Origin of the sequence: Flavivirga eckloniae (genome assembly GCF_002886045.1) — a bacterium.
Classification (GTDB): Bacteria; Bacteroidota; Bacteroidia; order Flavobacteriales; family Flavobacteriaceae; genus Flavivirga; species Flavivirga eckloniae.
This window is the reverse complement of record NZ_CP025791.1, coordinates 1,875,001-1,932,671: the sequence shown is the minus strand read 5'-3', so window position 1 is coordinate 1,932,671 and position 57,671 is coordinate 1,875,001. Positions and strand designations below refer to the sequence as shown.

Below are 57,671 nucleotides of genomic sequence, written 5' to 3'. Positions count from 1 at the left end.
CATGTAAATTCAGACTTACAAGCTTTAAAGTTTATAAACTATTATAATCATCAGGAAGCTAGAAAAAATATTAGAGTAACTTCACCTGAAGATTATAAAAAAATGTGTCTGGATGTAAGAGATAAAGAACTAAAAGCACTTGAAGATTATGCCAGTAGCCACTTTGTAAGTGCCAAAGGATATCAGCTTAAAAAACTCGACATTGAACTTAAGGCATACCAGAATGTTCTTGATTATAGTATGTTGAGAAGAAGTTTAAAGTACCAGAACAAAAAAGCAAAATCGGAAGATAAGAAAAAGCCTTTTAAAGAATTTTGGGTTAACAAAAGTTATTATGATTTTCTTTCTGAAGATATAATAAACAATAAACAATTCTTATTAACTGGCGAATATTATTTTTTTGTAAATAGATTAATTTATGCAGAAATCTTCGAAACTCAACTATCTGCTGAAATAACTTTAGTTGAATTTGCAGATTGGCTGCAAAAAAACAATAAGGAACTTACTGCAGAAGAATTGGAGATGATTGAAATGAGCAAACAAATAGAAACGCCTGAAGTAATGAAGAAGAAAGAGCTTTTTAGAAAAACTCATGGCAAAGTTGAACAAGCGTTTTATAAAAAGCACCAGAAGCAAACAAAGGCTTATAAAGATTATGTAAAAGAAAATAATTTGAAGCCTAAGCATAGTCATTTTCTTTTAAATATAGTTGAGTATTTAAAAGACAAGGAAGAAACATTATCTGATGAAGAATTGAAAATGATTGAGGCTCTTAAAGTTATGAAAACCAAAGAAGAATATGAAAGAGACCGTGTGTTTGATGAAGCATACGGGAAAGTAAGGGGACAGTTTTATGAAAAGTATTTACAACATTATTCAGATATGAGTAGTGATAGATATTACTCTACTAGATTTAACAAGATTAAGTCTTTTTTGGGTAAACCTGATGGGCTTCTTCTATACGATATAATAAGAATGCAAGAGGCTATGAAGAAATTGAATGATTATAAAGTATATACTGGAGATGAGTTAGCTGTGATACAAACTGAGTTAAAAGATCCGTTTCTAGCAAAGTATTTGGATCTAGAGAATGAGAAGGTTAAACGCGAAATTGAATTAAACAAAACAAAAGGAGGTTATACGGTTAATAAGGTTAATAGAACAGAAGGAGATGAGTTATTCGATGCTATGCTTGAAAAGTTTAAAGGCAAGGTTGTTTACGTTGATTTTTGGGCAACATGGTGTGGGCCTTGTAAATCAAGTATAAAAAAGATTAAGCCACTTAAAGAAGAAATGAAAGGTGATGATGTGGTATTTTTATATATAACAAATCAAACTTCGCCTAAAAATACCTGGAAAAATTCAATAGCTAATATAAAAGGAGAGCATTATAGAGTAACTGCAGACGAATGGAATTACTTAACAGAGAAATTCAATATTTCAGGAATCCCACACTACGTATTGGTTAATAAACAAGGCCGAGTGGTAAACCCTAAGGTGGGGCATAAATCTAATAGAGAACTAAAAACCATTTTTAAAGCAGAAATACAGAAATAGCTTGTATGATAATTACACTTTTATGAATGATTTAAGTCTTTTTTAAGAAAATTTATATAAGTACTAATTTATCTTCGTAGGGTGTTTTTTTAACTATAGTATTTTAAAAAAGCAATAATTATTCATCATCAAGTCCCTGTTAAAATGCGGAAATTAATTTTTTGCTCGATATTGTTATGTGTAACCGTATCCTTTTCTCAATCTAAAGCTTTTAAAGTCTCTGGGGTTTTGATCTCTGAAGAAGAAAGCCTTCCGTTAGAATCTGCTACGATACATTTAGAACGAGTAAAAGATAGTTCGGTGGTTACCTATACCATTTCAGATAGGCATGGTAAGTTTTCTTTAGAAGATAAATCTAGCGATGAGAATTTGAATCTATTCGTATCTTTTGTTGGATATAAAACATATACCAAGACCATCAACCTAAAAAAGAAGGAAATTAATTTAGGTGTCATTAAATTACAAACAGATACCGATGCGTTGGAAGAGATTGTTATAACCTCCAGGGCACCAATTACTATTAAAAAAGATACGCTTGAATTTAATGTAAAATCCTTTAAAACCAAAAAAGACGCTAATGTTGAAGATTTGTTAAAGGTCTTACCCGGTGTAGAAGTAGATGAAGAAGGAAAAATAACAGTAAATGGTAAATCTGTAAGCCAGATTCTTGTAAATGGTAAGCCTTTTTTTGGAAGCGACCCAACCATTACCACTAGAAACCTAACAAAGAGTATTATTGAGAAAGTACAGGTGGTTGATACAAAAACAAAAGCTCAGGCATTTTCCGGAGAACGGGGAGATGGAGAAAATAAAACAATAAACCTTACTGTAAAAAAGGAAAACAATAAAGGTGTTTTTGGACGGGCTTCGGCAGGAGGAGGAACAGATGAAAGGTATGAGTTTGCAGGGATGATTAATCGTTTTGATAACGACCAACGGTTTAGTGTATTGGCCGGAGGCAATAATGTAAACTCTCCTGGGTTTAGTTTTGGAGAAATAAGAAAAATGTTTGGTGGAGGCAACTCTATCAGTTTTTCAGGTGATGGTTCTTTTGATGTAGGAGGACGATCGTTTGGAGGCGGACAAGGTATTACCACCTCTAATAATGTTGGTGTAAATTTTGCAGATAAATTGGGAGAGCAATTAGATTTAGGATCAGACTATTTTTATGCAAGTAGTAGTTCAGATAATGTAACAATTACAGAGCGCGAGAATATATTACCAGATTCCAGATATTTTACTAATTCAGATTCTAGATCATACAACGATAACGATAGCCATAATGCGAATATGGCATTCGATATTAAAGTCGATTCTACTTTATTAATAAACATTGCTCCTAGATTTAGCCAAACAAAAAATAAAACCGTTTTTTACAGAGATGAAAATTCTAAAGACGAATTAGGAGTATTGACCAACGAATCAAATACCGAGTCGCTTGTTGAAACTATTGGTAAAAGTTTTAGTAACAATATAGAAGTTACAAAGCGTTTTGGTTCAAAAGGCGCTTACCTGAGGTTGAATATAGACAATGAGATTAGTAACAGGGAAAGTGATGATTTTTTATCTTCTAAAACGAGCATATATGGAGATAACCCTAATGAGATTATTAGAGACCAATTTACAGAAGGAACCAATAAATCTAATAATATTAATACTGGTATAAATTATAACCTACCAATAATAGCCAAGGAATTATTTTTAAATTTAGGGTACCGATATAGCCGAAATAAACAGGAAGATAAACAAAGTACATTAGACAAAGATGATAATGGGGCATATACGGTTTTTAACTCAGATTTAAGTACGGATTTTGAATACATAAATGAAATACTAAGACCGGAATTATCCATTAGATATAGAAACAAAAAATGGTCTGCTCGATTTAGAACCAGTTATTTGTTTAGAAATCTGGAAAACAAAGATGTGTTGAGACCAGAGTTTAGTATTAAACAAAAGTTCGAAGCTAAGGAGTTAAGTTCTAATTTCGACTATAGGTTTAGTCCTAAATCATCAATGTATATGGGCTATAACCTAAGTAACAATCCACCACAGTTAAGGCAGTTGCAAGCATTTCAAAACGTTTCAGACCCCTTAAATACAATAATCGGTAATCCAAATTTAAAACCAATCACCAACCACAGGGTTCACTTAAATTATCATGCTTTCGACTTTCAAAAAGGAACGGGGATTTACTCTTATTTTAGTGCCAATTTTACAAACAATCAGGTGGTTTCTAATACAATTGTAGATGAAAACTTTGTTAGAAAAACAACTTACACAAATGTAAATGGCAACTATACAATTAACGGGAATTTAAGTTTTAGAAAAAGGTTTAAGTTAGACTCGCTAAGAACCTTAAGATGCGGTGTCGGCTTTGGCGGAAATAAAAATAGAAGTATAAATTATAATAACGGAGTGCAATATGCGGGCAATGTAACATCAATATCTCCTAGAGTTAATGTTACGTTTTTATGGAAGGATGTTGTGGAATTTAGACCACAGTATCAGGTTAATTTTACTAAAAATACCTACGATATCGATTCCTTTGAAGATAGAGAGTTTCTTTATCATTCATTTCGATTAGGAACAGCAACCTTTTTACCTAAACATTTAGAATGGAGAAATGACATACAATACGATTACAACCCAAATATTGCTGACGGTTTTCAAAAAAGTTCCTGGTTTTGGAATGCTGCTTTGGCCTATTCTTTAATGAAAGATAAAGCAACAGTAACACTAAAAGCTTACGATTTATTGAACCAAAATACGAATGCAAGACGAACTGCAAATCAGAATTTTATACAAGACTCTCAAAGCACGGTTTTACAACGGTATTTTATGTTAAACTTTAGTTGGAAATTTAATAGTTTAGGTAAAAAAGGAGAAATAAGGGAAAGAGGTTTTCATGTGTTTTAGTTTACCAGCCACCTGATGCGCCTCCACCTCCGCCGGAACCGCCTCCAAATCCACCACCAAAACCACCGCCTGATGACCATCCTCCACCAGAACTTCCGCCCCAACCACTGGATGATTTTCCAAAGCTACCACGTCCCATATTACTTAAGATAATAGCTTCTAGTATATCAGCAGCGGCAGACCTATTTCCTTTATTACTACCGCCGCCGCCACGTTTATTCTTGGATATTGAAATGAGAATAACAATAAAAATAAAAAAGAATATAAATATAAGCCCTACAGGAAAGCCTTTATTAGATGATTTACGGGAACCTTTATATTCGCCTTTTAATACTTCAAAAATAGCATCTGTTCCTCTATTTAAACCACCATAGTAATCGTTTCGTTTGAAATAAGGGATTATATCACTTTCTATAATGCGTTTAGATAATGCATCTGTTAAAAGATGTTCAATACCATACCCCGTGTTTATTCCTATTTTTCTATCGTTTTTGGCTAATAATATCAATATGCCATTGTCTTTTTTGGCTTGCCCAATACCCCATTCATCCAGCCATTGAGCTCCTAAAAAATTAATATATTCTCCTTCTGTAGAATTAATAATAGCTACAACTATTTGAGTAGAAGTAGTGTCAGAATACTTTCTAAGTTTAACCGCTAGTTCAGTACTGTCTCTTTTTGAAAGTAACTTAGGACTGGTATAGTCGTATACAAAAGTTTGCTTTTTATCTGAAGGCTTTTTAGGTATTTTAAATTGAGCAGAAGTAGTCCCTAAAACAAAGAGTGAAAGGAACAAAGAAATAATAATGTTTTTGTGTTTTGTAGGTAACTGCATTTCTTTAATCTTAACCTTTTGAAATTTCATTTGGGAGCTCATCGATGTCCGAATCTGTATAAGGGAAATACTGTTTTAGTTGTTCTCCAGATTTTAAGACGCCTTCAATCAATCCTTGTTTAAAATCCCCTTTTTTAAAATGGAATTGTATTATGTCTTTGGTGCTATCCCAAAAATCGCTTGAAACAGCATCGTTTATACCTTTATCTCCATAAATAACAAAGGCTTTGTCTTCAATGGCTACGTAAATTAGCACTCCATTTTGAAGCCTGGTGTTATCCATCTTTAAGGTATGAAAAAGTTCTAAAGCACGATTAGTGGCATCTCCATTTGAGGTTTTTTCAATATGAACTCTTATTTCTCCAGAAGTGTTTAGTTCAGCCTGTCTAATAGCCTCAACAATTTCTTGTTCTTCGGAAGGAGTAAGAAAATCTTCAACTTTCGACATTAAAATTCAACTTTAGGGGCATTTTCACTGCCGGGAGCACTTTTGTATCTTGGCATTTCTTCAAAGCCAAATAGACTAGCTAATATTTTTCCTGGGAATTTTTTAATATACTTATCATATATATTTACAGTACTATTATAACGATTACGTTCAACGTTAATTCTATTCTCGGTGCCTTCTAATTGAGATTGTAATTCTAAAAAGCTTTTATCAGCTTTAAGCTCAGGATAGCGCTCAACTGTTAAAAGTAATTTAGATAAAGCTCCACTTAAACCCTGTTGCGCCTTTTGAAATTGTGCTATTTTTTCCGGTGATAAATCATTAACGTTAATTGTTGTTTTTGTAGCTTCAGAACGTGCTTTAATTACGCCTTCAAGAGTTTCTTTTTCATGTGCTGCATATCCTTTTACTGTAGAAACTAAGTTTGGTATTAAATCGGCACGACGTTGGTAAGCACTTTCAACATTAGACCATGCGGTTTTTGCATCAGCTTCATATTCAACAGCCGTATTATTAAATCCTTTTCCCCAAGAGTATAGACCAATAGCTAGAATTCCTATAACGATCCATGGTAAAAATTTTTTCATGATAAATGAGTTTATATGATTTGTTAATGGTTAGATTACTTGTAAGACACCTAATGTTTAAAAAAGTTACACAAAGGCATGCGTTTTTTATCAATAGCAGTGAATTTTAAAGATGCTGCTTTATTTTAATCAGTTGGTTTTTCACGCCTTCCAGTTTGCTTATAATTTCAAAATTAGAAAGTGTTTCCTTTTTACCTTCTTTTAAATGAATTTTTGCTCCATCAAGCGTAAATCCACGTTCTTTAACAAGATGATAAATAAGTTTTAGGTTCTTAATGTCTTCTGGAGTAAACTTCCGATTTCCTTTAGCATTCTTTTTAGGCTTTAATACATCAAATTCCTTTTCCCAAAAACGAATTAAAGACGTATTAACATCAAAAGCTTTGGCGACTTCGCCTATACCATAATATCGTTTTTCGGGTAAATCTATATGCATTAATCCAGAGATTGATTTTCTAAAGAGGCATGCTCTAGTAATTTGTTAAATTCTTCAGCAGTTAAACTACCATAGTAGAAGTTTATAGGATTTATACGTTTACCATCTTTAAAAATCTCGTAGTGTAGGTGAGGTGCTTCAGAACGTCCTGTGCTCCCCACAAAACCAATTAAATCACCACGCTTAACCTTTTGATTCTTTTTCACATTATATTTATATAAATGTGCATATAAACTAATGTATCCAAAACCATGATCAATTCGTATATGTTTACCATAGCCACTGGATCCCGAATCGGCGCGAACAACTTTTCCATCACCACTAGCATAAATAGGTGTGCCTCTTGGAGCGGTAAAATCCATACCCCAATGCATTTTTCGAGCCTTAGTAAACGGATCCGATCGCATACCATAACCAGAAGCCATTCTAGTTAAGTCTTCGTTACTTACAGGTTGTATAGCCGGAATAGCAGCTAAAATCTTTTCTTTTTCCTCTGCTAAGACAGCAATTTCGTCAAGCGATTTGGATTGCACTACAATTTGTTTTTGTAGTATATCGATACGTTTGTTACTTTCTATAATTAATTTAGAATTGTCGAAACCTTCCAAATCCCGATATCTGTTTATTCCTCCAAAACCAGCTCTACGCTGTGCTTCTGGAATAGGATTAGCTTCAAAATAAACACGATAAATATTATTGTCCCTGTCTTCAATATTTGCTAAAACAGTTTCAGCTTCGGCCATTTTTTTATTAAGCAATTCAAACTGTAACTGCATATTGTGCAATTCACGTTTTAAAGCCTTCTCCTTAGGAGATTCTATGTACTGACTGGCAATAAAAACAAAGATGAAAGCAAAAAAAGCACAGCCTAAAATAAAGAAGGAGGCATACTTAAAAGTAGTTCTTTTTTTTCGCTCTATTTTTCGGTAGGAGAGCGATTCGGGATCGTAATAATATTTTACCTTACTCATTTCTTAAATTATACTATTTTTGCAACTAAATTTAAGTAATAGAAATCACAGCATTTAATATGCAAACGAGCAAACCTACAAAAAAATTATCATATTCATTTACGATTCTTTTTCACTGAAGGTTAACGATATCTTAAATTTAAGATAAATTAAGAGGTAAATATAAAAATTGTTTCTTATTAAAAAGAATTTAAAAGAAACAAGATTTAACAATAATAGATGAAGTCACAAGATATACGGTCTAAGTTTTTAAGTTTTTTTGAAGAAAAAAAGCATAGTATTGTTCCATCCGCACCTATGGTTTTAAAGGACGATCCTACTTTAATGTTTGTAAACTCGGGGATGGCGCCTTTTAAAGAATACTTTTTAGGGAATGCACAACCAAAGAACAACCGTATTACAGATTCCCAAAAATGCTTACGTGTTTCTGGAAAGCATAACGATTTAGAAGAGGTGGGGTACGACACATACCACCATACACTTTTTGAAATGCTGGGTAACTGGAGTTTTGGCGATTATTTTAAGAAAGAAGCCATAGCATGGGCTTGGGAATTATTAACCGAAGTTTATGGCATCGACAAGGACATATTATATGTTACCGTTTTTGAAGGGAGTGAGGATGCCGATAATCTTCCAATGGATACTGAAGCTTACGATTTTTGGAAGCAACACATTGCAGAAGACCGTATTTTAAAAGGAGATAAAAAAGACAACTTCTGGGAAATGGGAGACCAGGGGCCTTGCGGGCCTTGTAGCGAAATACATGTAGATATTCGCTCTGCAGAAGAAAAAGCAAAAGTTCCCGGAAAGGAATTGGTTAATCAAGACCACCCGCAAGTTGTAGAAATTTGGAATTTGGTTTTCATGCAATACAATCGTAAGGCAAATGGTAGTTTAGAAAACCTTCCAGATAAACATATTGATACCGGAATGGGCTTTGAACGTCTGTGTATGGTGTTACAAGGCGTTCAATCTAATTATGATACAGATGTTTTTACACCTTTAATTAGGGAAATAGAAACAATTACTAAAAAGAAGTATGGTAAGGTTGAAAACGTAGATGTTGCTATTCGTGTTATAGCAGATCATGTGAGAGCTGTGGCATTTTCTATAGCAGACGGCCAACTACCGAGTAATACTGGCGCTGGTTATGTTATTCGTAGAATTTTACGAAGAGCAGTGCGTTATGGTTTTACGTTCTTAAACAAAAAAGAAGCTTTTATTTATAGGTTAGTGGATGTTTTGAGTAAGAAAATGGGAAATGCTTTTCCAGAATTAAAGGCTCAAAAGCAGCTTATTGAAAATGTTATAAAAGAGGAAGAACAGTCATTTTTAAGAACCTTGGATCAAGGTCTTGTACTATTAAATAGAATTGTAGAAGAAACGAAAAATGATACAGTTTCTGGAGAAAAAGCTTTTGAATTGTATGATACATATGGTTTTCCAATAGATTTAACCGCGCTTATTTTAAATGAAAAAGGATTAAAACTCGATGAAAAAGGGTTTGATGCTGAACTTCAAAAACAAAAGAGCCGTTCGCGTGCTGCCAGTGAAGTATCTACAGACGATTGGACTATTTTATTTGATGATGCTGAAGAAGAGTTTATAGGTTACGATTCACTTGAGGCTCAAGTTAAATTAACCCGATACAGAAAAGTCGTTTCTAAAAAGGATGGCGAAATGTATCAGTTGGTATTTAATATAACGCCATTTTACCCAGAAGGAGGAGGCCAGGTAGGGGATAAAGGATATTTGGAAGATACACGTGGTGATGTTATTTATATTTTAGATACTAAGAAAGAAAATAATGTAATCATTCATTTTGCTAAAAACTTGCCAAAGCATGTTGAAGAAACGTTTAAAGCAGTTGTAGATTCCAAACAACGGTATAGAACAGAATGTAATCATACAGCAACCCATTTATTGCATCAAGCCTTAAGAGAGGTTTTAGGAACCCATGTTGAACAAAAAGGAAGTGCGGTACACTCGAAGTATTTGCGTTTCGATTTTTCTCATTTTTCAAAACTAACAGTTGAAGAATTACGCGATGTAGAAAACTTTGTAAATGCTAGAATAGAAGGGAAGTTACCATTAGTAGAAAAGCGTAATACGCCTAAAGAAGAAGCGATAGCAGATGGAGCTATGAGCTTGTTTGGTGAAAAGTATGGGGACACCGTTCGTTCTATCCGTTTTGGTCAATCTATCGAACTTTGCGGAGGAACACATGTAAAGAATACAGCAGATATTTGGCACTTTAAAATAACATCGGAAGGTGCGGTAGCAGCTGGAATTCGTCGAATAGAAGCCATTACCCATGATGCCGTGAAAGATTTTTATTTTGAAAACAACCGTACGTATTTCGAAATAAAAGATTTACTTAATAATGCAAAAGAGCCAGTAAAAGCTATACAGAGCCTGCAAGAAGAAAATACAAATCTTAAAAAACAGATAGAAGCTTTATTAAAGGATAAAGCTAAAAATATTAAAGGTGAGCTTAAAAATGAATTGCAAGATATTAATGGAATTCAGTTTTTAGCAAAAAAGTTAGATCTGGATGCAGGAGGCTTAAAAGATGTGGCTTTTGAACTGGGAAGTCAGTTTGATAATTTGTTTCTCTTATTTGGAACCGAACAAAAAGGAAAAGCACTCTTGTCTTGTTACATCTCAAAAGAGTTAGTGGCTAGCAAGGAATTAAATGCAGGGCAGGTAGTTAGAGAACTTGGAAAGTATATCCAAGGCGGTGGTGGCGGACAGCCATTTTTTGCTACTGCTGGTGGTAAAAATCCAGATGGAATTGAAGAGGCTTTGGAGAAGGCTAAGAGTTATTTGAATTAATCGATTTATCTCGCAGAGTTGCAAAAGGCGCAAAGTTTTATGAAAATAAAAGAACAGCTTTTTTGAAAATTATTTAGCTACAAAAATAGTTGATTGCTGTTACCATATTCATGTTGAATTAGGTTCAGGTTTGTTAAAGTCTGTATTATGAAGAAATTTTATATTCTGAGTTAACAGGACAGGGTTTTTTAGTAGAGCGCCAAAAGCAATTACCTGTTGTATGGAAAAATAAAAAACTGGATTTAGGATTTAGAACCGATTTAATTGTTGAAAACAAAGTAATTATTGAAATCAAATCAGTGCAGGAAATTCATCCTGTTCACCCAAAACAATTGCACACCTATTTAAAATTAACAGGTTTAAAGCTTGGATTGCTAATTAATTTCAATAGCCCTCTAATAAAAACAGGAATAACCAGAATAGTAAACGGTTTATATTAGCACAAACTTTGTTTCTTTGCGACTTAGCGCCTCCGCGAGAAATAAAAATAGTATTTAGTAATAAAAAATACTTTTAGTGTCAGCGAGAAAACAAATGAAACTACAAACAAAAATACCATTAGAAAAACTGTCTAAAAACCTAATAGACTATAACTCTAATGTGTTATTAGTAGGTTCGTGCTTCGTAGAAAACATTGGAGGGAAATTAGATTATTTTAAATTTCAAAATACTCAAAATCCGTTGGGCATTTTATTTCACCCAAAAGCCATTGAAACTTTAGTTTCCGATGTCATAAATAAAAAGTTATATACAGAAGAAGATATCTTTTTTCATAACGAACAATGGCATAGTTTTAAAGCGCATTCAAAATTGAGTAATACCTCCAAAGAAGATTTGTTAAATGATTTAAATACTACTATTGAGTCAACAAATCAACAAATTCAAAAGGCTACACATATAGTTATTACTTTAGGTACAGCTTGGGTATATCGTTTTGAGAAAACCCAAAGCATTGTTGCTAATTGCCATAAAGTTCCACAAAAACAATTTACAAAAGAATTGCTTTCGGTTAATGAGGTTTATACATCAATAAAGACCATTGTAAGCTTTATAAGAACGTTGAATTCTAAGGCGTCAATCATTTTTACCGTATCTCCAGTACGTCATATAAAAGATGGTTTTATAGAAAACACCCAAAGCAAAGCCCATTTAATAGCCGGAATACACCAATTCTTAAACCAGGAATCATCAAGCGTTAATCATCAATCATTTTATTTTCCGTCTTATGAAATCATGATGGACGAGCTCCGCGATTATCGTTTTTACACCGAAGACATGGTTCATCCAAGTAAAATAGCTATTGATTATATCTGGAATAGTTTTCATGAGGTTTGGATCTCTTCAAAAGCAACTAAAACCATGGAAGAAATAGATGTTGTTCAAAAAGGCATGCAGCACAAACCATTTAATGCAAATTCCGATGCACATCAAAAATTTCTCCAGAATTTAGAGATAAAAAAATCCCAAATTAAGTCTCAATTTTCACATATAGAGTTTAAGTAGTTTAAAATCAATAACTTAAATAATTATTTTTAATTGGTTAAAAATCGCACGAATTGATGATATCGAAAAAGAAAACTCCAATCTGAGATTTTCTTATTGGGAACGATGAATTATATTATTACGGTTTATCTTTTTTAATAACGTTTTGTCGAAAAATTACTAACTCTATTGTTAATATATTGTAGATTTAAAATGCTATTAATCAGTTCGTATTAAAAAACATCAATTCTGCTAATCATTAAAACGATTACAGGTTGGTGTTTTTTTTATTGGTTATGTTGATCTTACAGAATCAATTTTCTTATTATAATAGTTTGGTAATCAGTCAGTTTGTCTTTTTTGTTGTTGCCGTTTGTAATGTCGTAAATAATTGGATTAGAATGTTCAAGGTTATGGAGATAGAAATAACCTTAGTTTAACCTTCTTTTAATATTATATCGAGGCGAACTAGTTATTTTTGACCTGTTGTTTCCGAGTAGTTACAAAGAAAAATTTGTAGTGAAACGGAGACCTATAAAAATGCATTGGTTAGACTTCTTATGTCGAAGGAAACTAATGTTTTTTTGTTTAAATTAGTGCATGAGAAAAATTTTATTCGGCATAATAATTACTTTAATTATACTGTTTTCCTTTAAATACTGTGAAGACAAGGCTCAAGACAAAATAACACTTCAGGAAAACTCTGCATTAATACAAAAACAAATTAAAAATGTTGGAAAACTAGTAGTAACAGAAGGTCATTTTAGTGAGGTTTTTAACTATAAGAATTCCAAAGAGGTTTTTGGCGATTATTTCACGTCAGAAAAAAAAGCATTGGTTGTTGTTAATGCCGAAGTTACCATTGCTTACGATTTAAGTAAAATTGAATTTGAAATAGATGAAGCCAGTAAGACGCTAACAGTTTTAAGCATTCCTGAAGAGGAAGTGAAGATTAACCCAGATTTGGAGTATTACGATATTCAATCAGATTATCTTAACCCTTTTGAAGCTAAAGATTATAACGATATAAAAAGAATAGTTAAAGCGTCATTAAATAAAAAATTGGAAAATTCAGATTTAAAGGCAAATGCCAAAAACAGATTAATAAGTGAACTTTCAAAGTTTTATATTCTAACTAATTCTTTGGGATGGACTTTAAAATACAACGAAAATCCAGTGTCTACGTTAGATGCTTTACAAGGTTTAAAATTATAGCATCAAGACATGGATAAAGTTTCTTTACAAAAAGTTCATAACCTGATAAAACCTTATATTCATAGAACTCCTGTTTTAACATCACAACTATTAAATGCCATATGCGAAGCTGAGGTTTTTTTTAAATGTGAAAACTTTCAGAAAATGGGGGCATTTAAAATGCGCGGCGCAGTACATGCTATTTTAAGTTTATCGGAAGAGCAGAAAAGTAAAGGTGTTGTAACACATTCTTCGGGGAATTTTGCACAGGCATTATCGCTAGCAGCTAAAGGTTTGGGCGTAAAAGCGTATATCGTAATGCCCGAGAACGCCCCACAGGTTAAAAAAGATGCTGTTAAAACTTACGAAGGTATTATTATTGAATGCGATTCCAATATCTACGCCCGGGAAATTGAAGCAGATCGAATTCAAAAAGAAAAAGGAGCAACGTTTATTCATCCATCTAATGATGATGCCGTTATTTATGGACAAGGAACTGCAGCTATCGAATTGTTGGAAGATTATAATAATTTGGATTACATATACACACCTGTAGGGGGTGGAGGATTGCTTGCAGGTACTATTTTAGCAGCCAATCATTTTTCGAATACATGTAAAGTAATAGCAGGAGAACCTGTAGAAGTAGATGATGCTTATCGATCGTTGATTTCTGGACGCATTGAGGAAAACGAAACCTCTAATACCATAGCCGATGGTTTACGAACCTACTTAGGCGACAGAAATTTTCCAATTATTAAGGCTCACGTTGAAGAAATAATACGAGTAGAAGAAAATGAAATTGTTGAGGCCATGAAACTCATTTGGGAACGTATGAAAATTGTAGTAGAACCATCTAGTGCAGTCGCCTTTGCAGCTGTTTTAAAGGATAAAGAAAGAATAAAGAATAAAAAAGTTGGGGTTATAATATCGGGTGGAAATGTAGATGTGTCTAACCTTCCTTTTTAAATAATTATTGTAATTTGTGGCCATGATAGAATCATACGTAAAGCTTACGATTAACAACGAAATTGGGTATATTGAATTCTCTCACCCAAACCGTAATTCTATGCCAAGTGATATTTTGTCTCAGTTGGCTAAAACCATTAAAGAAGCAGGAAACAACAATACTATTAAAGTTATTGTTTTAAAAAGTGGAGGAGACAGAACCTTTTGCGCAGGAGCAAGTTTTAATGAGTTGATAGCTATTGAAGATGCTAAAAGCGGGAAAACATTTTTCTCTGGCTTTGCAAATGTTATCAACGAGATGCGGAAATGTCCTAAGCTTATTATTGGGCGTATTCAGGGGAAATCTGTTGGTGGCGGTGTAGGGTTAGCAGCAGCAACAGACTATTGTATGGCTACAAAATATGCTTCAATAAAACTAAGTGAACTAAGTATAGGTATTGGTCCATTTGTAATAGAACCTGCGGTGACCAGAAAGATAGGATTGCCAGCGATGTCTCAAATGACAATAGATGCTGAAACATTTTTCTCTGCAGAATTCGCGAAAGAAAAAGGGCTATATGCCGATGTTTTTGAAACCACAGAAGAACTAGACGAAGCTGTTAATACGCTGGCTACTAAACTAGCGTCCTATAACCCGGAAGCCTTAGCGAAAATGAAGGCCGTTTTTTGGAAGGATACAGAGCATTGGGATACTTTATTAACCGATCGGGCCAAAATAAGTGGTGAATTGGTGCTTAGTAAATTCACCAAAAAAACCTTGAAACGGTTTCGGTAGTTGATTTACGAGAACCTAATAGTCATATTCATGTGACTTGAGTTTGACTTAAGCTAATCGCTAATATTATCATAATCAGTTTACAAAAGATCCTTAAACATTAACAGTCTGTTTAATAATTTCTAAACCATCATCAATTAAATGACCAACTTCTGGTCTATTTTGTTTTACGGTTTCCAAGTGGTTTAAGATGTTTTTGCAGAGTTCGGTTTTATTCGATTCAAAAGCCAGTTCGTAAAGTTCTACGGATAATAACCAATCATTGGGATGATTCTCCATTAATTCGTCTAACATTTTAGTTCTGGAAATGGTTCTATTCCTATTTTCGCGATAATCTCGAACTTGTTGGTAAAGCATTTCTAACTGAATTTGCTCTTCCGATTTTTTTACATGAATGGTTTTAGTAGATGGCACATGCGTAATTAAATCAAAACTATCTAAATCGGCAGGCCCTGAATATGCAGAAACAATATCTTTACCAATAGCCATATCGTAAATACCCCATTCTGGTTTAAACAATACCGTATCATTATGCGTAACGGTACAATTTTTAAAGCGCACCAATATTATTTTTCCCTGAAGGTTTCTTTTGCCAGTAATAATTTCACCAGAAACTTTCACACCGCCTTCAAACTCTAAAGTAACCGCCTGTTCTTCATAAATATCGTAAGCACTTAGGTCTCTTGGGCTCATATCTTCAATCGCTAAATTTATCCCTTTTAGTTTTCCTATAGGAGATCCAAAACCTTCACTATGAGTATTTGTACCATGCCCAACTAATTCTTTTTCTCTATAAGCTAAAGCTGTTTTGCCGGTTGTTTGAATGTAAATAGGCTTTCTGTCATTTTCTATCACGTTTGTGAAAATTCCGGAAATTTGCAAACCAGTACTTAGTTCTATAGAGCCTAAGGCATTAGATTCAATTAATTTGTTAATCCCAGAAAGTCCGCCCTTACGTAACGCCATGGTATTTGCAAATTCTTCTAATACAAGACTTAAATGAGCAAAATCTGGTGTAACAAAAAGCTGAGGTTGTGGTTTAGTAATATCGAAATTTTTATAGGTTGCCTTAATATCGTAAGGAAGCTTTTCAACCTCATCGGTCATACACCAGGCACTTTCGCCAATAGAGGATAGTAAACCAGCGCCGTAAATTTTCGGATTTTCTAAAGTTCCGATTAAACCGTATTCAACCGTCCACCAATGTAAATTTCTAATAAGCGCCATTTCACTAGGTTCGCCCATGTTTTGTTGTAAATCTTCAACTTTTTTCTCGGCAGCGGCTATGTCGCTCGCTTCAGAATTGGGAGCCTCCTTTATAATAGATAAATATCTAACAGCTTCATATAATTCGTAATCCTTGGCAGACGAAATAGCTTTACAACCAACCTCTCCAAAACGTCTTAAATACTCTGCATATTCAGGATTAGCAATAATAGGAGCGTGTCCAGCGCCTTCATGAATAATATCGGGAGCAGGTGTGTATTCTATATGCTCTAACTGTCTTATATCGCTAGCAATAACCAATACATTATAGGCTTGAAATTCCATAAATGCATTTGGCGGTATAAAACCATCAACCGCCACTGCGGCCCAACCAATGTCTTTTAAAATTCTATTCATACCATACATATTAGGAATGCTATCAATAGAAATACCGGTCTGCTTTAGCCCTTCCATATAAGACTTATGGGCTACTTTACTAAGAAAATCGACATTTTTACGCATTACATAACGCCAAACAGCTTGGTCTATGGCAGAATAATCCTCGTAATCTTGAGGTTTTATAAATTGCATAAGATGTTTGGGTAGGCGTTTTAAAATATCGTTAGATTCTATAAGATTAGACATAATTAATTAAGTATTGGGTTTTGCTTAGTAAAAATACGAAATCTTTAAATAATTGTCGATTTTTTTGTGTTTTTAATAATGCTAATTTAAAGGCTTATTTTAGTATTTTTATATATTTTTAAACCTAAAAATTATGTACACAAGGCGTATATTTCCAGTATTAGGAGTTTTAAAATGGACTCGAAGGCACATTTTCTTATTTATATTTTTAGCTTTAATCCCTGTTTTTTTATTTGATGTGCTAGGTTTAAAATGGCTTCATGTGCCTTGGTTGCCATTAGGCGTCTTAGGTACAGCGGTGGCATTTGTTGTGAGTTTTAAAAACAATGCTTCATATGATAGGCTGTGGGAAGCCCGAAAAATATGGGGAGGCATAGTGAATGCGTCGCGTTCCTGGACGATCATGGTAAAGGATTTTATTAATAACGATCATACCAAAGAGGATAGAACCGAAGAGGAGATGAAAGCTATTAAGCGGGAGTTAGTGCATAGGCATGTGGCTTGGTTAACGGCTTTACGCTATCAGTTACGACAAGACAAACCATGGGAAATGCATCTTAAAGCTGGAAGATCCAATAAAGAGTTTAGAGAAGCGAAGTATAGGGTCTGTGAAGATGTAGAAGATAAAGAAGGCGCTATAAGATCATACCTTTCAGATGAAGACTATAATGAGGTTTTTGCCAAGGGGAATCAAGCATCTCAATTATTAGGAATCCAATCCCGACGATTAAAAGAATTAATGAAGGAGGGTTTAATTGAGGATTTTAGGCATATGGAAATGATGAATATGCTTGTGGAATTCTATACACTTCAAGGCAAAAGCGAACGGATTAAAAACTTTCCATACCCAAGGCAATTTGCAACTCTTAATTATCTATTCGTTTGGATTTTTATTTTATTAATTCCCTATGGGATTATGGAAGGGTTTGAAAGTTTTGGCGAGAAAATCTTGGTTTCATTAAACAAACATGAAGAGCAAACATCACTTATGCATGTGGCTCAAGAAGCCATTGCAAAACACTTTGTATGGTTCTCTGTACCTTTTAGTGCTTTAATCTCATGGGTGTTTCATACTATGGAAGCTATTGGAGAAAATACAGAAAATCCATTTGAAGGAGGGCCTAACGATGTGCCTATTACAGATTTAAGCAGGGGTATAGAAATAGATATAAGACAACTTATTGATGATACCGATATTCCTGAGCCTTATGTTTGGCCAAATGATATTGTGATGTAATAAAAAAAAGCAACTCAATTGAGTTGCTTTTTGGACGTATTTTTAGAGGCACGAATTTTTACTAATAAATATTTCAACCGTAAATGTTAGGTGTTGGTATAAATTCGTGTCTTTTGTTTTTTTTATGGTTGAGCTCCCGGAGGATATTTCGTCATGATTTCGGTTACAAACTCTTTGATACGCGCTTCTTTTTTCTCTGTATTTCTACTTAAATAACCAGTGCCCATACCTTGCCAAACCAATTCCTTTTTATTGGAATCAATAAGATCTATGTATAAAACGCCTTGAGTGCTGGTAGAAACGCTAGGCTGATTCCAACCCCATCCCCAACCGGGTCCAAAGCCTCCCCAACCAGGTCCCCAGGCCCAGCCTGGACCCCAGCCCCAGCCACCAAAACCCCAAGAGTTATTGTAAACGTCTACGCGTTGCTGAGATTTTGTAAAAAGGCTTACTAAAAGATCGGGTTTTTTAGATTTTGTAAAACCTTTAGCTAGCATTTCGGCTTCAATAGCACGAAGGATTCTTCGTTTATCTAAATCGCTAATTTCAGCTTTATCAATACCTGTTTTAAAAAACGCGAAGGTTTTGTATTCTCCAAAATTGGCATTCTTATCATAGTCTGCCGCAACGCGCACAGAACTGCACGAGCTAACCACAATAAGCAATGCTAAAAGTGGTAAAGAGTTAAATAGTTTTTTCATAGCCTTTTATTTTAGTTCATTACACAATTAGCCTTAAAATCATCGATTTTAAGTGTTTTTTAGTTATAACAATATCAATAATCGTACCAAGCCTATGGTACTAAGGGATATAGCATTTCTAGCTATCCTTTGTTTCTGTCGTATCCGTACGGACAGTGTCTGCATCCGCTTTCGCAACAATAGCCCCTTTTTAAATGGTATTGTTCTGTGAAACAGCGGTAACCTTCAGGTGTTAAGTAGTAGTCTCCTTCCTCTATAGGGATTATTTTTTTCATATGATAGCAACCATATTTTTTCTAATCGTCTGCTGCGATTTGCATAAAGAATACCTCAATAGATATGAGAATTCTAGTTATGCTTACATCATTTTAAACAAAGATAGTGTAATTTTAAAAAATTATTTCTCGATACTTGTTGTCAAGATCTTAAAAAAAGTCATTTTTCCTTTAGGCTTTAGTTTATGCTGGGTACAATCAAAGTGTCTGAGTTAAACTTAAACAAGAATTGGATTGATTTTTGAATGGTATAAAATATGATCTTAATTTCGAAATATTTAGTGCCAAAGGGTTATACTGGTTTAACCATTTTTCCTTTTGTGTTTTTAAAATCAAAACATTTAAGACACCGTACCGTTTTGATTAACCATGAAAGAATTCACTTAAGACAACAAATGGAAATGTTGGTCTTTCTTTTTTATTTCATGTATATCGTTGAATTTTTAGTACGCTTAATTCAGTATAAAAAATGGCGTTTGGCATATCGAAATATTTCTTTTGAGCGAGAGGCTTATGCTAATGAGTTTAATCTGGATTATTTAAAGCAACGATCGTTTTGGAGTTTTTTGAAGTATCTTTTTATTAATGATGTTTAAGTTTTTTTATTATTCGATACGGAACTCATTACACATAAGCGCTAACAGAAAAATTTAAGTTAATATTCCTTTTAAAAGGTAAAAATGAGATATACACTTTTGTATCTGGAAATTTGAATTGATTTTTGTCTCCTAATTTTAGGGCAAGACAGTATTTACGAAAAAAGGATCCCTTTAATAAGAGACCCTTTTTATTTATAGAAGATTTATGATATTACTTTAATGTTCTAAGGTATTCTGACATTTTCTTTTGTTGCTCATCTTTCATTAAATCAATCTCTTCCTTACTTTTCCCTTCACTTGTTTTAATATAGGCATCAAATATATGACTTAGATATATTGGAGAAGTGTTATTACTAAAGCTTATAGGGTTATGACAAGAAAAACAATTTGTGAGATTTTTTACATTGATATCCGAAATGTTACTTTGAAATGTTTGTGTAAATGTTTCCATGGTAACGTTGGCACAATTTAAAGACCCTCGGGCACTAGAGTCTGGTGTTGCGGCACCAATAGCGCTTCCTAGGCTTACAATTTTTAAAGCTTGCTCTTCTGGTGTTAAACCATCTGTATCTATCCATATAGAACCATTGTAAAAATAGTTTTGCCAAACATCTTTAAGATTTTTTGCAACGCTTGTGTTTATTTCTCTTATATGATTAAAGTTTTCAGGTTCTTTTTGACTTGTTTCCATATAACCTGATGAGGTTACTGGTACACCATATTGAAACAAGTCGTAGGCTTTATTTGGCAATACGGGCTTGTCGTCTTTAATAAATGTAATACCAGCTAAACCAGTTGTGCTACCCTTTGTAAATAATAATTTTTCGCTAGTTGAACTCGCAGAATTTGTTTTCCAATCATAGTTTGGAGCCATATCATTATGTTCGAAAGTGGCCCAGATAAATTCCGGATGGTTTTCTACAACTCCTACAACGTGCATGCCTAATAAAGCAACCTTTGTATTTGTATATGTTTTGCCATCTTTATTGATTATTGCTGCTGTAGTTATATAATAGTTTTTTAATTTATCGTTCGATATAGCCGTTGCATCTACCCAAGAAACCTTTAATTCTAAAGACCCAACAGGAAAAGTCTGAAAATTATTTGCTGGTAATTTTCCTGACGCTAAAGCTTCTTTAAAAGCCACGGCCGATTCTTGCATGATCATGCTTGTATGTATTGAATAATGAACAGTGAAAGCTTTGCCTGTCGCACTATAATATGCTGGATTTGTTTTTAGTACGCCATGTTTAGAGCCTGCCTGTATCGTATCTGTTAATACAACACTAGCTCCTTCTTGCTGTGTAACAGGTTCCATAGCATCAGTAACTTGAATAATTTCTTTTTGATTAAGAAATAAAGGTAAGTCTCCTACAGGTTTTGTAACCCATAGAAATTTTTGCCATGACCATTGATGAAAAATACAGTTTGTTGTCGAACTTACATCAAATGGACTTCCTTTCCCTTCTGCGGGAGGAGGTGTTTGGTTATGAGGAAACCAACTTGCTTTTGATAAGCACAAAATACTTCCATTTTTTTCATCGTATGTTGTTAAAACCTCTTTTTTAACATCGTCTACTTTTTTTTCATTTTTGCAAGACAAAAAAGATATGACTAAGATGGTGGTTAATAATGTGGATTTTAGTGCAATAATTGATTTTTTCATTTTAAAATGGTTTATTGTTTAGTTAGTATAAGTGAGTTTAATCCTTAGGTTTCTATTGTTTGTTAAAAAAACTAATTTAAACAAATATTATAAATGTAGGTTATTATTTACATAAATATTAATTTTTATTTAGTTTAATTAATTGAAAAATAGATGTAAACATGATTTTTTGACGTATACGAATTTAAAACTACATTCATTTTGGGGATTTTTAAAGTATCTTCGCGCTCATGATATTTAAGCTTGAACATAGTATAAATCAGCAAGTAAAGGCGCCCGAAAATAAGGGTGTTGAACTGTTTATAAAAAGAGAGGATGAGATACATCCTTTTGTGTCTGGGAATAAGTATAGAAAGCTTAAATACAACCTTTTGGAAGCAGAAAAACAAGGGTTTAAAACCCTTCTTACTTTTGGAGGGGCTTTTTCTAACCATATAGCAGCAGTGGCTTCGGCAGGAAATTTGCTGGGGTTTAAAACAATTGGTGTTATTAGAGGCGATGAGTTGGAAGATAAAATTTCTGAAAATGAAACCTTAAGTTTTGCAAAACAAAATGGGATGCAGTTTAAGTTTGTTTCCAGAAAAGCATATCGGGATAAAACATCTGAATCCTTTATAAGTATACTAAGAGAAATATTTGAAGATTTTTACCTCGTTCCAGAAGGGGGTACAAATGCCTTGGCAGTTAAAGGATGCGAAGAGATATTGAGTGAAACGGATGCTGATTTTGATTATATATGCTCTTCGGTTGGAACCGGCGGTACCATTTCCGGGCTTATAAATTGTTCAAAACCTAGTCAACAAGTTTTAGGTTTTCCTGCCCTAAAAGGTGATTTTTTAAAACAAGATATTAGTAAATTTGTAACCAAGACCAATTGGGATTTAATAACCGATTACCATTTTGGAGGTTACGCAAAAATAAATGAAGAATTGGTAACGTTTATCAATCAGTTTAAAAGACAGAATACCATTTCTTTAGATCCAGTTTATACTGGGAAAATGATGTTCGGAATTTTTGATTTAATTAATAAGGGGTACTTTAAAAAAGGATCGAAAATTTTAGCAATTCATACTGGAGGTTTACAAGGAATTGATGGTATGAATACCGTATTAAAAAATAAAAATTTATCAATAATTGAATAGAAGAATAAGTAGAATAGCGTTAGTATTGTGTTTAGGGTGTTTTCTTTTTAGTTGCCGTTCTAAAAAGGTTGTCATTTCTAAGAGGCCGAAAACGAATACTAATACTACGGTAAGTAATAAAGGAACGGAAAAACCATCCGATAATTCAACAAAAGTATATGCCAATGCTACAGAGCGGTATATTGACGATTATAAAGACATCGCTCAAAACGAAATGAGCTTATATGGTATTCCGGCAAGCATTACTTTAGCACAAGGCGTTCTGGAATCTGGCTCGGGTAAGGGGCGACTTTCTGTACAGGCCAATAATCATTTTGGTATTAAATGCCATGGCTGGAAAGGCGGTAAAATTTATCATGATGACGATAAAGCACAGGAGTGTTTTAGAAAATATAAGGATGCCAAATATTCGTTTAGGGATCATTCACTTTTTTTAAAGGATAGAAAGCGATATGCAAAGCTCTTCAGGCTTCGGAAAGAAGATTATAAGGGCTGGGCTCGAGAGTTAAGGGCAGCAGGCTATGCAACCGATAAAAAATACCCACAAAAGTTAATTAGTATTATCGAACGCTATGAATTGTATAAATACGATAAAGAGGTGTTAGGAGGCGCGTATACAGAATATAAAGAACCAGCAAATACCGGTCATGCAGATCGTGCTACATATACGGTTTTAAAAGGCGATACGTTATACTCTATTTCAAAGCGATACGGTATTACTGTAAAGGAACTTCAAAAACTAAATGGAATAAGAGGTACTGCCTTAAGTGTAGGACAAGTACTCGTTGTAAAACCATAACTAACAATAATAAATTTATGAACTATAAAAGAAGTAGTGCGCTATTCGTGGAAGCGGAAAAGGTTATACCTGGTGGCGTAAACTCTCCGGTAAGAGCATTTAAAGCGGTAGGAGGAACTCCTATTTTTGTAAAAGAAGCAAAAGGGGCCTATTTATATGATGAAGATAATAATAGATTAATCGATTATATTAATTCTTGGGGTCCAATGATTCTGGGACATGCTCATGAGCCTGTTGTTAGTGCTGTTGTAGAAAAAGCAAAAAAAGGCACATCGTTTGGTATGCCAACAGAAATTGAAACCAAAATTGCAGAATTAGCAGTTTCGATGGTGCCTAATATTGACAAAATACGATTTGTAAATTCTGGAACAGAAGCTTGTATGAGTGCTGTGCGTCTAGCGCGAGGTTTTACTGGGAAAGATAAAATTATAAAATTCGCGGGTTGTTATCATGGGCATAGTGATTCTTTTTTAATACAAGCGGGTAGTGGGGCTATTACTTTCGGAACGCCCAATAGTCCGGGAGTTACAGAAGGAACAGCTAAAGATACTTTGTTGGCTCGTTATAACGATATTGAAAATGTAACGCAATTAATTGAAGCAAACCAAGGTGAAATCGCTTGTGTGATTTTAGAACCGGTTGCTGGAAATATGGGATGTATCCCGCCAAAAAAAGGTTTCTTGGAGGCTTTAAGAACGTTATGCGATGCTCATAACATTCTATTGATTTTTGATGAGGTTATGACGGGGTTTCGCTTAGCAAAAGGAGGCGCTCAGGAATTATTTGATATTAATGCGGATATTGTTTGTTTTGGGAAAGTAATTGGTGGTGGTTTGCCTGTTGGAGCATTTGCAGCCAGAAATGAGATTATGAATCATTTAGCGCCATTAGGTCCAGTGTATCAGGCAGGAACTTTAAGTGGTAACCCGTTAGCAATGGCCGCTGGTTTAGCGATGCTTAGCGAATTGAATAACGACACTGATATTTTTAAACGTTTAGCCGAGAAAACAGCATATTTACATAAGGGTATTGCTAAAGTTTTAAATGATAATAATGTTGTTCATACTATAAACCGTTTGGGTTCTATGATTTCTGTGCATTTTGATGACTCGGAAATTGTGGATTTTGAAACATCTGCAAAAGGGAATAATGATACGTTTAAAAAATTCTTTCATGGAATGCTAAATGAAGGCGTTTACATAGCGCCGAGTGCTTTTGAGACTTGGTTTATAACCGATGCTTTAACTTATGAGGATTTAGACTTTACCATTGCTGCAGTAAATAAGGTTGCAAAAACGTTATAAAAAAGGGGCTGTTTGAAAAGACTAGTTTAACTCAGCTTTTCAAACGCCCCTCTTTTCATCAAAAAAACCAATCAATCAACTAAGTTTAATTTTTCCGTTTCATACCTTTCTTTCGGTCTTTTCTTTTAGCAGCTTTTTCAAGGTGAGCCTTTTCCCATTTTTCATATTGCGATTCATCTAATATGCTCTTCATTTTTGCTTTCATGGCAATTTGACGATCCAACCTGTCATTTTTCATTTTAAGATATTCTTCCTGGGTAGGCTTTAAAGCTTCTATTTTTGCTTTTCTAGCTTTGCGCTCTTCCATCATTTTTTTACGTAGAGTCGCATTTTCTAAATTTATTTTTTGAACCTCTTTTTGTTGTGATTCACTTAAATCTAGAAACAAGGTCATTTTTTTTGTTTTTAGAGTAGCCATTTCTTCAGCAGAAAGGTTTTTCATTTTTTGAGCCCTTTCCGGACGGTCTCCTCGGTCTGGTTGTGCTACTGCTTGAATAGATATTAATACAATAGCAATCATTATTAACTGTTTCATTTTGTATACCTTTAAGTTATTTGCAAGTTGGACTAGGTCTTGTTTAAAAGGTTTAAACGATTTTTTGATTTTAACCAAATATTAACAAGCTGTCTCTGTTTCTGTCATTCCTATGAAGGCAGGAATCTTTTTAATAGAAACTTCAATAGTTGAAAAGGAATTCCTGTCTTACTGAAACAAGATTAGCGTATGTTGCAGGAATGATATGTGGTTACTTAAATACAGGAATTTTTAAGGAAATGCCTGTTTGGAGATCTGGAGCGTTGTTCACCAAAAAGTCTTCTTTAAAGAATATCGAAAACGTGTATTTATGATGCCCATAAGTATAAATAAAAGACCAATTAGAATGTGCCTTGTATAACGTTGAAACACCATGATGCCAACCGCCATTTATTTCTTCCCATTTGCCTAAAAGTTTGTAATAGTCGGCTTCTCTTCGCCTATTGTATCTCGATTGAATTTGATAGCTAACACCAAATGCATTATAGTGTCCTTTTCTTGTGTATTTGGATATTTCGAGATCGCTTTGGATTGTTGCTAAAAATGGATTATTACCTAAGTCGATAACGTGTTTAAAATCGATAAGGTTTTTACGCAAAACACTAATTCCTGCTCCAACATTAAACTCGTAAAGGTTTTTTAGTTTTGCTTTTTTGATAACATTTACCGAAATGCCTAAATCTAGAGACGAATTAAATTTAGAGGTGTTAATACCTAAGTGGCTTCCAAAATTGACAAAAAGATTTCTTAAGCTATTTATTGAGAGGGCTGGGTAGTAAAAATGACTTAATTCGATACCTCCTACAAAGTAGCCATTTTCGTTTAGCTCTAACGTATTTCCGTTTCTGTCGAAATATCTAAAATTAACCTGGTTAAGTCCGTAGTAGCGTCTTCCAAAAGGGTCTTCCCCTCCTTCAATGTTACTGTGGAACCATTCGATGGTTTCATCGCCTGAAAAAAACGAAAACGGATGTTTGCCTTTTGTTATTAAATAGGAACGTAGAGCAATTCCTAATTCGTGTTTTTTGTTTAGAGGTATGTTGATGCCTATTCTAAACTCTTTAATAATAGCATCTATAACAATATTTAAATAATCGGCAGGCGTTAATATTTGATCTATAAAGTGAAAATTCCTGTCGTGCCAAATAAGTTTGCTTTGTTCCTCTCTCACTTTTGGATCTTTTGGGAAATACGCTTCTACAAAAGGATGAAAATTATTTCCGCTAGCATGACTTATAGTGAGTACAGGCTTTTTAGGAGGCGCAAGTTTAAAATTAGGGTTAATTCTGGAACTAAAAATACCAAAATGATGTGTTGTTAAAAGACTGGGGTTGTCAATACCATTTTTTATTGATAAACTATCCTTTTGTTGCGCAGAAGCAGAAAGACTGCAAATGCATATTGCAATAAAACATACTTTTTTTAACATTTGTTAAAAATAGTCAAAGTTTTGATAATCAGGAACTATGCCCTTATTAATTCTTGTTGCGCCTGTTTAATTAGACCCAGAGTAGTGGTGTATAAGTCTTGATTATTCATCTTACATTTCAGCCAGCTATAAAAGCTTATTACAAAAATATCTTCTTTGTGAGTGCTAATCCAATCGAAAGACGTTTCTACAGCGTTTTTAAATTCGTTGGAAGTTACTGTTTCTGGTGCTTTGTAATAAGATTCAACAAAACCCATATATGTAATAACACGTTCTTGATTGATGCTTTTTAAATAGTTGTAATAGTTTCTTTTAAAGCTAAGAAGTCGCGACTCAACCAAATCGATATTTTTAAGCTCAATATGAAGCAGGATTTCTATTAAATTCTTTTTTATAACCCATTCTTTTCCGGCTTTTTCAGTATACCAATGATCGGTATGGTAAAACTTGGAAAAGAGTGTATGCGCTTTTTTAAACTCATTTTTCTGAAAATAGAATGTGATGAGACTTAAGTGAATATCCAATAACGATTCTGTGTCGGGGTGTTTGCCGGTTATTAAAGGTTCTAATACTTCTATAGCCATGTTTTGTTTGTTGGAATAGTTATAGTTGAGAGCTAAGAGTAAATAGTACTTTAATTTATAAGTGTTATAGTGTTTTTTCTGCTTTATAAGCATGTGCTCGTGCATGAGTTCTAAATAGTAAAAAGAGTCATTAAATTTCTTGTTTCTAAACAAGGCATTAGCAATTAGGTATATAATTTGAATATGATAGAAGTGTTGCTTTTCCTTGTCTTTGTGAGCAATTATTATGTTATAGGTGTTTATTAAAAAGGGTTCGATTTGCAAATAGTCTTTAGTGACGAAAGCCGAAATACTAACAATAGTAGCTAATTGGTATAGCGATTTAAACGACATGGATTCGCTAATGCTAATATTGTGTTCCTGTAATGTTTGGTCTAGAATAGTTTGAAAATCGACAACATCGCCTTTATAAGCAATATTGTTTAAGGTTTGTTTGATTTTTGCATATACAATATTAAGTTGGTCTTCTAGTTGGTGTTTTTTTTGATTCGCCTCAAATTTCTTAACAAGCTCATTAATTGAAATAGAAGGTATAGTATCTGCATATTGAATTTTGGTGTGGTAGATTTCATTTAATAGCGGAAACAAATAATGCTCTGAAGCTAATGCTTCAGCTTTATCTAAAATCTTATAAGCTACTTTATATTGTTTGTGTTGCAAAAACGACTTGGAAGCTAATAAGTACTTAATGATTTGCATATCTATTGAGTTTTCTTCCTGTAAACTGCTATTGGCGATAAAATCAATTATAGATTGATATAAGCGCTTTCTTAGAGCATGATAGGCATCTTTTTTCAAACTTCCATAGAGTTTATGGCATATCTTATTAGAATCAAACTCGTCATTTAGTAGGTAATTAAATAGTTGAATGTTTTTGGCGTCACTGCGTTTATTCTTTTTACTTAAATAAGCTACAAATCGATGTTGGTCTTCAGAAGAAAAAGTAGAAATTATATCATTTAGATTAGTCATTAAATCGTCAGTTCTTTATTTGTAAATCATATTAAATATAGTTAAAATGAAATAAATGATTAAAATTTAATCGTCAGTTTTTTTAAAATGTTGTATTTCATGTTTTGTGCAAGAGTTGCAGTTTTGCCTTGTAATCATTAAAACAAAAATTATGAATTATCAAACAACAGTTTCGGTTGATGAAAAATCGAAAGAAACAAAACCTAAAAAGGAAAAGAAAGTTTATGATCAAAAACCAACGTCAGCTTTTATAGGAGCGTCTTGGGCTGCATTGTTAGTAGGAATAGTGTCTTATTGTATTGGTTTATGGAATGCCGATATGTTATTAAATGAAAAAGGCTATTATTTTACGATTCTTCTTTTTGGATTGTTTTCGGTAATCTCGGTTCAAAAAGCAGTTCGAGATAAGTTGGAAAATATTCCTGTTACAGATATTTATTATAGTATCAGTTGGTTTACAACAGTAATCTCCATTGTGTTATTGATTATTGGTCTTTGGAATGCCGATTTACTTTTAAGTGAAAAAGGATTTTATGCTATGTCATTTCTTTTAAGCTTGTTTTCTGCCATTGCTGTACAGAAGAATACAAGAGATGTGCAGTATATAGAAAGAAGCGCAGAAGATAAAAAATAGTTTAAGATATGTTAGTCAAAACAAAATTAAAAAGGGATGTTTTGATGATTGGTTAGTAAGATAACCCTAAACCTCGTAGTTAGTCGCTGCGAGGTTTTAAACAAATTTTTAAAATGAAACCAAACCTCACAAAAGATTTAATAGAGTTTTCGGATATTAAATTAATTAGACCTGTTTCAGATAAGACGAGAATAGCTGAAATATTTGGAGTTATCCTAACCGCCATCGGAAAATTTATTTTTATGGATTATCTTAATTGGAGACTGCTCTATGTTGTTTTTGCAATTGTATCATGGACGCTGTACATTATTTATAGATATAAAACTGAAAGAGGCATTATTAAATATTGGGGGTTTAGAACCGACAATATTAAGAGTATTTTAAAATTAATGGCACCTTTTGGGGGTATTTCGGTTATGCTATTTCTCGGTATTGGTTACTATCAAAATACAATTAACTTAACATGGCATATTTTACCGCTTTTAATAACATATCCTATTTGGGGTAGTATTCAGCAGTTTTTAATTATTGGTTTAATTGCAGGGAATTTACATGAATTAAATAATAGAAAATTAAACAGAAGTTTAATTATAATTATAACAGCAATATTGTTTTCTGTGGTTCATTATCCTTCAATGTGGCTAATGTTAGGAACATTTATTCTGGCATTATTTTATGGATATGTGTATTTAAAGGTTAAAAATATATATGTCATGGGCGTGTTTCATGGATGGTTAGGAACTCTATTTTATTTTACTGTGGTTAATAGAGATCCGTTTCAGGAAGTATTCTTAAAACTTTTAAATTAAAATAAAAATGAATTCAAAAATTCAAAAGGATATAAAAGAACTTGTTGCAGAACAGGTTATAACAAAAGAGACTGCTTCAAACATAGAGTCTTATTACCAATCGAAGCAGCGTAATTTGTCGAGTAAACTGCTAACCATTTTTGCAGTATTGGGTTCTACATTAGTAGGGTTAGGAATTATATTAATATTGGCTCATAACTGGGATGATTTTTCAAGAACCATAAAAACTGTTTTTGCTTTTATACCCTTAATGATAGGGCAGGTCATTGCAGGGTATTCTATTATAAAAAATAAAGGAACTGCCTGGAAAGAAGCTTCTGGAGTGTTTCTGTTTTTCGCTGTAGGCGCTAGTATTGCTTTAGTGAGTCAGATTTATAACATCTCGGGAGACTTAAGTCAATATTTACTAACATGGATTTTGCTTAGTTTACCGTTAGTTTATCTTTTAAAATCTAACGCGCTGGTTATATTACAAATTGTTTTTATAACGAGTTACGTTTGTAACTTAAGTTATTTTTCTGGTAATAAAACACCATGGATGTATTGTGTTTTATTAGTCTCGTTACTACCGCACTATTATAAATTATTAAAACATAAAGCATTACATAATATAACTTCGGTTTTTAATTGGCTTATGCCTTTAAGTATTATTATTGTAATGGGGGCTTTTATTAAAGGCGGCGATAACTTTTGGTTTTTAATTTATATGCTCTTATTTGGGATATTATACGGCATAGGAAAAATACCGTTTTTTAATAATCAAAAATTAAGACGAAATGGTTACTTGGTATTAGGTTCTTTAGGAACCGTGTATATGTTGCTATTATCGAGTTTTGATTGGCTTTGGGAGGGCGTTTTTAAACGTGAGATGAATTTTAACTCACAAGCATTTTACGTAGCGTTGATACTTTTTTGTTTGGTAATACTGCTATTAGTTTATTCGTATTCGAAAAAATGGATTCGTGATTTTAACCTTTTCCGATACACTCCCATATTTTTTACACTCTTCTTTATAATTAGTTCGTTTAGTCCGGGAATCTCAATAATACTGGTAAATCTGCTTGTTTTAATATTGGGAATTATGGTCGTTAAAACGGGGGCAGATACATTGCATTTCGGTGTTTTAAATTATGGTTTGTTAATCATTACAGCGCTAATTGTTTGTCGTTTTTTCGATACAGATATAAGTTTTGTACTTAGAGGGCTGCTATTTGTTGGTGTTGGAATCGCTTTCTTCATAACCAATTATATCATGATAAAAAAACAGAGAACTCTAAAAAAATAAAAATGAAAACAATACACATATTCATAATATTTATAATTCTGGCACTGGTACAATTATTTGTGCCGGCTCAGATGATTTTTAATCAAGAAAGAATTTTGGAACAAGGAAAGGCGTACAAGTTTAAAACACGACCTGTAGATCCGAACGATCCCTTTAGAGGAAAGTATATAACCCTTAATTATGAAATCGATTCGTATAAAACCAAGGATTCTTTATGGAAACGAAACGATATAATTTATGTTTATCTAAATAACGATGGTTCGGGATATGCTAAAATTGATACAGTTGGTAGGGCTTTAATACCAAATAAGGATAACGATTACTTTAAAGCTAAGGCGGGATGGTATTCAAAATATTCGAATAAGCTAAGTATACAGTTTCCGTTTAACCGATATTATATGGAAGAAACCAAAGCGAAAGATGCAGAGGTAGCCGTAAGAGATAGACAACGGGATTCCTTACCAAATAATACGTATGCATTAGTTTATATTAAAGATGGAGAAGCTGTTTTAAACGATGTTATAATTGACGATATATCGATTAAGGAATATGTAGAAAAAAACGCTTCGAAGTAATTATTCTATTTTGTTGTATCTTAGTATACTAGCGTTTTTACTATGCCTTATTGGTTATACATAACTATAATTGTTTTGGTTGCTTATATAGCAATTAGTATTGCATTGTACTATCTACAAGACTATATGCTCTTTAAGCCTGAAAAACTTCCCGCGGATTTTCAGTTTAATTATGACAATCAAGCGTTTAAGGAGTATAATTTGGAAACAAGAGATGGGGCAATGATCAATGGCGTTCGGTTTTTTCCAAAAGGAGAAAGCAAGGGTGTTGTGTTGTATTTAAAAGGAAACTCAAAAAGTATTAAAGGTTGGGGCAAATTTGCAGTCGATTTCACCAGGCATGGTTATAATGTTTTAATGGTCGATTATCGCGGTTTTGGCAAAAGCACAGGAAGGCGATCGCAAAAAGCCATTAAACGGGATTTGCAAGTTATTTACAATAAGATAAAAGAACTTACTGCCGAAGATAAAATTATACTTTATGGCAGATCTCTAGGTTCTGGATTTGCTGCCAAGCTAGCCTCCATGAATCACCCCAAAATGCTTATTTTAGATGCTCCTTATTATAGTTTAACCAAGGTGACAGCACGTTATGCGCCTTTTATGCCGCTATCGATTTTACTAAAATATCCGTTGCCAACTTATAAATGGTTAAAGTATGTACAATGCCCCATACACATTATACATGGAACGAACGATAAACTTATTCCGTTTAAAACTAGCATAAAACTATCAAAGGTAAATCCTAAACTTACTAAATTGCATTCTGTTATAGGCGGCGGACACAAAAATTTAAATAACTTTGAATCGTATCATAAAATGATTCATGAAATTCTAAATAGAGTTCCAGAAAAAATAGATTTATCAACTACAAGTATACATGTTAAACACGCGTCAAAGAAAAATAAAACGAAGGCTTAAAAGGTTAGCCATTGTTTTAATTAGTTTATATATTATAGGAGGAGCCTTCCTATATTTCGAGCAAGAGAAAATACTATTTCATCCTTCGGTATTACCACAAGATTTTAATTACGAATTTCCATATCCTTTTGAGGAACTGTTTTTACAGACCGATGGCGCAAATATTAACGCTCTACATTTTAAAATAGACAACCCCAAAGGTGTTGTATTATACTTTCATGGCAATGCAGGTGATTTATCCCGTTGGGGAATAGTTACCCAGTTTTTTGTTAAAAAACAGTATGATGTTTTAGTCATAGATTATAGAACTTATGGAAAAAGCACAGGCGAGTTAAGTGAATCGGCTTTATACAACGATTCGCAATATTGTTACGATTATTTAAAGCAGCACTATTCGGAAAGTGATATTACCGTTTATGGAAGATCCTTGGGAACGGGTATGGCTACTTATGTGGCATCAAAGAACAAGCCCAAGCAATTAATTTTAGAAACACCATATTATAGTATGACGGATGTGGCAAAATCTAAGTTTCCCATTTTTCCTATAGAGTACATGCTAAAATATAAACTTCCTAGCTATAAATTTATATCTCAGGTAAATTGCCCGATATCTATGTTTCATGGGACTAATGATAGGATTGTGCCTTATGAATCTGCCCAAAAACTATTTAAAGAAGCTCCGGCTGCTCACACTACTTTTACAACACTAGATGGCGGGAGTCATTTTAACCTGATAAAGCATGAGACTTTTTTGAAAAGGGCAAATCAGATTTTATAGAACTGTTTTATGTTAGTCTTATAAATGTTTCAAAATATCTAGATCTTTTTTTGCATAAAGTATGGTTGGTTATCTGAATAATTTAATTTTTAAGCACACCTTAAATTAAAATCACTGTAAAATGGAATGATTATTATAGAGTAATTATTCATTTTATAAAGTGCTAACTCTTAAAAAATTAACATCTCAATTCATGTGTTCTTAAATAAAATATAAAACATTAGCCTATTGTGTTAAATGTTTCTAAACCCATGTAATTACTTTCAAAAAAACACGTCAATTTTGTAGAGTCAATCAGAAAAACTATTAATCATTATGGTAAAATTAGCCTTTATTTTAAGCTCATTGTTTACGTTAAATACAATGGATATTGTAAACGGGAGCACAGATGGAATTAATATGTCTACTTGCGAAATAAGCCACTATTTAGACATTAGTAGTATAGAAGTTTACGAAATTGAAGAAGAGGTAGAACTTGGTTTTAATACTAAAGATTATTTACCGAAAAACTTCAATCCGTTAAAAGGAAAAGGAGATTTAGATTGGAATACGATAGACATTTGCGAAGTTGAGGAAGACGTAGATCTAGGTTTCGATACGAAAGGTTACTTGCCAAAAAACTTTAACCCTTTAAAAGGAAAGGGAGATTTAGATTGGAGTTTGATTGAACTATTCGAAATAGAAGAGGACGTAGAGATATAAAAAGGTTGCCCAAAGCTCGCTTTATAGGGTAGGGCGACAGAAGATAATTAGTTGTTTTTAAGTTTAATAAATTGTTAGTAAAAAAAAGCCAGTAATTTTAAATTACTGGCTTTTTTTATATTGTTTGATTTTACTTGTTAAGTCATCTCAACAAATAAACCATCATCTGTTTTTTCAACTTTGGCTAAACTATTTTTAGTTAGCTCTTTAATAGTTTTGTCCCATTTTTTATTCGATAAGCCAGACTGCGATTTAAGATCGTTAAGCGCTAAACGCTCAGTTTTCTTCAGGAGCTCTAAAAGTGCTTTTCCTTCTTCACTTATGGCCGGAGCTTTCTTTTCTGGTCGCATTTGTGGGAAGAACAATACCTCTTGTATCGACTGGTTATTGGTTAAAAACATAATTAATCTATCCATACCTATGCCCATACCAGATGTTGGAGGCATACCATACTCTAAAGCACGTAAAAAGTCATGATCGATAAACTCTGTAGCTTCGTCATCACCCTTAGCAGCTAATTTAAGCTGATGTTCAAAACGTTCGCGTTGGTCAATAGGATCATTAAGCTCAGAATAAGCATTGGCAATTTCTTTACCACAAACCATTAGCTCAAAACGCTCGGTTAATTCCGGATTATCTCTGTGCTCTTTACAAAGTGGACTCATCTCCTTAGGATAATCGGTTATATAAGTTGGTTGTATATAATTACCCTCACATTTTTCACCAAAAATTTCATCGATAAGTTTGCCTTTACCCATAGTTTCATCAACTTCAACACCCAAATCCTTAGCAGCTTGTCTAATTTCATCTTCGGTTTTTCCTGTAATGTCAAATCCTGTGAAATGCTTAATAGAGTCTGCCATAGTTACACGAGCATATGGCGCTTTAAAGTCTATGTCGTGTTCACCAAAAGTAGCTTTAGTGGTTCCGTTTACAGCTATAGCACAATGCTCTAATAAACGTTCACAAAAATCCATCATCCAATTGTAATCTTTGTAGGCCACATAGATTTCCATGGCAGTAAACTCAGGGTTATGAGTTCTGTCCATACCTTCGTTTCTAAAGTTTTTAGAAAACTCGTATACCCCATCAAACCCACCAACAATTAACCGTTTTAAGTATAGCTCGTTAGCAATTCGCATGTATAACGGAATATCTAAAGCATTGTGGTGTGTTACAAAAGGACGTGCAGCTGCACCACCAGGTATTGGCTGTAAAATAGGCGTTTCAACTTCAAAGTATCCAGAGTTATTAAAAAACTCGCGCATGGCGTTAAACAGTTTGGTGCGTTTTACAAAAACGTCTTTTACTTGCGGGTTTACTGCTAAATCTGCATAACGCTGTCTGTAACGTTGTTCTGGATCGGTAAACGCATCATACACAACACCATCTTTTTCCTTTGGTAATGGTAGGGGTTTTAAAGCCTTACTTAGTAAGGTGAAATTTTTAACTTTAACCGTTTTCTCACCTACTTTTGTTGTAAACAGTTCGCCTTCAATACCAATAAAGTCTCCAAAATCTATAAGTTTTTTAAAAACTTCGTTGTATTTTTCTTTGTCTTCTCCCGGACAAATTTCATCGCGATTAAAATATACCTGTATTTTGCCTTCAGCATCTTGTAATTGAGCAAAACTAGCTTTTCCTTGTACTTTTATCATCATCAACCTACCAGCAACAATAACCTGTTTGCCTTCTTCAAATTCATCTTTAACCTGTTTGGAGGTATGGTTTACTGGGTATAAGTCTGCAGGGTAGGGATTAATACCCAATGCACGTAATTTTGCTAATTTTTCTCTTCTTACAAGCTCTTGCTCTGATAATTGCGACATATTCTATATACTGTGTGAATTTTAAAGGCACAAAGATAATCATTTGATTTACGATTTACGATTATTGATTTACGATTTTTTTGGGTTCGAAAATTGGTGTTTCTTACAGTATATTTGTGGTCTAGGAGTAGAAGGAATTTTTCTTTAATTGCTTCTAACATAAACTGTAACAAAATTGAAGCAATAACGTCAAATAAGCAATCATCAATCTACACTGAAATAAGTTCAGTATTAAATAAATCAAACTATGAGTTTTTGGAGAGTTTTACTATCTATAATTTGTCCTCCCTTGGCTGTTCTCGATAAGGGTTGTGGCTCTATATTTATTGTCTTTTTATTATGGCTTTGCGGCTGGGTACCAGGAGTTATAGCAGCACTTGTTATTATAAATAACCCAAATAGATAAAAGATGTATCTTTGTTCACTAAATTAAACTAAAATTTAATTACAATGAACAGATTTTATCCCCTTATCGTTTTTATTATTTCTATAGTTTTTACTAGTTGTCAGTTTTCTGAAAACATTTATATAAATGATGATGGCTCTGGAAGAATGGAATTTTCTTTTGATGGCACTCAACTTATGCAAATGGCGGGAAAAGAAATGAATAATAGTCAAGAAAAGGCTGTAGATTCTACTTTTAGTTTTAAAGAATTATTAGAAGAAAAACGCGATAGTATTTCGCAATTATCGGAAGAAGAGCAATTAAAATTAAAGAGCTTAGAACCGTTTAGTATGCATATGGTTATGAACCCAAAAACTTCGGAAATGAAGTTTGATATGTTTACAGAATTTAAAGAAGTAAGTGAGCTTCAGGATATGTTTAAGGCGATGAATGATTTTAGTAGTATGCAAAAAGGAGCTAAAAGTAGTGCAAAGTCCAATCCGTTTTCTTCTATTGGAGGAGATGGGCATACGATGCTCGATTATGAATATAATGGAAAAGTGTTTAAGCGTGTTGCTAAAATATTAGATAAGGAAGCTTATAAAAAAGCAACAGATAGTTTGGGAGAAATGGCTGCTATGTTTGGGTCTTCAATGTACAAGCTAAACTATCACTTTCCGAAGCCTATTAAATCTGTGTCGAACGAAAAGGCTATGTTTAGTGCCGACAGAAAAAGCTTTACTGTAGAGTTTGGTTTTATGGAATATATAACAAACCCGGAAGCTTTAAATATAGAAGTTGTGTTAGAGAATTAGTATTTTGAATAAGCAAATTGAACTACAAGATTTAGGCTTAAAAGATTATAAACAAACTTGGGATTACCAGGAAGCATTGTTTAAAGCCATTGTAGATACCAAAATTAAAAACAGGCGAGAAGAAGCAGGTTTGCAAACGAAGAATCATTTTTTGTTTGTAGAGCATCCGCATGTTTATACTCTAGGTAAAAGCGGCGATTTGTCTAATTTGCTTTTAAACGAAAAACAGCTTATTGAAAAAGGGGCTACTTTTTATAAAATTAACCGCGGAGGTGATATTACTTATCACGGCCCGGGGCAAGTTGTAGGGTATCCTATCTTAGATTTAGAAAACTTTTTTACAGACATACACAAGTACCTTCGGTTTTTAGAAGAAATGATTATACTAACTCTTGCAGAGTATGGTTTAAAAGCAGAACGCAGTAAGGGAGAAACGGGAGTATGGTTAGATGTAGGAACACCCTTTGCTCGTAAAATTTGTGCTATGGGAGTGAGAGCGAGTCGTTGGGTAACGATGCATGGTTTTGCACTAAATGTAAATGCTAACTTGGGGTATTTTGATAATATTATCCCCTGTGGTATTCGTGGTAAAGCTGTAACATCTTTAAATGTAGAGCTAGGTAAAAAAGAAGTCTCCATGGAAGACGTAAAGGAAAAACTTCTAAAACATTTTGTTAATCTGTTTGAAGCAGAATTTATAAGAGTTTAATATTTATAATCACACGGAAGTCTCCATACTTACCATATGATTATAAATATTAAAATCGATATCTTCTTGTCTATTTCCTAGTATTCCAATTAATTTACCTTTTATAGTTATATACTGAATTACAAACTCTAAATGGTTGCGCTTAATTTATAAGAATAGTGTTTAAATAAGAGCAATAATTAATCTTGTAATAGTTTAATTTGACTTTGATTTATTGTTAAGATATAGTTTCCTTCTTAAGCCATCTGGATTAAAAAGGTCTCGCATTCTTTTTTTCTGTCCAATGGTAAACATATACATGGACTCGTCATTCACATAATCCATAAAATTCATAAACATATCATTGCTACCACATGACTTTCGAGGATGAGTAGGGTTTCCAGAGTAAGATTCATATTGAGTTGGAGTATCGTCTACAAGATCTGAAGAATCGCACTTTCTTTGACCAGCATAAATGTGTAATAGGTTAAGCCAATGGCCAATTTCGTGGGTCGCTGTTCTGCCAAATTTATGTGCGGGGTGTAATGGAGGTAGCATTCCGAAAACTCTCGGATCCATCACTACACCATCTATTCTTGGGTCTGAACCTGGTGGATTGGCATAACCAGGAAGTGTTAACCTACCATTAGAAGTGCTATAATCTGCAATCCAAATATTTAAGTATTTGTCATTAGGCCAAGCATCTTGTCCACCTTTATCTGTAAAATATAACCTTAACTCTGTAATAGGTGTATCTCCTTCGATAGAGTGACCATCACTGGCGATAACATCACTTTCTGTTCTAATGATTCCCGTTGTAGCATTACCATTAGGATCGGTATCAGCAAGTTTGAATTCAATGCCCACGTCGGCTACTAAATGACTAAATTCATCAGGTGTTTTTAAATGATCAGGATTCTTTTTTCTAAAATCTTGATTTAATACATAAATTTGTGATTTGATTTTTTCATCACTAATGGTAAATGGATCAGGTTTATAATTAACCACATGTACCACTATAGGTATTGTGATTACTTCATCAAAAGGAACATCTTTTTCTTGAGGTTTTTCAATAGGAGGATTGTTATTAGGAGGGTTGTCATCTTTACTACAAGCAGAATGACATACAATAAAAATGATTATTGTTATTAATAAGGAATTTTTTTTATGGGGCATATTTTATCTAATTTGGGTTTGTATATTTAAGATGGAACAAGGTGTGTAAGGTTGCGCTAAACAGTCAGGGTTATTTATTCTGAATCTATTTTCTTCTCTATGTATGAGATTGTATCCAATTTTCATTTTCCAGAACATATTTCATCCCTTATAAAAAAAAGGGGGATTCCTTGTTCTCTTTCAAATTTTTTAAGGTGAAGTTTGCTAATAAACACACCCTGAATATCATTCATATCTCCAACAAACAATTCGGCACCTAGTCTTTTTAACTCTTGCGCGTTCGGACTGTTAATGTTTCTTATCATGGCTTTAACCTTAAAGCCAAGGTCTAATAATTCTTTTGCCGCTGGAATAGTGTTTAAATAAGAGCAATAATTAATCTTGTAATAGTTTAATTTGACTTATTGTTAAGATATAGTTTCCTTCTTAAGCCATCTGGATTAAAAAGGTCTCGTATTCTTCTTTTTTGTCCAATGGTAAACATATACATGGATTGATCATCTACTTTATCCATAAAGTTCATAAACATATCGTTGCTGTTACATGACTTTTGAGGGTGTGTTGGGTTTCCTACATAGTCAGATTTTTGATTAGGTGTGTCATCGACTAAGTCTCCTTTTTCACAACTACCATGTTCCCCGTATATATGAAACAAATTCAACCAGTGTCCAATTTCGTGCGTAGCCGTTCTACCTAAATTATATCTGGGGGCTAATGGAGGCAATGTTCCAAATACAGAGACTTCAACTATTATGCCATCTGTTCTTGGGTCCCCTCCTGGAAATTGAGCGCTGCCAAGAAAGGCTAGATTTCCATTACGATCCTTAACATCTCTAATCCAAATATTTAAATATTTATCACTAGGCCATGCATCCTGTCCGCCTTTTTCTGTAAAAAATACATCATCTTCCTCCAATTTGCGATCAGTTTCTGTTCTAACGATTCCCGTTGTAGCATTACCATTAGGATCTTTGGTTGCCAAATAAAACTCAATACCCACATCGGCTACTAAATGACTAAATTCATCAGGTGTTTTTAAATGATCAGGATTCTTTTTTCTAAAATCTTGATTTAATACATAAATTTGTGATTTGATTTTTTCATCACTAATGGTAAATGGATCAGGTTTATAATTAACCACATGTACCACTACAGGTATTGTGATTACTTCATCAAAAGGAACATCTTTTTCTTGAGGTTCTTCAATAGGAGGATTGTCATTAGGAGGGTTGTCATCTTTACTACAAGCAGAATGACATACAATAAAAATGATTATTGTTATTAATAAGGAAATTTTTTTATGGGGCATATTTTATCTAATTTAGGTTTGTATATTTAAGATGGAACAAGGTGTGTAAGGTTGCGCTAAACAGTCAGGGTTATTTATTCTGAATCTATTTTCTTCTCTATGCATGCGATTGTATCCAATTTTCATTTTCCAGAACATATTTCATCCCTTTTAAAAAAAAGGGGATTTCTTGTTCTCTTTCAAATTTTTTAAGGTGAGGTTTGCTAATAAACACACCATGAATATCATTCATATCTCCAACAAACAATTTGGCACCTAGTCTTTTTAACTCTTGCGCGTTCGGACTGTTAATGTTTCTTATCATCGCTTTAACCTTAAAGCCAAGGTCTAATAATTCTTTTGCTGCAGGAAATCCAGTATGACCGTTGGCTGTTGTAACTAAAATTTTAATGTTTTCCATAGTTTGATAATTTATTTGATGTTGTATCTGCAACATTTAAATTTTTAAAAAAAGATTAAATCAATTTGCTTTCAATATTTTCTATCATTTCCATACCCTCATCACCAAGTTTTTCATAAATAGTATCCATAGTTTGTTTCCAAAGGGGAATGAGTTTTAACACGATGTCTTCACCTTTTTTAGAGAGTTCTACCTGTGGATGATAATCATTACTTTTAATAATGTATCCTTTTTTTGAAAGTAAGGACATGTTTCTACTCATCGAAGATTTGTCTATTACCAGTTCTTTACCCAATAAACCTTGTTCAATTTTCCCTGAAACATGTAATGCAAATAACAATGTCATTTGATTCTCGGAAATATCATAGCCCTTTAAACATTTTCTAAACAAATGATCTGTTTGTCTAGATAAACGCCTTAATCGGGCTCCAACACATTGTTGTAATTCAAAATCCATTTAGCAAATGTAACTGATTCGAGTTGTATATGCAACACTTTAATGAGGTTTAACATTTTAATAGGTTTTTATACCTATGCTTTTTATAAACGTTATTTAATACTTTTCAGGAACAAAGGTCTGATAATTCATAGGTGGACGCACGTAACTCTCGTAATCGGGTAAATCAGGAAGATCTACGGGCTCTATATTCATTTTCTCGTATGGTATTTGACTCAACACATGACTAATACAATTTAATCGTGCTTTTTTCTTGTTGTCTGAGTTAACAACAAACCAAGGCACTTGTTTCGTATCAGTATGGGCAAACATATCGTCTTTTGCTTTTGAGTATTCTAGCCACCTGGAACGCGATTCTAGATCCATGGGACTAAATTTCCAGCGTTTTAATGGGTTTGAAATACGGTTTTTAAAACGCCTTTCTTGTTCTTCGTCGCCAACAGAAAACCAGTATTTTAAAAGTATAATACCAGAGCGAACAAGCATCCGTTCAAATTCAGGACATGAACGTAAAAATTCATCGTATTCTTCGTCGGTACAAAATCCCATTACCTTTTCTACACCAGCCCTGTTATACCAACTTCTGTCGAAAAGAATAATCTCTCCAGCAGCCGGTAAATATTTTACGTATCGCTGGAAATACCATTGGGTTTTTTCTTTTTCGGTAGGAACACCAAGTGCCACAACTTTACATATGCGGGGATTTAAAGGTTCTGTAAACCGCTTAATAGTACCGCCTTTACCCGAGGCATCTCTACCTTCAAAAACGATAACAACTTTTAAACCTTGTTTTTTTATCCATTCTTGCAAATGCACCAATTCTGTATGCAATTTGGCCAGTTCTTTGTCGTAGTTAAAATGCTTGTCTTTCATACTCAAAGTTAAAAATAAAACGAAGAATGCCTATCTCAATGTTTCGGTTGGTTAATCTTCGGCATTAAAGAACACTTTATAGTAATGCATTTTTTTCTCATCATCGTACCCACGTTCTAAATATTCTGCAGAAGCATCGGGTGCATCAATATCCAGTTTAATTTGTATGTTGGTATCTAATTTAATATCGGTTTTTATCTTTTTCTTTTCTTTGTTAAATACACGTTCGGAAACATCAAACTGATTTCTAAGAACTAGATTTTGTTCGCCTTCGTATTCTTTTTTATAATCTTCAAACTGCCTAATCTGTTTTTCTTCTTCAAAAATATCTTCTTTAAAACGTTCAACATTTACAACTTCATTTTCTTTAAAAAAGTCTACTGTTTTAGCCAAAAAGATATTTTGTTCCTGGACGCCATAGCTGTTTTTTATAACTTCTGTTGAGAATTCCTTGCAAAGCTCAATGTATTGCTGGGTATGGTTGTTGGCATCATCGGCATATTTAATATTTAAAAACTGATTAATCCAATATTGCGCATCATAGCTATTATTGTCTACACTTAAAATAATATTACCCTCGGTATCGCTCTGGTTTAAAATTAAGCAGCCTTTATCTAATTTTTTAGAGCTAATTCCATTTTGTACTAATACATCGTAACTCTTATTTTCCAAAAAAGTTTGAAAGAAATTAACCTTACTTTCTATTTTAAAAATACCGATGGCATTGGTAGTCATGTCCTGGTATTCAATACCCTCGAACAAGGCGACCAGTACATCGCCAGTTTTTATATTGGCCGAGGTAGATTGCTCGTATAAGTGAGTTACAATATGTTTTGAAACGTCTATAAAAGCATCTTCATCATTAAACAGCTGTGAGCTATAGTTGTTAATCTCGTTTAAAGCTATACTAGCATGATGATTAAACCGATAACTCTGCACGACACTACCAAATGGACGAAGCAAAAACGGAAGAATTAAATCGTAGCTAGCTTCGTCAAAATCGACAGTATTCTCAGAAAAGGCATTTTTAGTGTCGTTAAACTTGTTTCCAACTTTATGAATAATGAATTTTGAAATTGAAGCGTTTTTTCTTGAAATCATGTGTTGCTTTTTAAGTATGCAATACTATTAAAATAATTAGAATTAACTGTAAAAAAGAACGCCAAAGCTGTGACTTTGACGTTCTAGATTCGGGGACTTAACGATTTGGTTATCGTTATATGAATAAAATAAAGCAGCTATGTATTAACAAAATAATCACGCTTATTATTTAATATTCGCATTAAAAAATTGCTATAAGTTTTTTTGGTTTTTATCGTAAATAATTGATTAATAGCTGCCTTAAAGATAAAAATTAGTTTTTCATATACAAAAGATTTGCAGCAATAATATGTGTAAACAAACAGACGTAGGAAAAGTTTTCTTTTTGTGTTAAGAATTAGTTTATTTGATATAAGATAATGGAATTATCCTCCCCTTTACTTACAAACTCAAGATTTCTGTCTTTATCAATGTTGTCTAAAACAATTGGTGAGTTACCATAAACCGGAAAGTTGGGTAGTAATTTAGCCTGACTATCGTAAAGATGAATTTTATGAGCTTGTTTATCTGTTATAGCTACGTAGATTTTATCGTTGATATAAAAAAGGCGCGGTGCCGAGTAATCACCGTAATCAAGTTCTGTAGTCTTCCTTTTAATGGATAGTTTGTTTTCGTCAAACACAACGAGGCTTTTACTTGAAGTTTCTAAAAAATGCTTTTCAGACAAGTCTAAATCTTTAGTAGATACATTGCCTTTGGCATCTACAGTTATTAAATTCCCATCCGAACTTGTTGTCGTAAAATTGTTGTTATATAAGTAAATAGGTTGGTTAGAATACGAGTTAGCCGTTTTTGGTTTAACTCTGGTTTTCCCCGTTCTATCTAAAATATAAAGTTTGCTTTTGGTTTTAAATACAATATAGTCTTTAGTCCCAATTCTAAAATGTTTAGGCTCGCATGTAATAGTGTTGTTAGCAGATTTAAATGTAAAACCACTTACGGTTTGGCCTTTAACGTTATACATTAAAATACGTTTGCCTTGTGTAACCAATAACCTGTAGTTTTTGTTTTTGTCGTAGTCAAAAACAGCTAGAGGTTGTGTGATTTCGTCATTAAATCTAATAGGGAATGGCGTTACATCGTTACCATTTCTATCAATTACGTACAGTCTGTTTGGAGTTGTGAAAATTAGTTGTAATCGACCATTCTTATAAATGTCAATTTGTTTAACGCTTCCTAATATGGCACCTTGTATTTGTTTTTTCCAAAGAATTTTTCCTTTATTGGAAATTAGATATAAATTGTTGTTTATGTCTTGTACAACAATCTCTTTTTGTTTGGTAATATGATTCTTAACAAATTGCGGATTGGTTAAAATGTCTGTATCCAGTTTTATGTTTAGCTCTTCTGAAACTGAATTTAAAGATCCTTTTACTTTATTCTTTTTAATTACGCCATTTACATGGGCAAAATTGGTTTCATAAATACATTGCAATGCAGATGTATTGTAATCTGCTAGTTTATAATCCGAATTTTTTTTAAGGTTCTTATTTATAATGGTATTTAAAGAGGTTGGGGTTACCACTTGCATTAATGAAGAAGCATCACTTAAATTGTTTTTTATATCCTGAAAATAGTTTTTTTCGCTAAATGTTGTTTTGTTTTGATAGTTGGCAATAATGTTTTGAAGCATTTCGGTACTGCCGGCAAATACGAAAAAATTATCTAGAATACAGTATTTATTGGCTTTGTTGAATGATACCAATGGCGCGAATGTTTCTGTAAATAACGATGGGAGACTAAAACCAAAAATAGCAACACCTCTATAAGAACCTATTCTATTTTGTTCACTTAAAAGGGCATCTTTAGTAGCAATAACATCAATAGAGTTTAGTACAATAGCATGGTTTTTATCTTCATAAATAACGCCAACTTCAATAATATCATTAAAAAGCGTTGTTTTATTGACTATGGAATCTTTTTTGTTAAACCGGTCTAAATTGGTTTTAAAAATGTCGTAATCGTTAAAAGTAAAACTCATAAAACCATCACTATTAGAAGGTGTTATGTTTTGAATTTGATTTTCTTGAGGGATGGTGTTTTTAAAAATATTGATAAGGCTTTTTGATGAGTCTACAGCTTTAGTAACCCCATTAAAAAGAATTTCGTCCTGACTTATACTAACATCTGCGGCCACATAATTGGTAAACGGTTTATGTGAAAGCGAATCTTCAATAAACAGTGATTCTAAAAAAGTATTACCAGGTTTTAAAATGGTTGATAAGGTTTTGTCGTTACCAACTATGGCATATGTTTTCTCTAGTTCAGCATCAGTAGCAGTGTTATTATTAAAAAGAGCATTAATATTGTCTTTTGAAGAAGAAGCCACAAAAACACTATCTATTACCGTACTATAAAATGTGTTGTTGTTTAATGTAGATTTTGTTATTGTTTTGTTTTTATAAGCAAGCGTTTCCTCAATATAGTTTGGTAACGAGTCTGTTTTAAATAACTGTTTGTTATACTTTGTTATAATCGAGTATTGTAGGCTGTCCTTTAGGTCCTTAGACAAGCAAATTAAGATGTCGCTTGTAGGTTTTAAATACCATAAGTTGCCTAATGTGTTTTCTAATTTTTGGTACGAATCTGTGTTGGAAATCTTTTGTAAAAAATCACTATTGTCAATACTACTTTTTAAACTTTCAAGATTTGAAGTTTTTAAAACTACAGTAGCATTTTTGGGTACAAAGTCAATTAATTCTGAGCGATTTGTTTTGGTGTTAGAGCAGTTAAAGATCAATAAGAAAAGGAGGGAAAAACAAAAAAATCTCATAAAATAAATTAATTTATACAAACCTACATATTTTTCATTTTATAGTAGGTATAAAAGCTTAGCAAGTAACTCACTAAATATCTAATTTTAATTGTTCGGGTAAAAGTCTAAACGATTTTCTGTGGTACTTTGTTATACCATATTTTTCTATAGCAGCTCGATGCTCTTTAGTAGGGTAGCCTTTATTTTGTTTCCAATTATACATAGGATATTCTTTATGAATGGTATTCATATACATATCCCGATGTGTTTTTGCTAGAACCGATGCGGCTGCAATACTCAAATATTTCCCGTCACCTTTAATAATAGTCTCAAAAGGAATACCATTATAAGGTTTAAATTTATTGCCATCAACAATTATAAATTCTGGTTTTTTAGCTAACGAGTCTATAGATTTGTGCATGGCTAAAATAGAAGCATTCAAAATATTTATGCTATCAATTTCTTCTTGAAAGATATGTGCAACGCCAAATGTAAGCGCTTGAGTTTCGATAATTGGTTTTAAAATTTCCCTTTTCTTTTCGCTTAATTGCTTAGAATCGTTTAGTAAAGTATTTTCGAATTTTTTTGGTAAAATAACAGCCGCCGCAGTAACAGGGCCAGCCAAACAACCGCGTCCTGCTTCATCTGTACCACACTCTAAAGAATACTTGGAATGGTTTTTTAATAACATTTACATAAGAATATTGCCAAATTTATAATTTTACATACTAATTATTATGCATGCCTAATAAATTTATTCATTTTTATATGGATTTAACAGTTAGTATTGTTAAATATTCTTTTTAATACACTTATTTTTGATATATCTTCATGAAAATGGTTGTATTTTAAGGATTTGGTAATTTTAAAAAAGTAAAATTATTGCAATTTATTGCTTTTTTTATGAGTTTTTTTGCTTTTTTGATTTAATATTAAGATGTTTGCAACCGACTAACTCAAAATAAATATTTAAGTTCATCTTTTAAACAGATAACTAATATTTAAAAAGAAAGCCAGCATTTGTAGCTGGCTTTCTTTATTTTAAATATTTTCACTAAATTGTTTAAAGTTGACATTTGAAAAAATTGTAAAGAATAATGCAGTTGTACAGTTGTTTGTAGCTTATTACATCAAAAAAGATGGATTGATTTTTGGTTCTAGGCCATAGACATTTCTGAGGATAAATATTTTTTCGTTTTTTAGTAAACGAAAAGAATTTTTTGTTTTTATATACGAACAAAAGCTAACCTAAATCGTATACATCTGTTATAATTAATGAGTATTATAGAGGAAACAATACAAGAAGAGTCTGAAGAGGTTTGGATTAAATTTGTAAATGGAGATAAAAATGCATTTACATCCATTTATAATTTAAATGTAGATGCTTTGTTTTCGTATGGTATGAAACTAAACCCAGAAAAGGGTTTTGTAAAAGACTGTATTCAAGATGTTTTTTTAGACATTTACGAGCATAGAAAACAAATTTCAACCCCCAAGAATATAAGGTTTTATTTATTCAAGGCACTTAAACATACCATGTTTAGGGAGCTAAAAAAAGAACGGAAAAAAAGCCACTTGCCAGAACACGAAAATCTTTCCTTTATTACAGCCTATAATATTGAAACCAAGACCATCAGTACAGAAGTTGAAGAACATCAAAAAGAACTTGTTGCCAAAATAATCAAAGAGTTAACACCTAAGCAACAAGAAATACTCTACTTAAGGTTTACCAAAGGATTCAGTTACATCGAGATTTCAGAAATTATAAATATCAACCATAATTCTGTACGTAAACAAGTGTATAGGGTCATAAAAAAATTACGAAAAAATCCTATATTCAATACAACTACGAACTCTGGTGTGTATCTTCTTTTAATATTATCTCAGTTGTAAAAACTTAACGATTTATTTCAATTATTTTAAGTAAATCTGCTTTTTGTTTGCAGTGTTTGTGGGTGTTTGTAAGTTTTTATTAAAAAAAACTCAGAAAAAGTGTCCACAAAAATAAGAATTTGTACCCTATGAAAATAAAAGCAAGTTTATGGACCTTTATTCTAAATATATAGAAAATGATGCTTTCCTAAGTTGGGTATACAATCCAACACCAGAAACTAACCGTTTTTGGAAGGACTATATAGAGGAGAATCCCCAGGAAGAGGAAATTATTAATGTTTTAAAGGAAATTTTAATAGATATAAAAACTGAAGATGTTCGGTTGTCTGAAGAAGAAAAAGAAGAAGTATTTACTAAAATTTTAAATAAAATAGATACAAAGGATAAGTCCAATAAAGTATACAGCTTAGTAAAGAAAACATATAAATATGCAGCAATATTTGTGCTATTACTAGTGGGCACAGCGGTGATTATTAATAACAGCTATAAAAGATCCAACAATTTTATTTATGAAGAAATAAATGAGGTGTCTCTAGATTCTACTGCAAAAACAAATACACGATTGGTTATAGAAGCAGGAACCCCTTTATTAATACATGAAAAAAAATCAGTAATCGAATATACCAAACAGGGAAATGTTGTATTAAATGAAAGAGATACCATAAAGGTTGATATAAAGAATGAAGGAAAATCTTTACTTTTTAACAAATTAATTGTACCTTTTGGCAAACGAAGTAAAGTCATATTATCAGATGGTTCTGTGGTACACCTTAATGCAGGAACAAGGTTTGTGTTTCCTAAGGAGTTTGCCGAAGACGATCGAACAGTATTTCTTTCTGGAGAAGCTTTTTTCGAAGTAGCTACTAATAAAGAAAAGCCGTTTGTGGTAAAAACCATCGATGAAAAAATTTTAATAGAAGTGCTTGGAACAAAGTTTAACGTATCTGCTTACCCTATAGATCCAGAGATTCTAACGGTTTTAACCGAAGGTAAAGTTGTTGTTGTCGAGAAAAATATATTTAATACGCAAAGAGCAATTTTAAAACCTGGGCAATTAGCTTCCTGGAATAAAACCGAAAAACGTGTTAACATTAAATATGTTAATACAGATAACTACACATTATGGACTTCCGGACTATTGTACTTTGAGAGTGAATCAATAATGAATATTGTTAGAAAGATAGAACGCTTTTACAATGTGAAAATAGTTTTTGAGAACATAGCCGATGCAAAAAATATAAACGTAAGCGGAAAACTAGACCTAAATGACAACATAGAAAAAACCCTTGAAAATTTGACAACTACAACAAAATTTAAATTCGAAATAATAAATGACAAAAAATATGTATTGAAGTAAAAAAAAAGCGGAGAATGCGCCAACATTCTCCACCTAAAAAATAAACTGCTGTACAGGCAGTTTAATGTTTAATTAAAAACTTACTCAAATTTATGAAAAATAACCAAAATTTCTATGATTCCCTCTTGGATTTTAGAAACAAAACTCTATTTGTAATGAAGAGTCTCTCTGTCTTTTTAGTCCTATTTTCATTGTATTCTTTTTCAAACTCATATTCTCAGGGCAAGAAATTGAGAATAGACATTAAAAAGGCTACATTAATGAGGATGATTGAATCTATAGAAAACCAAAGTGAATTTGTATTTATTTACAGCGATGAAGTACTGCCTGAATTAAAAAAAGTCTTGGGCAACATTCAAATTAAAAATGAAACTATTAGTAAAGTTTTAGATAAAGTTGTAAATAAAGAAAAGCTTATCTACTCCATAAATGAACGCCAGATCATTTTAAATAAGAAAATAGAAGATCCGGATTCGAATGTCCAGCGGCAAATATCGGGAAATGTTACAGCGGCGACTGATGGATTGCCATTGCCGGGAGTTAATATAATAATAGAAGGCACTTCGCGAGGTGTTCAAACAGACTTTAATGGAAATTATGCTATCAATGCAACCGAAGGCGAAGTGCTAAAGGTGAGTTTTATTGGTATGATAACCAAATTTATAACCGTTGGTAGCAATACGGTTATCGATATCGTTATGGAAGAAGATTTTGCAGATTTAGATGAAGTCGTTATAACAGGATATCAAAATGTAAGAAGAGAGTTGTTTACAGGAGCTTCTCAAACCATTAAAGCCGAAGATATTAAGCTAGATGGAGTTGCCGATATCTCAAGAGCACTTGAAGGAAGAGCGGCCGGAGTAAGTGTGCAAAATGTAACAGGAACCTTTGGAGCTGCACCTAGAATTACAATAAGGGGATCTTCATCAATCTTGGGTGATACAAAACCTATCTGGATTATAGATGGTGTTATACAAGAAGAAATTGTAAATCTATCGGTTTCAGATTTGGTTTCAGGAGATCCAAATACCTTGCTTAGTTCTGCCGTAGCCGGATTGAATGCTACAGATATACAAAGTTTTGAGATTTTAAGAGATGCCTCTGCAACCGCTTTATACGGAGCAAGAGCCTTAAATGGTGTGGTAGTAATTACTACCAAATCTGGAAAGAAAAACCAAAAACCTACATTTAATTATGCAGCAGAATTTGCGGTAAGGGATTTACCAAGATATTCAAATTATGATTTGCTAAATTCTCAAGAAACAGTTTCTGTATATAGAGAAATGGAGTCTAAAGGATTTTTGGATTTACCTTCATCATTTCAAGGTAGATTTGGCGGGATATATAATATCATGTACCGAGCCATTAATACATACGACGAGAATACTGGGCAGTTTCAACTTCAAAACACACCAGAAGCAAGAGCCCAATTTTTACAACAATACGAGTTGGCCAATACAGATTGGTTTAAAACACTATTTAGAACAACACCTACCCAAACCCATACCTTAAGTTATTCTGGGGGTGGCGAAAACTCAACGTCTTACGCATCCTTGGGCTATTATACAGATGGAGGTTGGTCCATAGCAGATAGGGTGAGAAGAGTTACCGGTAACTTAAGAAATACGTATTATCTATCAGACAATAAGCTAAAAATCACAACGCAAATTCAAGGATCGATTAGAAACCAGTTAGCTCCAGGGACATTGGCTAGAGAAGAAGATGTTGTTTTTGGTTCGTTTACAAGAGATTTCGATATAAACCCATTTAGTTATTCCTTAAATACAAGTAGGGCTTTAAGACCAAGGGATAACAATGGTAATTTAGAATATTCGCGCTATAACTGGGCGCCCTTTAATATTTTAAATGAAATACAGAATAACAGCTTAGAACTTAATGTAGCAGATTTAAAATTTCAAGGTCAAGCAGAATACCAAATCAATGAAAATTTAAACTATAACTTCCTAGGATCTGCCAGATATGTTACTTCAAATGGAGAACAAGCTGCCACAGAAAATTCGAATGTAGCTGGAGCGTATAGGGCAGATGAAACTACCATTGTGCAAGACCAGAATACATTTTTGTTTACAGATCCAGACGAGCCTAACTCCAGACCAAGAGTTGTATTGCCAGTTGGGGGTATTTTAACAACAACAAAAAACACGCTTGTAACGTATACTTTTAGAAATACGCTCGATTATACCAGACGTTTTAACGATTCACACGGTATTAGAATTTATGGAGGTCAGGAATACAGGTATACAGACAGAAGCGAGAGTTCCAATACAGGTTACGGGTACCAGTTCTCAAGAGGAGGTACGGTATTTACAGATCCAGGTATTTTAAAGAAAGTTATTTTAGAAGGTAACGAGTACTTCTCATCCCAAGAAACAAGACAGCGGGAAGTATCTTTCTTTGCTAATGTAACCTACGATTTCGATAAGAAATATGTGCTAAATGTAACAGGTAATTACGAAGGGTCGAATAGGGCAGGTAAATCTTCAGATACGAGATGGCTACCAACTTACACTGTAGGAGCTAAGTGGAATATCGATAAAGAAGATTTTATTCAAAATTCCAATGTTATTTCCAGTTTGGCTTTCAGACCGAGTTACGGACTTGTAGCTTTATTAGCGGATAATGCGACTAACAACTTGGCAGTATTTAGAAATCAAATTACAGATAGACTGAATAATGACGATCGTGAAAACTTTATAGATATTGAAGACTTACAAAACAGCGAATTAACTTGGGAGAAAACCTTAGAATTAAACCTAGGTCTCGATGTAGGGTTCTTTAATAATAGAATCATGATGAATTTCGATGCCTATTTTAGAAAAGGTAAAGATTTAATAGACCTAATAAGAACAACCGGTATAGGTGGAGAGTCTCTCAAATTGGGGAATAATTCTGAGATGACTACAAATGGTGTAGAATTCCAATTAAATACAATAAATGTAGATACCGATGACTTTAGATGGAAAACAGGATTCAATATTTCGCATTTTAATCAAGAAGTAACCTCGCTAAAGCAAGAAGCAAATGTATTCGATTTAATTACAGGAACAGGTAGAGGTAATGCAGTCGGTTTTCCAAAAGGAGCCTTGTTCTCCTATAAATTCGAAGGACTCAACGAGTGGGGGTTACCTCAATTTTTAACAGATAATGAAGATTACGATCCAGACAGACCTTACGCTTTAATCAATTTTCAAGATACAGAAGACGCTCTGGATAATTTAGTATATGAAGGCGCAACAGAACCAAACCTTTCCGGAGGTTTAGCAAATAACTTTAAATACAAAAATTGGGATTTTAGCTTCTTTGTCTCTTTTTCAGCAGGTAATAAAATCAGGTTAAATCCAGCATATAGATCAGAGTACACAGATTTAGATGTATTCCCAAGAGAATTTGTGAATAGATGGTTAGTACCGGGAGATGAAAATATTACAGATATCCCAGTAATACCATCGAAATCCTTATTGCAGTCTTATGGCGATACAAGTTTACAGATCGCTTACAATGCCTATAATTACTCAACAGCCCGTGTGGCAGATGGAGGCTTTGTTAGAATGAAAAATATAACGCTAGGCTATAGCTTAGATAGACGAACCATAGATAAATTAGGATTGTCAAACTTTAGAATGAGTTTACAAAGTACAAACCCATTCTTAATTTACTCCGATTCCAAACTTGGAGGACAAGATCCGGAATTTTTTAGATCGGGAGGAGTGGCATATCCAATATCCAGACTGTTTACATTCTCTTTAAACATTGGATTTTAATAATATATACTATGAAAAACATGAAATTTAATATAATAAAAGCAGTAGTGGTGTTTTTAATAGTATCATCATGTAATGATATTTTAGATGAAACACCCGATAATAGAACAACCATAGATTCTGTTGAAAAAATAGCAGAATTATTAGTAGGAGCCTATCCCGAAGCAGGCTATGTGTCATTTTTAGAGCCAATGTCCGATAATGCAGGAGATAAAGGTACCAGTGCTACTTCAGAGTTTCGGATAAATGAAGAAATGTATTTCTGGAGAGATTTAGACGATACCGATATAGATACACCAACAAACTATTGGAACGATGCATATGCAGCAATAGCACAAGCAAACCAAGCATTATTATCTATAGAGGAGTTGGGTGGAGGATCGGAGTTAAATGCTTTAAAAGGAGAAGCCTTATTGTGCAGAGCCTATGCGCATTTTATGTTAGTAACCATTTTTTCTAAAGCCTATAACACTACAACCGCAAGGACAGATTTAGGAATACCTTATGTAACAGAACCAGAAACAGTATTGCTGGGTGATTATCAAAGAGGCAATGTTGCCGATGTGTACGCAAGCATACAAAAAGATATAGAAGCAGGGTTGCCCCTAATTACCGATAACTATGATGTTCCAGCATTTCACTTTACCAAAAAAGCAGCAAATGCATTTGCATCGCGTTTTTACTTAGTTATTGGTGACTGGCAGAAAGTAATTACGACAAGCACAGCAGCTTTAGCAGGAGGTAATGAAGCTAACGAATTGAGAAATATGCTCTTAGCAACTACCTTAACTTTTCAAGACCAAGTAGCATTATATATGTCTTCAACCGTGCAGCCGGCAAATTTGTTGTTGGTTTCCGGGAACTCAAGATATAATAGAATAGAAGGTGTAGCCAGATATCAATTAACCTCAAACATATCAAACGAATTATTTGGTAGTAATATTACAGGTAAGGGCTGGAGTTACGATATCTTTACAAGAGGAGGAAGCAGTAACAGGTTAACACCTAAGTATCAAGAGTATTTTAGGTTTACTAATCAAGCAGCTGGAATAGGTATCCCTTTTGTAACCTATGTACTTCTATCTACAGACGAGGCACTGCTTAATCGAGCAGAAGCTCATGCTATGTTAGGGCAACTGGACGAGGCGGCAGCAGATATTAATACCTCATTATCGTTAAAAACTAGTGGGTACGATCCTGCTACGGATGAATTATCAGCGGCCGACATAGCAACCATTTACGGAGTTGTAGACCCCACATTATATACACCATTTTATGCCATTCCAAGTGAAGCGCTTCCAATAGTAAGTGCTATACTAGATATGAGAAGAACAATATTCTACAATGAAGGCTTAAGATGGTTCGATATTAAAAGGCATGATATTGCTGTTGAACATTTAGACTTTTTTGGTAACAGTTCGCTTTTACCAAAAAGTGATGACAGGAGAGCTATTCAAATTCCAGAAGCAGCTCAATCATTTGGTATTCAGAAAAATCCAAGGTAGTAGAAACAGTCATGATTAAAAATTTTAATACGATGAAAAAATATTTTATTATAACGCTAATTTCTATAGCACTTACAGGATTGGTGGCTTGTAGCGATAGCTCTAATAGTGTAGGGAAAAGTCAAATAGATACAACTCCGCCAATTCTAAATGATTTAGATATTTGGTTAAGAAGCAATTTCGTATCACCATATAATATAGAAATACTATATAAATGGGATATCAACGATACCGATGTTGATAGATTTATACATCCGCCATTTGAGGAAAGTGTAAGACCTATGGCAGAAGCATTGCAAAAAGCATGGATAGAACCATATACGGCATTAGGAGGCGAAAATTTTATAAAAAACATTGCACCTCGCCAATTTACCTTTGCAGGTGGTTTTAATTTTGACCCAGATACGCCGACCAGAATACTAGGTATAGCAGAAGCTGGATCGAAAATTACACTCTTCGATCTCGATTTTTTAGACTTCACGGATATTAATAGTATTAAACAGCCTTTAAAAACGGTACAACATGAATACGCCCATATTTTAAATCAAAATATTCCTTTCGATATAATCTATGGTCAAATAAATCCAGAGAATTATAATGCGAATTGGTTTAATAGAAGTGATGCACAAGCTAGAGAATTGGGTTATATCACGGCCTATGCGTCTAGTCAGTCAGGAGAGGATTTTGTCGAAATGGTTTCCGAGATGTTAACCAATTCAAAAGCAGATTTTGATGCTATTGTAGATGGTATTGTTAGTGATGAAGCAAGGGCAATAATAAGATTAAAAGAGTCTATTGTGGTAGAGTATTATCAAACCAACTTTGGAATTGATATTTATGAATTACAGGCACTAACAGATGCAGCGACACAAGAACTAGTAAATTAAAAAAAAGTATGAAAAGAATATATATAAATTATTGGATAATCTGTTTAATGTTTGTTGGGGTGCTTTCGTGTAGCGATGATGATAGCGAAACGCTTTTTTCAGAAACACCCACAGAAAGAATAGAGCAAAGAAACAGTGAATTATTAAACCTACTTTTATCTCAAGACCAGGGGTATAAAGGTGTTTATTTTACGAAAAATGATCAGTTTGGAGGGTTTACCTTTTATATGAAATTCAATACGGACGGAACCGTGCAGATGACATCAGATTTTAATTCTGAAACGGATATTATATCGTCATCCTACGAAGTTCGTTTAGGTACCTCTACAGAATTGGTTTTTACAACCAGAAATCATATTCAAAAAGTAAGTGAAACATCTTTTGGAGATACTGATGGATTTAGAGGTACATCTGTTTTTCAATATTTTTCAAACGATAATGGTATTATAACATTCAGGGATGTTAGAAATAGGGATGCCGGCTTTTTAACTTTAGAGCCAACAGGTTTCACAAACTTTACAACAGAAAGTGTTGTTAAGGCCCAAGCTTCTCTAGCCCAACGTGAAAATATATTGCCCACACCAACAACTTCCGTTTTTCAGGTGCTAAGAATAGAAAACGGTAATGGAATTTCTAACTTTAATCTTAATTATGACCCTGCAAACCTTTTTGCCTCACCAAGAATAACATCAGATGATGGTAGCGTTACGGAGTTTAATTTTGGAATAGCATTTACAGAAGACGGTTTGGTAATTAGTCCGGCCTTGGAATTTGAAGGGGAAACCTATGTGAATTTTGTTTATGACGCGGCAACGTCAAGTTATGTTTCTTCGGTAAATGGTACCACAGCTACAATGTTATTTAGTAACGATCCAGCATTTATAGATAGAGATTTTGAAGCGCTACCAGATTTGGGACCAAGAGGGTTTCTATACCGTCCTAGATTAGGAAGTAACCCCTTAACCAGTATAGGGTTTGATGCTCTTATAGGTGAGATAAGTGCTAATTTTGCTGGGGGTGGTTTAGGAGCTTGGTCAGTTAATGATGTTCAGTTTGTGGTTGATTTTCAAAGTGACAATTGCGATACCTTTTTATTCATTCAATTATTAAGAGAGGCAGATGGAGCTGCCTTTAACTCATTTTATTGTTTCGAGAAAGGAGTTCTTAACGATAGGAAGTTATTTCTAACTTATACAGGACCAACTCCAGGTAATTCAGAATTTTTTGAGCCATTAGTGATGCCGTTAATAGATTTCTTTAACAGTTCAGAAGGATTAATCTACACAGACGAAGGTGCGTTTACATCCAACTTATCTAGTTTCTCTAATAAAGCAGGAACATTTACAAGTGCAGAAAATCCGGCGCTTAGAGTGTATGGACTATGGTTTAGCTAGTCTGGTATAAAATATTGGTATATATTAAGAAGAGGGTATCTAGAAAGTATAATATAATTTGATTGGTTAGTCTTAGCGCAGCTAAAGGTACTATTAAACTATAGGTTTACAATGCTTTTCAACTGCAGTTTTTTAACATAAGTATTAAGCTCACTTTTTAGGCCCTCTTCGTATTTTTTTAATAATATATACATCGTAATAAATAATTTTTTCATTTTACAACGTTATCATATTTTGTATTTACATTTGCACTGTTTATATATAATTTATGAAGAAATTACTTTTAGCCTTTTTCTCAATATCTCTTTTTAGTCAATTAACAGCTCAAGTGGCTCCTAAGAATTCCGGAATAACACCTCCAAGAACTCAATCTTTAAAAGCATCGGATACAATTACGGGGGGGGCAGGAAAAAAAAGCTCTAAAGATAAAAAAGCTAAAATTCAAGATTACCTAATAATCTCTCGCGAAAATGATACGACTTTTGTAGATACAACCTTAACAATTCAAAAAGAATATAAATTTAATTATCTGCGAAGAGACAATTTTGGTTTAATGCCGTTTTCAAACTTAGGGCAAACCTATAATAGTTTAACTTATAATTTTCGGAATACGGGATTAATGCCCATTTTTGGCGCACGGGCAAGACACTTCAATTATATGGAAATTGAAGATATTAATTACTATAGAGTGCCAACTCCGTTAACAGAATTGTTTTTTAAAACAGCTTTTGAACAAGGACAATTAGTCGATGCGTTTTTTACAGTAAACACGTCTCCAAGACTTAATTTTTCAGTAGCCTATAAAGGATTACGGTCTTTAGGTAAATACCAGAACATATTAACTAGTACAGGTAATTTTAGATTTACGACGAACTATAGAACAAAGGATAACCGATATAATATTAGGGGGCATATAGTAATGCAAGATTTGCTTAATGAAGAGAATGGAGGACTTTTAGATGATCCGAGTATTGAGAATTTTGAAACAGGATCGGAAGAATTTTTAGAACGGTCGTTTTTAGAAGTGAATTTTCAAGATGCCGAGAATATAATAAAAGGAAAGCGATTTCATTTGGAGCACGATTATAAAATTGTAAAGAAGAAAGATACGTTGTCAAAAAACAAGCTTAGTTTAGGTCATATCATGTCGTTTGAAGATAAATACTATCAATATGATCAAACAGCAGCAAACACATTTTTTGGAGAATCCTACAGATCTAGAAACCTTAGAGACCGAGCTACACTCGAAAATTTTTACAATC

General features: G+C 33.3%; 52 protein-coding genes (2 of these 52 only partly in view). 30 read left to right on the top strand and 22 right to left on the bottom strand.

Annotation, left to right across the window (positions count from 1 at the left end; all coding sequences use genetic code 11):
- A protein-coding gene (locus tag C1H87_RS08040; protein ID WP_102755314.1) for a TlpA family protein disulfide reductase crosses the window boundary here: on the top strand, nucleotides 1-1,557 show its 3' portion. It extends 1,026 nt beyond the left edge of the window; the window shows 1,557 of its 2,583 coding nt (coding positions 1,027-2,583); its start codon lies beyond the left edge, outside the window; it ends in the stop codon at nucleotides 1,555-1,557.
- Between the two features lie 144 nt (nucleotides 1,558-1,701).
- Nucleotides 1,702-4,476 carry an outer membrane beta-barrel protein gene (locus C1H87_RS08035; RefSeq protein ID WP_102755313.1) on the top strand — a complete coding sequence of 925 codons (2,775 nt, stop codon included), beginning with the start codon at nucleotides 1,702-1,704 and terminating at the stop codon, nucleotides 4,474-4,476.
- Between the two features lies 1 nt (nucleotide 4,477).
- Here C1H87_RS08035 and C1H87_RS08030 read toward each other — a convergent pair whose 3' ends face one another.
- From C1H87_RS08030 to C1H87_RS08010, 5 genes are all read right to left on the bottom strand, one after another.
- Nucleotides 4,478-5,311: a TPM domain-containing protein gene (locus C1H87_RS08030; protein ID WP_102758209.1), complete on the bottom strand. Its 834-nt coding sequence runs from the start codon at nucleotides 5,309-5,311 to the stop codon at nucleotides 4,478-4,480.
- A gap of 10 nt (nucleotides 5,312-5,321) precedes the next feature.
- A complete protein-coding gene (locus C1H87_RS08025; RefSeq protein WP_102755312.1) occupies nucleotides 5,322-5,759 on the bottom strand; it encodes a TPM domain-containing protein in 438 nt (145 codons plus the stop codon).
- Nucleotides 5,759-6,346: a LemA family protein gene (locus C1H87_RS08020; RefSeq protein WP_102755311.1), complete on the bottom strand. Its 588-nt coding sequence runs from the start codon at nucleotides 6,344-6,346 to the stop codon at nucleotides 5,759-5,761. The genes C1H87_RS08025 and C1H87_RS08020 overlap by 1 nt, the downstream gene beginning before the upstream one ends.
- A 106-nt stretch (nucleotides 6,347-6,452) precedes the next feature.
- The gene (locus C1H87_RS08015) at nucleotides 6,453-6,782 is read right to left on the bottom strand and encodes a MerR family transcriptional regulator (protein ID WP_102755310.1); all 330 of its coding nucleotides are present in this window, start codon (nucleotides 6,780-6,782) and stop codon (nucleotides 6,453-6,455) included.
- Complete coding sequence (locus C1H87_RS08010; RefSeq protein ID WP_102755309.1) at nucleotides 6,782-7,753, bottom strand: M23 family metallopeptidase; 972 nt, start codon at nucleotides 7,751-7,753, stop codon at nucleotides 6,782-6,784. The genes C1H87_RS08015 and C1H87_RS08010 overlap by 1 nt, the downstream gene beginning before the upstream one ends.
- Before the next feature lie 219 nt (nucleotides 7,754-7,972).
- On the opposite strand from C1H87_RS08010, the gene alaS reads away from it, so the two are divergent.
- The 6 genes from alaS to C1H87_RS07980 all read left to right on the top strand — a co-directional run bounded on the left by alaS (nucleotide 7,973) and on the right by C1H87_RS07980 (nucleotide 15,005).
- On the top strand, nucleotides 7,973-10,588 hold the full coding sequence (gene alaS, locus C1H87_RS08005) for an alanine--tRNA ligase (RefSeq protein WP_102755308.1): 2,616 nt from the start codon (nucleotides 7,973-7,975) through the stop codon (nucleotides 10,586-10,588).
- Between the two features lie 140 nt (nucleotides 10,589-10,728).
- Entirely contained in the window at nucleotides 10,729-11,028 is a 300-nt protein-coding gene (locus C1H87_RS08000; RefSeq protein WP_317048201.1) for a GxxExxY protein, read from the top strand.
- 94 nt (nucleotides 11,029-11,122) lie between these two features.
- Entirely contained in the window at nucleotides 11,123-12,091 is a 969-nt protein-coding gene (locus C1H87_RS07995) for a GSCFA domain-containing protein (RefSeq protein WP_102755307.1), read from the top strand.
- 579 nt (nucleotides 12,092-12,670) lie between these two features.
- Nucleotides 12,671-13,285 carry a DUF4230 domain-containing protein gene (locus tag C1H87_RS07990; protein ID WP_102755306.1) on the top strand — a complete coding sequence of 205 codons (615 nt, stop codon included), beginning with the start codon at nucleotides 12,671-12,673 and terminating at the stop codon, nucleotides 13,283-13,285.
- 9 nt (nucleotides 13,286-13,294) lie between these two features.
- Entirely contained in the window at nucleotides 13,295-14,230 is a 936-nt protein-coding gene (locus C1H87_RS07985; protein WP_102755305.1) for a pyridoxal-phosphate dependent enzyme, read from the top strand.
- A gap of 22 nt (nucleotides 14,231-14,252) precedes the next feature.
- Complete coding sequence (locus C1H87_RS07980) at nucleotides 14,253-15,005, top strand: enoyl-CoA hydratase/isomerase family protein (RefSeq protein ID WP_102755304.1); 753 nt, start codon at nucleotides 14,253-14,255, stop codon at nucleotides 15,003-15,005.
- 93 nt (nucleotides 15,006-15,098) lie between these two features.
- Here C1H87_RS07980 and C1H87_RS07975 read toward each other — a convergent pair whose 3' ends face one another.
- On the bottom strand, nucleotides 15,099-16,856 hold the full coding sequence (locus tag C1H87_RS07975) for an aromatic amino acid hydroxylase (RefSeq protein ID WP_102755303.1): 1,758 nt from the start codon (nucleotides 16,854-16,856) through the stop codon (nucleotides 15,099-15,101).
- 133 nt (nucleotides 16,857-16,989) lie between these two features.
- On the opposite strand from C1H87_RS07975, the gene C1H87_RS07970 reads away from it, so the two are divergent.
- Nucleotides 16,990-18,093: a bestrophin family protein gene (locus C1H87_RS07970; RefSeq protein WP_102755302.1), complete on the top strand. Its 1,104-nt coding sequence runs from the start codon at nucleotides 16,990-16,992 to the stop codon at nucleotides 18,091-18,093.
- A 122-nt stretch (nucleotides 18,094-18,215) separates the two neighbouring features.
- Here the strand turns inward: C1H87_RS07970 and C1H87_RS07965 are convergent, their stop codons facing one another.
- Both C1H87_RS07965 and C1H87_RS23295 read right to left on the bottom strand, forming a co-directional pair.
- Nucleotides 18,216-18,794, bottom strand: a complete 579-nt coding sequence (locus C1H87_RS07965) for a DUF4136 domain-containing protein (RefSeq protein ID WP_102755301.1) — start codon at nucleotides 18,792-18,794, stop codon at nucleotides 18,216-18,218.
- Nucleotides 18,795-18,916: 122 nt separating this feature from the next.
- Nucleotides 18,917-19,069: a DUF5522 domain-containing protein gene (locus C1H87_RS23295; protein ID WP_158655157.1), complete on the bottom strand. Its 153-nt coding sequence runs from the start codon at nucleotides 19,067-19,069 to the stop codon at nucleotides 18,917-18,919.
- Between the two features lie 257 nt (nucleotides 19,070-19,326).
- Between C1H87_RS23295 and C1H87_RS07960 the strand changes: the two genes are divergently transcribed.
- Entirely contained in the window at nucleotides 19,327-19,665 is a 339-nt protein-coding gene (locus tag C1H87_RS07960) for a hypothetical protein (RefSeq protein WP_102755300.1), read from the top strand.
- Between the two features lie 214 nt (nucleotides 19,666-19,879).
- Here C1H87_RS07960 and C1H87_RS07955 read toward each other — a convergent pair whose 3' ends face one another.
- Complete coding sequence (locus tag C1H87_RS07955; protein ID WP_102755299.1) at nucleotides 19,880-21,334, bottom strand: hypothetical protein; 1,455 nt, start codon at nucleotides 21,332-21,334, stop codon at nucleotides 19,880-19,882.
- 230 nt (nucleotides 21,335-21,564) lie between these two features.
- Between C1H87_RS07955 and C1H87_RS07950 the strand changes: the two genes are divergently transcribed.
- Genes C1H87_RS07950 through hemL form a run of 3 tightly spaced genes read left to right on the top strand, consistent with a single transcriptional unit; the run spans nucleotide 21,565 to nucleotide 24,579 of the window.
- Nucleotides 21,565-22,476: a 1-aminocyclopropane-1-carboxylate deaminase/D-cysteine desulfhydrase gene (locus tag C1H87_RS07950; RefSeq protein WP_102755298.1), complete on the top strand. Its 912-nt coding sequence runs from the start codon at nucleotides 21,565-21,567 to the stop codon at nucleotides 22,474-22,476.
- The gene (locus C1H87_RS07945; protein ID WP_233783393.1) at nucleotides 22,469-23,275 is read left to right on the top strand and encodes a glucosaminidase domain-containing protein; all 807 of its coding nucleotides are present in this window, start codon (nucleotides 22,469-22,471) and stop codon (nucleotides 23,273-23,275) included. The genes C1H87_RS07950 and C1H87_RS07945 overlap by 8 nt, the downstream gene beginning before the upstream one ends.
- Nucleotides 23,276-23,292: 17 nt before the next feature.
- Nucleotides 23,293-24,579 carry a glutamate-1-semialdehyde 2,1-aminomutase gene (gene hemL, locus C1H87_RS07940; protein ID WP_102755297.1) on the top strand — a complete coding sequence of 429 codons (1,287 nt, stop codon included), beginning with the start codon at nucleotides 23,293-23,295 and terminating at the stop codon, nucleotides 24,577-24,579.
- An 85-nt stretch (nucleotides 24,580-24,664) separates the two neighbouring features.
- On the opposite strand, the gene C1H87_RS07935 is transcribed toward hemL, so the two are convergent.
- From C1H87_RS07935 to C1H87_RS07925, 3 genes are all read right to left on the bottom strand, one after another.
- The gene (locus C1H87_RS07935) at nucleotides 24,665-25,114 is read right to left on the bottom strand and encodes a hypothetical protein (RefSeq protein ID WP_102758207.1); all 450 of its coding nucleotides are present in this window, start codon (nucleotides 25,112-25,114) and stop codon (nucleotides 24,665-24,667) included.
- A 211-nt stretch (nucleotides 25,115-25,325) separates the two neighbouring features.
- On the bottom strand, nucleotides 25,326-26,543 hold the full coding sequence (locus C1H87_RS07930) for a hypothetical protein (protein ID WP_102755296.1): 1,218 nt from the start codon (nucleotides 26,541-26,543) through the stop codon (nucleotides 25,326-25,328).
- Nucleotides 26,544-26,578: 35 nt separating this feature from the next.
- Nucleotides 26,579-28,099 (bottom strand): hypothetical protein, encoded by a 1,521-nt coding sequence (locus tag C1H87_RS07925; RefSeq protein WP_102755295.1) that lies wholly within the window; start codon nucleotides 28,097-28,099, stop codon nucleotides 26,579-26,581.
- 151 nt (nucleotides 28,100-28,250) lie between these two features.
- On the opposite strand from C1H87_RS07925, the gene yiaA reads away from it, so the two are divergent.
- From yiaA to C1H87_RS07890, 7 genes are all read left to right on the top strand, one after another.
- Nucleotides 28,251-28,733: an inner membrane protein YiaA gene (gene yiaA / locus C1H87_RS07920; RefSeq protein WP_102755294.1), complete on the top strand. Its 483-nt coding sequence runs from the start codon at nucleotides 28,251-28,253 to the stop codon at nucleotides 28,731-28,733.
- Between the two features lie 113 nt (nucleotides 28,734-28,846).
- Nucleotides 28,847-29,542, top strand: coding sequence for a CPBP family intramembrane glutamic endopeptidase (locus C1H87_RS07915; protein WP_102755293.1), 696 nt, complete (start codon nucleotides 28,847-28,849; stop codon nucleotides 29,540-29,542).
- A gap of 7 nt (nucleotides 29,543-29,549) precedes the next feature.
- The gene (locus C1H87_RS07910) at nucleotides 29,550-30,827 is read left to right on the top strand and encodes a DUF2157 domain-containing protein (RefSeq protein WP_102755292.1); all 1,278 of its coding nucleotides are present in this window, start codon (nucleotides 29,550-29,552) and stop codon (nucleotides 30,825-30,827) included.
- Nucleotides 30,828-30,829: 2 nt separating this feature from the next.
- Entirely contained in the window at nucleotides 30,830-31,402 is a 573-nt protein-coding gene (locus tag C1H87_RS07905; protein ID WP_102755291.1) for a GDYXXLXY domain-containing protein, read from the top strand.
- Nucleotides 31,403-31,444: 42 nt separating this feature from the next.
- Nucleotides 31,445-32,323 (top strand): alpha/beta hydrolase, encoded by an 879-nt coding sequence (locus C1H87_RS07900; protein WP_102755290.1) that lies wholly within the window; start codon nucleotides 31,445-31,447, stop codon nucleotides 32,321-32,323.
- Complete coding sequence (locus C1H87_RS07895) at nucleotides 32,283-33,101, top strand: alpha/beta hydrolase (RefSeq protein WP_102755289.1); 819 nt, start codon at nucleotides 32,283-32,285, stop codon at nucleotides 33,099-33,101. Before C1H87_RS07900 ends, C1H87_RS07895 begins: the two co-directional genes overlap by 41 nt.
- A gap of 315 nt (nucleotides 33,102-33,416) precedes the next feature.
- Nucleotides 33,417-33,803: a hypothetical protein gene (locus C1H87_RS07890; RefSeq protein ID WP_102755288.1), complete on the top strand. Its 387-nt coding sequence runs from the start codon at nucleotides 33,417-33,419 to the stop codon at nucleotides 33,801-33,803.
- Nucleotides 33,804-33,940: 137 nt separating this feature from the next.
- On the opposite strand, the gene lysS is transcribed toward C1H87_RS07890, so the two are convergent.
- The gene (lysS, locus tag C1H87_RS07885; RefSeq protein WP_102755287.1) at nucleotides 33,941-35,632 is read right to left on the bottom strand and encodes a lysine--tRNA ligase; all 1,692 of its coding nucleotides are present in this window, start codon (nucleotides 35,630-35,632) and stop codon (nucleotides 33,941-33,943) included.
- A gap of 247 nt (nucleotides 35,633-35,879) precedes the next feature.
- On the opposite strand from lysS, the gene C1H87_RS07880 reads away from it, so the two are divergent.
- The 3 genes from C1H87_RS07880 to lipB are packed head-to-tail and all read left to right on the top strand — an operon-like array spanning nucleotide 35,880 to nucleotide 37,541.
- Nucleotides 35,880-36,038 (top strand): YqaE/Pmp3 family membrane protein, encoded by a 159-nt coding sequence (locus tag C1H87_RS07880; RefSeq protein WP_102755286.1) that lies wholly within the window; start codon nucleotides 35,880-35,882, stop codon nucleotides 36,036-36,038.
- A 44-nt stretch (nucleotides 36,039-36,082) separates the two neighbouring features.
- Entirely contained in the window at nucleotides 36,083-36,832 is a 750-nt protein-coding gene (locus C1H87_RS07875) for a hypothetical protein (protein ID WP_102755285.1), read from the top strand.
- Nucleotides 36,833-36,836: 4 nt separating this feature from the next.
- Complete coding sequence (lipB, locus tag C1H87_RS07870; RefSeq protein ID WP_102755284.1) at nucleotides 36,837-37,541, top strand: lipoyl(octanoyl) transferase LipB; 705 nt, start codon at nucleotides 36,837-36,839, stop codon at nucleotides 37,539-37,541.
- Between the two features lie 195 nt (nucleotides 37,542-37,736).
- On the opposite strand, the gene C1H87_RS07865 is transcribed toward lipB, so the two are convergent.
- The 9 genes from C1H87_RS07865 to C1H87_RS07825 form a co-directional block, all read right to left on the bottom strand.
- Nucleotides 37,737-38,696 carry a M43 family zinc metalloprotease gene (locus tag C1H87_RS07865; protein WP_102755283.1) on the bottom strand — a complete coding sequence of 320 codons (960 nt, stop codon included), beginning with the start codon at nucleotides 38,694-38,696 and terminating at the stop codon, nucleotides 37,737-37,739.
- 122 nt (nucleotides 38,697-38,818) lie between these two features.
- Nucleotides 38,819-39,001, bottom strand: coding sequence for a hypothetical protein (locus C1H87_RS07860; protein WP_102755282.1), 183 nt, complete (start codon nucleotides 38,999-39,001; stop codon nucleotides 38,819-38,821).
- An 86-nt stretch (nucleotides 39,002-39,087) separates the two neighbouring features.
- Entirely contained in the window at nucleotides 39,088-40,005 is a 918-nt protein-coding gene (locus tag C1H87_RS07855; protein WP_102755281.1) for a zinc metalloprotease, read from the bottom strand.
- A 97-nt stretch (nucleotides 40,006-40,102) separates the two neighbouring features.
- The gene (locus C1H87_RS07850; RefSeq protein ID WP_158655156.1) at nucleotides 40,103-40,405 is read right to left on the bottom strand and encodes an NmrA family NAD(P)-binding protein; all 303 of its coding nucleotides are present in this window, start codon (nucleotides 40,403-40,405) and stop codon (nucleotides 40,103-40,105) included.
- A 55-nt stretch (nucleotides 40,406-40,460) separates the two neighbouring features.
- Nucleotides 40,461-40,862, bottom strand: coding sequence for a MarR family winged helix-turn-helix transcriptional regulator (locus tag C1H87_RS07845; protein ID WP_102755279.1), 402 nt, complete (start codon nucleotides 40,860-40,862; stop codon nucleotides 40,461-40,463).
- Nucleotides 40,863-40,958: 96 nt separating this feature from the next.
- The gene (ppk2, locus tag C1H87_RS07840) at nucleotides 40,959-41,735 is read right to left on the bottom strand and encodes a polyphosphate kinase 2 (RefSeq protein WP_102755278.1); all 777 of its coding nucleotides are present in this window, start codon (nucleotides 41,733-41,735) and stop codon (nucleotides 40,959-40,961) included.
- A 51-nt stretch (nucleotides 41,736-41,786) separates the two neighbouring features.
- On the bottom strand, nucleotides 41,787-42,836 hold the full coding sequence (locus C1H87_RS07835) for a nucleoid-associated protein (RefSeq protein ID WP_102755277.1): 1,050 nt from the start codon (nucleotides 42,834-42,836) through the stop codon (nucleotides 41,787-41,789).
- 337 nt (nucleotides 42,837-43,173) lie between these two features.
- The gene (locus C1H87_RS07830; RefSeq protein WP_102755276.1) at nucleotides 43,174-45,609 is read right to left on the bottom strand and encodes a ribonuclease HII; all 2,436 of its coding nucleotides are present in this window, start codon (nucleotides 45,607-45,609) and stop codon (nucleotides 43,174-43,176) included.
- Between the two features lie 73 nt (nucleotides 45,610-45,682).
- Complete coding sequence (locus tag C1H87_RS07825) at nucleotides 45,683-46,282, bottom strand: ribonuclease HII (RefSeq protein ID WP_102755275.1); 600 nt, start codon at nucleotides 46,280-46,282, stop codon at nucleotides 45,683-45,685.
- A gap of 584 nt (nucleotides 46,283-46,866) precedes the next feature.
- Between C1H87_RS07825 and C1H87_RS07820 the strand changes: the two genes are divergently transcribed.
- From C1H87_RS07820 to C1H87_RS07790, 7 genes are all read left to right on the top strand, one after another.
- The gene (locus C1H87_RS07820) at nucleotides 46,867-47,484 is read left to right on the top strand and encodes an RNA polymerase sigma factor (protein WP_102755274.1); all 618 of its coding nucleotides are present in this window, start codon (nucleotides 46,867-46,869) and stop codon (nucleotides 47,482-47,484) included.
- 148 nt (nucleotides 47,485-47,632) lie between these two features.
- Complete coding sequence (locus C1H87_RS07815) at nucleotides 47,633-48,841, top strand: FecR family protein (protein ID WP_102755273.1); 1,209 nt, start codon at nucleotides 47,633-47,635, stop codon at nucleotides 48,839-48,841.
- A 260-nt stretch (nucleotides 48,842-49,101) separates the two neighbouring features.
- Nucleotides 49,102-52,623 carry a SusC/RagA family TonB-linked outer membrane protein gene (locus C1H87_RS07810; protein WP_233783391.1) on the top strand — a complete coding sequence of 1,174 codons (3,522 nt, stop codon included), beginning with the start codon at nucleotides 49,102-49,104 and terminating at the stop codon, nucleotides 52,621-52,623.
- Between the two features lie 11 nt (nucleotides 52,624-52,634).
- Complete coding sequence (locus tag C1H87_RS07805; protein WP_233783389.1) at nucleotides 52,635-54,128, top strand: RagB/SusD family nutrient uptake outer membrane protein; 1,494 nt, start codon at nucleotides 52,635-52,637, stop codon at nucleotides 54,126-54,128.
- Between the two features lie 32 nt (nucleotides 54,129-54,160).
- A complete protein-coding gene (locus tag C1H87_RS07800) occupies nucleotides 54,161-55,015 on the top strand; it encodes a substrate import-associated zinc metallohydrolase lipoprotein (RefSeq protein WP_158655155.1) in 855 nt (284 codons plus the stop codon).
- A gap of 8 nt (nucleotides 55,016-55,023) precedes the next feature.
- Entirely contained in the window at nucleotides 55,024-56,409 is a 1,386-nt protein-coding gene (locus tag C1H87_RS07795) for a DUF4302 domain-containing protein (protein ID WP_102755270.1), read from the top strand.
- 268 nt (nucleotides 56,410-56,677) lie between these two features.
- Nucleotides 56,678-57,671, top strand: the 5' portion of a protein-coding gene (locus C1H87_RS07790) for a putative porin (protein ID WP_102755269.1). Its footprint extends 971 nt past the window's final position; only the first 994 of its 1,965 coding nucleotides appear in the window; the start codon lies at nucleotides 56,678-56,680; its stop codon lies beyond the right edge, outside the window.

Excerpts from the sequence above, each read along its gene's own strand:
- C1H87_RS08035 (WP_102755313.1), top strand. The coding sequence starts at position 1,702 with ATGCGGAAATTAATTTTTTGCTCGATATTGTTATGTGTAACCGTATCC.
- C1H87_RS08030 (WP_102758209.1), bottom strand. The coding sequence starts at position 5,311 with ATGCAGTTACCTACAAAACACAAAAACATTATTATTTCTTTGTTCCTT.
- C1H87_RS08025 (WP_102755312.1), bottom strand. The coding sequence starts at position 5,759 with ATGTCGAAAGTTGAAGATTTTCTTACTCCTTCCGAAGAACAAGAAATT.
- C1H87_RS08020 (WP_102755311.1), bottom strand. The coding sequence starts at position 6,346 with ATGAAAAAATTTTTACCATGGATCGTTATAGGAATTCTAGCTATTGGT.
- C1H87_RS08015 (WP_102755310.1), bottom strand. The coding sequence starts at position 6,782 with ATGCATATAGATTTACCCGAAAAACGATATTATGGTATAGGCGAAGTC.
- C1H87_RS08010 (WP_102755309.1), bottom strand. The coding sequence starts at position 7,753 with ATGAGTAAGGTAAAATATTATTACGATCCCGAATCGCTCTCCTACCGA.
- alaS (WP_102755308.1), top strand. The coding sequence starts at position 7,973 with ATGAAGTCACAAGATATACGGTCTAAGTTTTTAAGTTTTTTTGAAGAA.
- C1H87_RS07995 (WP_102755307.1), top strand. The coding sequence starts at position 11,123 with ATGAAACTACAAACAAAAATACCATTAGAAAAACTGTCTAAAAACCTA.
- C1H87_RS07990 (WP_102755306.1), top strand. The coding sequence starts at position 12,671 with ATGAGAAAAATTTTATTCGGCATAATAATTACTTTAATTATACTGTTT.
- C1H87_RS07985 (WP_102755305.1), top strand. The coding sequence starts at position 13,295 with ATGGATAAAGTTTCTTTACAAAAAGTTCATAACCTGATAAAACCTTAT.
- C1H87_RS07980 (WP_102755304.1), top strand. The coding sequence starts at position 14,253 with ATGATAGAATCATACGTAAAGCTTACGATTAACAACGAAATTGGGTAT.
- C1H87_RS07975 (WP_102755303.1), bottom strand. The coding sequence starts at position 16,856 with ATGTCTAATCTTATAGAATCTAACGATATTTTAAAACGCCTACCCAAA.
- C1H87_RS07970 (WP_102755302.1), top strand. The coding sequence starts at position 16,990 with ATGTACACAAGGCGTATATTTCCAGTATTAGGAGTTTTAAAATGGACT.
- C1H87_RS07965 (WP_102755301.1), bottom strand. The coding sequence starts at position 18,794 with ATGAAAAAACTATTTAACTCTTTACCACTTTTAGCATTGCTTATTGTG.
- C1H87_RS23295 (WP_158655157.1), bottom strand. The coding sequence starts at position 19,069 with ATGAAAAAAATAATCCCTATAGAGGAAGGAGACTACTACTTAACACCT.
- C1H87_RS07960 (WP_102755300.1), top strand. The coding sequence starts at position 19,327 with ATGATCTTAATTTCGAAATATTTAGTGCCAAAGGGTTATACTGGTTTA.
- C1H87_RS07955 (WP_102755299.1), bottom strand. The coding sequence starts at position 21,334 with ATGAAAAAATCAATTATTGCACTAAAATCCACATTATTAACCACCATC.
- C1H87_RS07950 (WP_102755298.1), top strand. The coding sequence starts at position 21,565 with ATGATATTTAAGCTTGAACATAGTATAAATCAGCAAGTAAAGGCGCCC.
- hemL (WP_102755297.1), top strand. The coding sequence starts at position 23,293 with ATGAACTATAAAAGAAGTAGTGCGCTATTCGTGGAAGCGGAAAAGGTT.
- C1H87_RS07935 (WP_102758207.1), bottom strand. The coding sequence starts at position 25,114 with ATGAAACAGTTAATAATGATTGCTATTGTATTAATATCTATTCAAGCA.
- C1H87_RS07930 (WP_102755296.1), bottom strand. The coding sequence starts at position 26,543 with ATGTTAAAAAAAGTATGTTTTATTGCAATATGCATTTGCAGTCTTTCT.
- C1H87_RS07925 (WP_102755295.1), bottom strand. The coding sequence starts at position 28,099 with ATGACTAATCTAAATGATATAATTTCTACTTTTTCTTCTGAAGACCAA.
- yiaA (WP_102755294.1), top strand. The coding sequence starts at position 28,251 with ATGAATTATCAAACAACAGTTTCGGTTGATGAAAAATCGAAAGAAACA.
- C1H87_RS07915 (WP_102755293.1), top strand. The coding sequence starts at position 28,847 with ATGAAACCAAACCTCACAAAAGATTTAATAGAGTTTTCGGATATTAAA.
- C1H87_RS07910 (WP_102755292.1), top strand. The coding sequence starts at position 29,550 with ATGAATTCAAAAATTCAAAAGGATATAAAAGAACTTGTTGCAGAACAG.
- C1H87_RS07905 (WP_102755291.1), top strand. The coding sequence starts at position 30,830 with ATGAAAACAATACACATATTCATAATATTTATAATTCTGGCACTGGTA.
- C1H87_RS07900 (WP_102755290.1), top strand. The coding sequence starts at position 31,445 with ATGCCTTATTGGTTATACATAACTATAATTGTTTTGGTTGCTTATATA.
- C1H87_RS07895 (WP_102755289.1), top strand. The coding sequence starts at position 32,283 with ATGTTAAACACGCGTCAAAGAAAAATAAAACGAAGGCTTAAAAGGTTA.
- C1H87_RS07890 (WP_102755288.1), top strand. The coding sequence starts at position 33,417 with ATGGTAAAATTAGCCTTTATTTTAAGCTCATTGTTTACGTTAAATACA.
- lysS (WP_102755287.1), bottom strand. The coding sequence starts at position 35,632 with ATGTCGCAATTATCAGAGCAAGAGCTTGTAAGAAGAGAAAAATTAGCA.
- C1H87_RS07880 (WP_102755286.1), top strand. The coding sequence starts at position 35,880 with ATGAGTTTTTGGAGAGTTTTACTATCTATAATTTGTCCTCCCTTGGCT.
- C1H87_RS07875 (WP_102755285.1), top strand. The coding sequence starts at position 36,083 with ATGAACAGATTTTATCCCCTTATCGTTTTTATTATTTCTATAGTTTTT.
- C1H87_RS07865 (WP_102755283.1), bottom strand. The coding sequence starts at position 38,696 with ATGCCCCATAAAAAAAATTCCTTATTAATAACAATAATCATTTTTATT.
- C1H87_RS07860 (WP_102755282.1), bottom strand. The coding sequence starts at position 39,001 with ATGATAAGAAACATTAACAGTCCGAACGCGCAAGAGTTAAAAAGACTA.
- C1H87_RS07855 (WP_102755281.1), bottom strand. The coding sequence starts at position 40,005 with ATGCCCCATAAAAAAATTTCCTTATTAATAACAATAATCATTTTTATT.
- C1H87_RS07850 (WP_158655156.1), bottom strand. The coding sequence starts at position 40,405 with ATGGAAAACATTAAAATTTTAGTTACAACAGCCAACGGTCATACTGGA.
- C1H87_RS07845 (WP_102755279.1), bottom strand. The coding sequence starts at position 40,862 with ATGGATTTTGAATTACAACAATGTGTTGGAGCCCGATTAAGGCGTTTA.
- ppk2 (WP_102755278.1), bottom strand. The coding sequence starts at position 41,735 with ATGAAAGACAAGCATTTTAACTACGACAAAGAACTGGCCAAATTGCAT.
- C1H87_RS07835 (WP_102755277.1), bottom strand. The coding sequence starts at position 42,836 with ATGATTTCAAGAAAAAACGCTTCAATTTCAAAATTCATTATTCATAAA.
- C1H87_RS07830 (WP_102755276.1), bottom strand. The coding sequence starts at position 45,609 with ATGAGATTTTTTTGTTTTTCCCTCCTTTTCTTATTGATCTTTAACTGC.
- C1H87_RS07825 (WP_102755275.1), bottom strand. The coding sequence starts at position 46,282 with ATGTTATTAAAAAACCATTCCAAGTATTCTTTAGAGTGTGGTACAGAT.
- C1H87_RS07820 (WP_102755274.1), top strand. The coding sequence starts at position 46,867 with ATGAGTATTATAGAGGAAACAATACAAGAAGAGTCTGAAGAGGTTTGG.
- C1H87_RS07815 (WP_102755273.1), top strand. The coding sequence starts at position 47,633 with ATGGACCTTTATTCTAAATATATAGAAAATGATGCTTTCCTAAGTTGG.
- C1H87_RS07810 (WP_233783391.1), top strand. The coding sequence starts at position 49,102 with ATGAGGATGATTGAATCTATAGAAAACCAAAGTGAATTTGTATTTATT.
- C1H87_RS07805 (WP_233783389.1), top strand. The coding sequence starts at position 52,635 with ATGAAAAACATGAAATTTAATATAATAAAAGCAGTAGTGGTGTTTTTA.
- C1H87_RS07800 (WP_158655155.1), top strand. The coding sequence starts at position 54,161 with ATGAAAAAATATTTTATTATAACGCTAATTTCTATAGCACTTACAGGA.
- C1H87_RS07795 (WP_102755270.1), top strand. The coding sequence starts at position 55,024 with ATGAAAAGAATATATATAAATTATTGGATAATCTGTTTAATGTTTGTT.